This is a genomic window from Staphylococcus epidermidis (assembly GCF_006742205.1).
Lineage (GTDB): Bacteria > Bacillota > Bacilli > Staphylococcales > Staphylococcaceae > Staphylococcus > Staphylococcus epidermidis.
In genome coordinates, this window is sequence record NZ_AP019721.1 from 173,015 (window position 1) to 230,685 (window position 57,671).

At 33.6% G+C, this 57,671-nt stretch carries 48 protein-coding genes and 1 riboswitch (2 of these 49 running past the window's edge); of the genes, 38 read left to right on the plus strand and 10 right to left on the minus strand.

From position 1 onward, the window contains the following. Window positions 1-352 carry the end of a pyruvate formate-lyase-activating protein gene (gene pflA, locus FNL83_RS00885; RefSeq protein WP_001830511.1) on the plus strand. Its footprint begins 404 nt before the window's first position, so only the last 352 of its 756 coding nucleotides appear in the window; its start codon lies off the left edge, out of view; it ends in the stop codon at window positions 350-352. A 138-nt stretch (window positions 353-490) separates the two neighbouring features. Here the strand turns inward: pflA and FNL83_RS00890 are convergent, their stop codons facing one another. Beyond that, complete coding sequence (locus FNL83_RS00890) at window positions 491-1,708, minus strand: ArgE/DapE family deacylase (protein WP_001830510.1); 1,218 nt, start codon at window positions 1,706-1,708, stop codon at window positions 491-493. Between the two features lie 350 nt (window positions 1,709-2,058). Between FNL83_RS00890 and brnQ the strand changes: the two genes are divergently transcribed. The 10 genes from brnQ (at window position 2,059) to FNL83_RS00940 (ending at window position 11,297) form a co-directional block, all read left to right on the plus strand. After that, window positions 2,059-3,420: a branched-chain amino acid transport system II carrier protein gene (gene brnQ, locus FNL83_RS00895; RefSeq protein ID WP_002437758.1), complete on the plus strand. Its 1,362-nt coding sequence runs from the start codon at window positions 2,059-2,061 to the stop codon at window positions 3,418-3,420. A 465-nt stretch (window positions 3,421-3,885) separates the two neighbouring features. Continuing rightward, window positions 3,886-4,425 carry a TetR/AcrR family transcriptional regulator gene (locus tag FNL83_RS00900; RefSeq protein ID WP_142191173.1) on the plus strand — a complete coding sequence of 180 codons (540 nt, stop codon included), beginning with the start codon at window positions 3,886-3,888 and terminating at the stop codon, window positions 4,423-4,425. A gap of 138 nt (window positions 4,426-4,563) precedes the next feature. Beyond that, a complete protein-coding gene (locus FNL83_RS00905) occupies window positions 4,564-5,457 on the plus strand; it encodes a beta-keto acid cleavage family enzyme (protein WP_002494032.1) in 894 nt (297 codons plus the stop codon). Continuing rightward, the gene (locus FNL83_RS00910) at window positions 5,457-6,422 is read left to right on the plus strand and encodes a 3-hydroxyacyl-CoA dehydrogenase NAD-binding domain-containing protein (RefSeq protein WP_001830516.1); all 966 of its coding nucleotides are present in this window, start codon (window positions 5,457-5,459) and stop codon (window positions 6,420-6,422) included. Before FNL83_RS00905 ends, FNL83_RS00910 begins: the two co-directional genes overlap by 1 nt. Then, on the plus strand, window positions 6,419-6,907 hold the full coding sequence (locus FNL83_RS00915; RefSeq protein WP_002437763.1) for a thioesterase family protein: 489 nt from the start codon (window positions 6,419-6,421) through the stop codon (window positions 6,905-6,907). The genes FNL83_RS00910 and FNL83_RS00915 overlap by 4 nt, the downstream gene beginning before the upstream one ends. Before the next feature lie 134 nt (window positions 6,908-7,041). Further along, window positions 7,042-8,229, plus strand: coding sequence for a betaine/proline/choline family ABC transporter ATP-binding protein (locus FNL83_RS00920; RefSeq protein WP_001830513.1), 1,188 nt, complete (start codon window positions 7,042-7,044; stop codon window positions 8,227-8,229). Then, window positions 8,226-8,861 (plus strand): ABC transporter permease, encoded by a 636-nt coding sequence (locus FNL83_RS00925; RefSeq protein WP_002456313.1) that lies wholly within the window; start codon window positions 8,226-8,228, stop codon window positions 8,859-8,861. The genes FNL83_RS00920 and FNL83_RS00925 overlap by 4 nt, the downstream gene beginning before the upstream one ends. Window positions 8,862-8,879: 18 nt before the next feature. Beyond that, the gene (locus FNL83_RS00930; protein ID WP_001830497.1) at window positions 8,880-9,839 is read left to right on the plus strand and encodes an osmoprotectant ABC transporter substrate-binding protein; all 960 of its coding nucleotides are present in this window, start codon (window positions 8,880-8,882) and stop codon (window positions 9,837-9,839) included. A 2-nt stretch (window positions 9,840-9,841) separates the two neighbouring features. Further along, the gene (locus FNL83_RS00935; RefSeq protein WP_001830555.1) at window positions 9,842-10,489 is read left to right on the plus strand and encodes an ABC transporter permease; all 648 of its coding nucleotides are present in this window, start codon (window positions 9,842-9,844) and stop codon (window positions 10,487-10,489) included. A 40-nt stretch (window positions 10,490-10,529) separates the two neighbouring features. Beyond that, complete coding sequence (locus tag FNL83_RS00940) at window positions 10,530-11,297, plus strand: alpha/beta hydrolase (protein WP_001830470.1); 768 nt, start codon at window positions 10,530-10,532, stop codon at window positions 11,295-11,297. 269 nt (window positions 11,298-11,566) lie between these two features. On the opposite strand, the gene FNL83_RS00945 is transcribed toward FNL83_RS00940, so the two are convergent. The 3 genes from FNL83_RS00945 to argF all read right to left on the minus strand — a co-directional run bounded on the left by FNL83_RS00945 (window position 11,567) and on the right by argF (window position 15,253). Further along, a complete protein-coding gene (locus tag FNL83_RS00945; RefSeq protein WP_002456769.1) occupies window positions 11,567-13,132 on the minus strand; it encodes a YfcC family protein in 1,566 nt (521 codons plus the stop codon). Window positions 13,133-13,296: 164 nt separating this feature from the next. Next, window positions 13,297-14,229: a carbamate kinase gene (gene arcC, locus FNL83_RS00950; RefSeq protein ID WP_001830533.1), complete on the minus strand. Its 933-nt coding sequence runs from the start codon at window positions 14,227-14,229 to the stop codon at window positions 13,297-13,299. 22 nt (window positions 14,230-14,251) lie between these two features. Then, on the minus strand, window positions 14,252-15,253 hold the full coding sequence (gene argF, locus FNL83_RS00955; protein ID WP_001830522.1) for an ornithine carbamoyltransferase: 1,002 nt from the start codon (window positions 15,251-15,253) through the stop codon (window positions 14,252-14,254). 484 nt (window positions 15,254-15,737) lie between these two features. On the opposite strand from argF, the gene FNL83_RS00960 reads away from it, so the two are divergent. The 8 genes from FNL83_RS00960 to dhaM all read left to right on the plus strand — a co-directional run bounded on the left by FNL83_RS00960 (window position 15,738) and on the right by dhaM (window position 22,126). Next, window positions 15,738-15,962 (plus strand): hypothetical protein, encoded by a 225-nt coding sequence (locus FNL83_RS00960; RefSeq protein WP_001830485.1) that lies wholly within the window; start codon window positions 15,738-15,740, stop codon window positions 15,960-15,962. A 103-nt stretch (window positions 15,963-16,065) separates the two neighbouring features. Further along, entirely contained in the window at window positions 16,066-16,494 is a 429-nt protein-coding gene (locus FNL83_RS00965) for a FosB family fosfomycin resistance bacillithiol transferase (protein WP_001830531.1), read from the plus strand. A 107-nt stretch (window positions 16,495-16,601) separates the two neighbouring features. Continuing rightward, complete coding sequence (locus FNL83_RS00970) at window positions 16,602-17,477, plus strand: 5'-nucleotidase, lipoprotein e(P4) family (RefSeq protein WP_001830467.1); 876 nt, start codon at window positions 16,602-16,604, stop codon at window positions 17,475-17,477. Between the two features lie 289 nt (window positions 17,478-17,766). Further along, a complete protein-coding gene (bioB, locus tag FNL83_RS00975; RefSeq protein WP_001830464.1) occupies window positions 17,767-18,732 on the plus strand; it encodes a biotin synthase BioB in 966 nt (321 codons plus the stop codon). Window positions 18,733-19,036: 304 nt separating this feature from the next. Then, complete coding sequence (locus FNL83_RS00980) at window positions 19,037-20,140, plus strand: glycerol dehydrogenase (protein ID WP_001830573.1); 1,104 nt, start codon at window positions 19,037-19,039, stop codon at window positions 20,138-20,140. A 15-nt stretch (window positions 20,141-20,155) separates the two neighbouring features. After that, window positions 20,156-21,118 carry a dihydroxyacetone kinase subunit DhaK gene (gene dhaK, locus FNL83_RS00985; protein ID WP_001830519.1) on the plus strand — a complete coding sequence of 321 codons (963 nt, stop codon included), beginning with the start codon at window positions 20,156-20,158 and terminating at the stop codon, window positions 21,116-21,118. A gap of 54 nt (window positions 21,119-21,172) precedes the next feature. After that, on the plus strand, window positions 21,173-21,748 hold the full coding sequence (dhaL, locus tag FNL83_RS00990) for a dihydroxyacetone kinase subunit DhaL (RefSeq protein WP_001830509.1): 576 nt from the start codon (window positions 21,173-21,175) through the stop codon (window positions 21,746-21,748). 3 nt (window positions 21,749-21,751) lie between these two features. Continuing rightward, window positions 21,752-22,126 (plus strand): dihydroxyacetone kinase phosphoryl donor subunit DhaM, encoded by a 375-nt coding sequence (dhaM, locus tag FNL83_RS00995; RefSeq protein ID WP_001830585.1) that lies wholly within the window; start codon window positions 21,752-21,754, stop codon window positions 22,124-22,126. 79 nt (window positions 22,127-22,205) lie between these two features. Here dhaM and FNL83_RS01000 read toward each other — a convergent pair whose 3' ends face one another. Next, complete coding sequence (locus FNL83_RS01000) at window positions 22,206-23,654, minus strand: MFS transporter (RefSeq protein ID WP_002456315.1); 1,449 nt, start codon at window positions 23,652-23,654, stop codon at window positions 22,206-22,208. 331 nt (window positions 23,655-23,985) lie between these two features. Between FNL83_RS01000 and FNL83_RS01005 the strand changes: the two genes are divergently transcribed. The 11 genes from FNL83_RS01005 (at window position 23,986) to rarD (ending at window position 43,633) form a co-directional block, all read left to right on the plus strand. Continuing rightward, window positions 23,986-24,234, plus strand: coding sequence for a hypothetical protein (locus tag FNL83_RS01005; protein WP_002456767.1), 249 nt, complete (start codon window positions 23,986-23,988; stop codon window positions 24,232-24,234). A 560-nt stretch (window positions 24,235-24,794) separates the two neighbouring features. After that, window positions 24,795-26,213, plus strand: a complete 1,419-nt coding sequence (locus tag FNL83_RS01010; protein WP_002456317.1) for an MDR family MFS transporter — start codon at window positions 24,795-24,797, stop codon at window positions 26,211-26,213. 39 nt (window positions 26,214-26,252) lie between these two features. After that, window positions 26,253-26,459, plus strand: coding sequence for a hypothetical protein (locus tag FNL83_RS01015; protein WP_002456765.1), 207 nt, complete (start codon window positions 26,253-26,255; stop codon window positions 26,457-26,459). A gap of 275 nt (window positions 26,460-26,734) precedes the next feature. Then, on the plus strand, window positions 26,735-27,976 hold the full coding sequence (locus tag FNL83_RS01020) for an MFS transporter (RefSeq protein ID WP_001830478.1): 1,242 nt from the start codon (window positions 26,735-26,737) through the stop codon (window positions 27,974-27,976). A 197-nt stretch (window positions 27,977-28,173) separates the two neighbouring features. After that, entirely contained in the window at window positions 28,174-35,337 is a 7,164-nt protein-coding gene (gene ausA / locus FNL83_RS01025) for an aureusimine non-ribosomal peptide synthetase AusA (protein WP_001830461.1), read from the plus strand. A 9-nt stretch (window positions 35,338-35,346) separates the two neighbouring features. Continuing rightward, on the plus strand, window positions 35,347-35,970 hold the full coding sequence (gene ausB / locus FNL83_RS01030) for an aureusimine biosynthesis 4'-phosphopantetheinyl transferase AusB (RefSeq protein ID WP_001830554.1): 624 nt from the start codon (window positions 35,347-35,349) through the stop codon (window positions 35,968-35,970). 370 nt (window positions 35,971-36,340) lie between these two features. Next, a complete protein-coding gene (gene lip / locus FNL83_RS01035; protein ID WP_001832578.1) occupies window positions 36,341-38,527 on the plus strand; it encodes a YSIRK-targeted triacylglycerol lipase in 2,187 nt (728 codons plus the stop codon). Window positions 38,528-38,805: 278 nt separating this feature from the next. Next, the gene (glcP, locus tag FNL83_RS01045) at window positions 38,806-40,146 is read left to right on the plus strand and encodes a glucose transporter GlcP (RefSeq protein WP_001830529.1); all 1,341 of its coding nucleotides are present in this window, start codon (window positions 38,806-38,808) and stop codon (window positions 40,144-40,146) included. Window positions 40,147-40,300: 154 nt separating this feature from the next. Further along, window positions 40,301-42,004 (plus strand): ABC-ATPase domain-containing protein, encoded by a 1,704-nt coding sequence (locus tag FNL83_RS01050; RefSeq protein WP_001830575.1) that lies wholly within the window; start codon window positions 40,301-40,303, stop codon window positions 42,002-42,004. A gap of 94 nt (window positions 42,005-42,098) precedes the next feature. Then, window positions 42,099-42,596, plus strand: a complete 498-nt coding sequence (locus tag FNL83_RS01055) for a MepB family protein (protein ID WP_001830560.1) — start codon at window positions 42,099-42,101, stop codon at window positions 42,594-42,596. 134 nt (window positions 42,597-42,730) lie between these two features. After that, window positions 42,731-43,633, plus strand: coding sequence for an EamA family transporter RarD (gene rarD / locus FNL83_RS01060; protein ID WP_002458084.1), 903 nt, complete (start codon window positions 42,731-42,733; stop codon window positions 43,631-43,633). 107 nt (window positions 43,634-43,740) lie between these two features. Here the strand turns inward: rarD and FNL83_RS01065 are convergent, their stop codons facing one another. Together FNL83_RS01065 and FNL83_RS01070 are read right to left on the minus strand one after the other, a co-directional pair. Continuing rightward, the gene (locus tag FNL83_RS01065; RefSeq protein ID WP_001830581.1) at window positions 43,741-44,652 is read right to left on the minus strand and encodes an ABC transporter substrate-binding protein; all 912 of its coding nucleotides are present in this window, start codon (window positions 44,650-44,652) and stop codon (window positions 43,741-43,743) included. Between the two features lie 56 nt (window positions 44,653-44,708). Continuing rightward, a riboswitch (TPP riboswitch) is annotated at window positions 44,709-44,810 on the minus strand. A 214-nt stretch (window positions 44,811-45,024) separates the two neighbouring features. Continuing rightward, window positions 45,025-46,443: an anion permease gene (locus tag FNL83_RS01070; protein ID WP_001830484.1), complete on the minus strand. Its 1,419-nt coding sequence runs from the start codon at window positions 46,441-46,443 to the stop codon at window positions 45,025-45,027. Between the two features lie 324 nt (window positions 46,444-46,767). On the opposite strand from FNL83_RS01070, the gene lpdA reads away from it, so the two are divergent. The 6 genes from lpdA to isaB all read left to right on the plus strand — a co-directional run bounded on the left by lpdA (window position 46,768) and on the right by isaB (window position 52,713). Beyond that, window positions 46,768-48,120 (plus strand): dihydrolipoyl dehydrogenase, encoded by a 1,353-nt coding sequence (gene lpdA / locus FNL83_RS01075; protein ID WP_001830471.1) that lies wholly within the window; start codon window positions 46,768-46,770, stop codon window positions 48,118-48,120. A gap of 41 nt (window positions 48,121-48,161) precedes the next feature. Beyond that, entirely contained in the window at window positions 48,162-49,115 is a 954-nt protein-coding gene (locus FNL83_RS01080; protein ID WP_001830565.1) for a thiamine pyrophosphate-dependent dehydrogenase E1 component subunit alpha, read from the plus strand. Between the two features lie 70 nt (window positions 49,116-49,185). After that, entirely contained in the window at window positions 49,186-50,226 is a 1,041-nt protein-coding gene (locus tag FNL83_RS01085; protein WP_001830482.1) for an alpha-ketoacid dehydrogenase subunit beta, read from the plus strand. Window positions 50,227-50,239: 13 nt separating this feature from the next. Then, a complete protein-coding gene (locus tag FNL83_RS01090) occupies window positions 50,240-51,517 on the plus strand; it encodes a dihydrolipoamide acetyltransferase family protein (RefSeq protein WP_001830479.1) in 1,278 nt (425 codons plus the stop codon). 269 nt (window positions 51,518-51,786) lie between these two features. Then, complete coding sequence (locus tag FNL83_RS11985; RefSeq protein ID WP_032604695.1) at window positions 51,787-51,924, plus strand: hypothetical protein; 138 nt, start codon at window positions 51,787-51,789, stop codon at window positions 51,922-51,924. Between the two features lie 276 nt (window positions 51,925-52,200). Further along, window positions 52,201-52,713 (plus strand): immunodominant staphylococcal antigen IsaB family protein, encoded by a 513-nt coding sequence (gene isaB, locus FNL83_RS01095; RefSeq protein WP_001829442.1) that lies wholly within the window; start codon window positions 52,201-52,203, stop codon window positions 52,711-52,713. Between the two features lie 164 nt (window positions 52,714-52,877). On the opposite strand, the gene FNL83_RS01100 is transcribed toward isaB, so the two are convergent. Then, the gene (locus FNL83_RS01100; RefSeq protein WP_142191182.1) at window positions 52,878-54,470 is read right to left on the minus strand and encodes a BCCT family transporter; all 1,593 of its coding nucleotides are present in this window, start codon (window positions 54,468-54,470) and stop codon (window positions 52,878-52,880) included. A gap of 180 nt (window positions 54,471-54,650) precedes the next feature. On the opposite strand from FNL83_RS01100, the gene FNL83_RS01105 reads away from it, so the two are divergent. Continuing rightward, window positions 54,651-55,211 (plus strand): tubby C-terminal domain-like protein, encoded by a 561-nt coding sequence (locus tag FNL83_RS01105; protein ID WP_001829430.1) that lies wholly within the window; start codon window positions 54,651-54,653, stop codon window positions 55,209-55,211. Between the two features lie 33 nt (window positions 55,212-55,244). On the opposite strand, the gene pcp is transcribed toward FNL83_RS01105, so the two are convergent. After that, window positions 55,245-55,883 carry a pyroglutamyl-peptidase I gene (pcp, locus tag FNL83_RS01110; RefSeq protein WP_001829422.1) on the minus strand — a complete coding sequence of 213 codons (639 nt, stop codon included), beginning with the start codon at window positions 55,881-55,883 and terminating at the stop codon, window positions 55,245-55,247. Between the two features lie 193 nt (window positions 55,884-56,076). After that, window positions 56,077-57,039 (minus strand): oxygen-dependent tRNA uridine(34) hydroxylase TrhO, encoded by a 963-nt coding sequence (gene trhO / locus FNL83_RS01115; RefSeq protein WP_001829434.1) that lies wholly within the window; start codon window positions 57,037-57,039, stop codon window positions 56,077-56,079. 282 nt (window positions 57,040-57,321) lie between these two features. Here trhO and FNL83_RS01120 point away from each other — a divergent pair, with 282 nt between their 5' ends. Then, window positions 57,322-57,671: the beginning of an SMP-30/gluconolactonase/LRE family protein gene (locus FNL83_RS01120; RefSeq protein ID WP_001829433.1), read on the plus strand. It continues 628 nt past the right edge of the window; the window shows 350 of its 978 coding nt (coding positions 1-350); the start codon lies at window positions 57,322-57,324; its stop codon lies beyond the right edge, outside the window.

Consider the following 57,671-nt stretch of genomic DNA (forward strand, 5'->3'; position numbering starts at 1 on the left):
TAAACATATTGATAATGATAAGCACATCAAATTAACAGGCAAACCTAACACACATATTTTAAAGTTTGCACGTAAATTATCTGATATGAAACAACCTGTTTGGATTAGACATGTTTTAGTACCTGGTATTTCGGATGATAAAGAAGATTTGATAAAACTAGGAGAATTTATTAATTCTTTAGATAACGTTGAAAAGTTTGAAATCTTACCATATCATCAACTCGGTGTGCATAAGTGGAAAAATTTAGGCATTCCTTATCAACTCGAAAATGTTGAACCGCCTGACGATGAAGCGGTTAAAGAAGCTTATCGCTATGTTAATTTTAATGGCAAAATACCTGTAACATTATAGAAAGATAAATATAGTAATAGCCTGAGACATCAATCGTTGTCTCAGGCTTCTTTACGTTTAATCAGTCGATAAACTGAGTTTAAAATATATCTCAATTAACTTTATTTAATAAAAATATGATTCATAAGTTTAAATAGTTTATTTTTCTAGATATGCTTTAAATACATCTTTATAAACATCAATATAACTTAAATACATATCTTTTCTAATAAATTCATCAACTCGATGCGCCATAATAGATTCACCAGGTCCAAAGACAGCAAAATCTACGTTATTTTCATTTGTTCCTAGGAAACTAGATGCATCAGTTGTACCAATCAATGCACTCACAACAATGTCTTCATGTACATAATTCGGTGCAATACGTGTAATATTTTGAATAAGAGGATTATCACGATCACTTGCCACTGGATCATGACTGCTAGGTATATCTACAGTTAAATAATCTTCACCCACATGACGAATGACTTTTTCAAATAAATCCTTCACGAAAGTACTGTCATACTCTGGAACAGTTCTTACATTATATTTAGCTGTCGCTTTATGAGGAACAGAATTAACTTGTTTACCACCATTGAAAACAGAGTTTAACATTACAAATCCAGAGTAGATATGTGATTCTTCTTCACCAATTTTTCTATGGAGATGTTTCTCAATCATTGGAACAGCGTCTAGCTCATGTACTTTATCATGCTCTTTAATATTTTTATATTCTTGTTTCATTTCATTTACAAAATCAACTAAAATATCAACAGCATTTGTACCTAGGTGTGGCATAGAACTATGTGCAGCCTTACCTTTCGCTGTGACTACACAGCTCATAGAACCTTTATGAGCATAGTAAGCGATATTACTAGTTGGTTCGCCAATAATTAAACCACTCACATCATCTAAGTAACCTTCATCAGCAAGTAATTGTGCACCATATTGTTCCGTTTCTTCTCCTGTAGTAGCTAATAAACGTATCGTACCTTGCTTTAATGCGTTTGATTGTTTCAATTCAATCATCGCGATGACCATCGCCATAAGACCACCTTTCATGTCAGTGGTACCTCTGCCGAATAACTTGCCATCCTTATCTGTGAGTTCAAATGGAGGAAAAGTCCAATCATCATGGTCACCAGCATCTACAACATCCATGTGTCCACTGATTGCTAAGACTGGAGCGCCACTACCAATTTCAGCAACTAAATTAGCGCGTGAATCATTAACTTTAACAATCTTAGAATCAATATCATATTGACTTAACAGGTCTTTTAAGTACTCACATACTTCAATTTCATGATCATTCTCAGTTTGAATCTTGACGATATCAGCTAATAATCTTATTTTGTCTTGCTCACTCAATACAGTCATTTCACAGTCCTCCTCATTTTTAGTAATGATTTTCACTTTTTAATAAAAAATAAAAATCCTTGTACACTTAATATTATCAAAAACTTTTATTTATTAAAAATTATATGCCAAAATAAATGGATTTTTAATAAAAAATAAATATTGACTTAACATTTCTTATAAAAAACAACAATGTATAGCAATATTAAAAATTTTTCATTATTTATAGTTTGAATCGTGTTATAAAATAAAAAGCGATGAGATTAAGATGTAATAATACAATATATATATAAATATAACTTCGTGCCACGAAGACGGTTAAAATCATGTATAATAGCTAATAATACATATTATTAGGAGATACATAATTAATGATGAAAAATAAACTAACATTAAAAGAGAATCTATTTATCGGCTCAATGCTGTTTGGTCTATTTTTTGGTGCTGGAAATCTCATTTTTCCAATTCACTTAGGTCAAACTGCGGGGTCAAATGTATGGACCGCCAATTTAGGATTTCTTATCACGGCTATCGGACTACCTTTCTTAGGAATTATAGCGATAGGTGTATCTAAAACAAACGGGGTCTTTGAAATTTCCTCAAGGATAAGTAAAATATATGGTTATTTGTTCACAATTGGCTTATATCTTGTTATAGGTCCGTTTTTTGCGTTGCCAAGACTTGCGACGACGTCATTTGAAATAGCATTTTCACCATTTATTTCATCTGGTACGGCCCAAGCGTTGTTGCCTATTTTTAGTATTTTATTCTTCGGAGTAGCGTGGTTATTTTCGCGTAAACCTTCTAAAATATTAGACTATATTGGAAAATTCCTAAATCCGGTCTTTCTCATCTTGCTTGGAATTGTTGTTGTGCTTGCATTTATCCGTCCTATGGGTGGAATTAGTCATGCGCCAGTAAGTGCTGATTATAGCAATAGCGTGTTACTCAAAGGGTTTATCGATGGATATAATACATTAGACGCTTTGGCATCATTAGCATTTGGTATTATCATTGTTACTACAATTAAAAAGTTGGGGATTACTAATCCGAATACAATCGCTAAAGAAACTTTAAAATCAGGTACGATTAGTATTATAGCTATGGGTGTTATTTATACTTTATTAGCTTTAATGGGTACGATGAGTTTAGGTCGTTTTAAAGTAAGTGAAAATGGTGGTATTGCTCTTGCTCAGATTGCACAACATTATTTAGGGGATTATGGAATTATTATTTTGTCACTAATCATCATTGTGGCATGTCTGAAAACAGCAATAGGATTGATCACAGCCTTTTCGGAAACATTTACAGAGTTATTCCCTAAATCTAACTATCTTTGGTTAGCTACTGGGGTGAGTATATTAGCTTGTATATTTGCTAATGTAGGTTTAACAAAAATTATTATGTATTCAACACCAGTATTGATGTTCATTTATCCTTTAGCGATTACTTTAATTTTATTAGCATTACTTAGTCCACTATTTAAACATTCTAAGATTGTCTATCGATTTACAACATTATTTACAATGGTGGCGGCATTTGTAGATGGTGTGAAAGCAAGTCCAGAGTTCTTTGTTAATACAAAATTTGCACAAACAATCATTGGATTTGGAGAAAATTATCTCCCATTCTTTAACATTGGTATGGGATGGATTGTTCCAGCATTTTTTGGTTTCATTATTGGTATTATTGTATACTTTATGACTGCTAAAAAATCGTCCCACGTACAATAAGGTTGAGGTAATAAATGATATAACTGCGAATTTCTTAATTATTATATTTCAAGATTATTATAGTTTTTAAATACATCATTTTATTAATAAGTATATTAATTGTTAGTGAGATAATATTTAATAGTACTACTCCACAAAAAAGAGAGGGCGAATTCGCTCTCTCTTTTCTTGGATTTTTAAAAGTGAATAAAAAATTATTAAGCACGGAATAGAGCTACTTAATATTTTTTCATAGTTAACCGACGTTGACAGAGGAACATATATTATATGATAAGTTTACTTTTTATATGTTTGTGACATATAGTAATAAGTAAATCGTTATTAATAAATACAATTCATGTTAATAAAGTTGAATTTAAGAAAAGTTGTTTATAAAATAAATACACTCGATAAGTATGGGTGTTGAAAAAGTGTTAAATAATTACAATTATATATTATTTAGAATTCGATAAAGAAGGTGACGAAATGCCTAGAATTTCCAAAAGACAATTAATATTAGAATCGGCCGCAGCTATTATTAATGAAAAAGGTGCTGATTATCTCACGTTGGATGCTGTAGCTCAAAGGGCTGGAATAAGTAAAGGTGGTTTATTTTATCATTTTAAAAGTAAAGATGAACTTATCAAAGAGCTGGTTAACTATGCCAATAATTTGTACAGAGATAACGTGAACCAACATATCGGTAATGAAAAGAACAAAAAAGGGCAATGGCTCAACGCATTTATAGAAGCGACAAGAGAACATCGTACGGATAATGCGCCTATTACTTCTGGAATGTTAGCGGCGCAAGGGACTAATAGAAGTTTATTATCACCATTAAAGACCTCATATCAAGAATGGCAATATCAAATTACCCACGACGGGTTAGATGAGGTAGATGCAACCATTATTCGTTTAGCTGTCGATGGTTTATGGTTGTCGGAAATATTCGGAATTAGTGCTATAGATGAAGAAATGAGAGAGAAAGTTATTGAACGTTTAAAGATGCAAATAGAAAAAAATTAAATAAGCTATATCCATAGAGCAGGGTGATGTATCGTACATCGCTCTGTTCTTTTTTGTGTAAAGTCAGTTGAAACTAAACCGACTAGTTGGTATAGTAATCAATGTCATAAAAAAATAAAACTTTTAGAGGTGTTAATGATGCAAAAAGTTGTTTTAACAGCAGCTATTACTGGCGCTGGAGATACAATACAAAAAAATGAGAACGTACCAGTTACACCACAAGAACTTGCAGATTCAGCAATTAAATGTGCACGAGCAGGAGCAACTGTCGCACATATTCATGTAAGAGATCCTGAAACTGGAGGAGTAAGTCATGATCCAGAACTGTATGCTGAAACAGTTAGATTAATTAGAGAAGCTGATGAAGATATCGTCATTAATGTGACATCTGGTGGCGGTGGAGATTTCATTCCAAGTCTAGAACATCCAGAGACAGGTGGAGAAGGAACTTGGATTCAAACACCAGAAGAACGTTTTAAACCTATTGGTGACTTATTACCAGAAATGTGTACATTAGATTGTGGCAGTGTCAACATGGGAGATGCAATATACTTAAGCCCTGCATCGTGGTTACGTAAACAAGCACAAATGGTTAAAGATGCAGGAGTCAAACCTGAGCTTGAATGTTTTGATACAGGTCATGTGAGTTTTGCCAAACAAATGATAGAAGAAGGATTAATTGATGGAGACCCTATGTTCCAATTTTGTTTAGGTATTCCTTGGGGTGCAGAGAATGATCCTGAAACAATAGAATATCTTAAATCACGTATACCAGAAAATGCACATTGGTCAGCATTTGGCATTGGTAAGATGCAACTGCCAACTGTAAGAGAAGTTGCGCAACGTGGAGGAAATGTTCGTGTTGGATTGGAAGATAATATTTATTTAAGAAAAGGTGTAAAAGCAACGAATGAAGCATTGGTAGAAGAGGCAAAAAGAATTTTAGCAGAACTAGATATTGAGCCACTTACACCTGCTGAAGCAAGAGAAAAATTTAATCTTAGAAATCCTCATGGTAAAGGAGACAAATAATGAAATTCGCAGTTGTTGGAACAGGTGTAATTGGTAGTGGATGGATTACTAGAATGCTTGCGCATGGTCATGAAGTGATTGCTACTGATCCAAGTGAAGGTGCATATGAACGCATGTTGACACAAGTTAAACAAAATTGGCCTTACGCAGAGCAAATGGGCCTTGCTGAAAATGCATCAATTCAAAACCTAACATTTACACCACATTTAGAAGAAGCGGTCAAAGATGCGGATCATATTCAAGAAAATGTACCAGAAGTAGAAGAAATTAAAGATGCTGTATTAAAAGAGATTGATTTTTATGCGAAACCTGAAGCAACAATTGGTTCAAGTACATCAGGAATTATGCCTTCAGAATTACAAGCTAACTTATCACATCCTGAACGATTAGTTGTTGCCCATCCATTTCACCCGGTATATATTTTGCCATTAGTCGAAATTGTGCCAGGTAAGCAAACATCTGAAGAAACAACAGTTAAAGCCGAACAGATTTATGAAAGTATTGGTATGGATGTTTTACATGTGCGTCATGAAATAGAAGGACATATTGCAGATCGTCTTATGGAAGCATTATGGCGTGAATCATTGCACATAGTTAATGATGGTATTGCAACAACAGAGGAAGTTGATAAGGCGTTTACCCATGCAGCAGGTTTACGTTATGCACAATATGGTCCATTTATGACGTTCCACTTGGCAGGTGGTGAAGGTGGTATGCGTCATATGTTAAAACAATTTGGGCCAGCTTTAAAAAAACCTTGGACAAAACTCATCGCGCCTGAACTGACAGATGACCTATATCATAAAGTAGTAAGTGGTAGTGAAGCATCTTCTCAAGGATATACAATGTCTGAACTTGATCAAAAAAGAAACGAATTTCTAATTAAAGTGAAAGAATTAGCAGAACAATATTGGCCAAGTGATAGTAAAGCGATGAAAAAGTCTAACGGAGCGGAATTACAATGATGAATCAACAGTATGTGTTTCACACAAAAGTGCATCGTGATTGGGTAGATCATAACGGGCACCTAAATGATGCAATGTATAACCGAATTTTCAGTGATACAACAGATGATTGGTTAGGTCATTTAGGCTTAACTATTAATGCCATTCAATCTTATCAATATACCGTATTCACCTTAGAAAATCATGTCATGTTTCTTAATGAAATGAAAGAAAATGAAGATGTCATTGTTAAAGTACATCTTCACAATTATGATAGCAAACGATTACATGTACTAATGGAAATGTTTAATGCAGATGATGATTTATGTGCAACATATGAAGTGATGCTGATGGGCATTGATACGACTTCAGGAAGACCTTCAGCCTTTCCGAACGACATTTTGAATAACATTGAACACTATTATAATATTGAGAATGTGGAGATGACATCTCAATATATAGGTCATCGTATTGGCATCAAGAAAAAGCCAAAAAGCAAAGAGTAATACAACTTAGAATTTAGATGAATATGATTTAAGGACTCTTTTGTGCCTTGTTCTTACTTAGTTTACTTTGTATAACATCACAATGAGTCCTTATTTTTTAACAAATTGAATTACCTATAGAAAGGAATGGACATATGTTAAGTATTAAAAACTTATCAAAGGTCTATGCAGGTGGTAAAAAAGCTGTAGATAATATGACCATAGACATTGAATCAGGAGACTTTATTGCATTTATTGGGACAAGTGGTAGCGGTAAAACAACTGCCCTTAGAATGATTAATCGTATGATTGAATCTACAGAGGGAGAAATTACCATTGACGGTAAAAATATCAAAGAGCTTAATCCGGTTGAGCTTCGTCGCAGTATCGGTTATGTCATACAACAAATCGGCTTAATGCCACATATGACAGTGAAAGAGAATATTGTTCTCGTACCAAAGTTATTAAAATGGTCACAAGAGAAAAAGGATGAGAAAGCGAAAGAACTTATACGCTTAGTAGATTTACCAGAAGAATATTTAGATCGATATCCTTCAGAATTATCAGGTGGTCAACAACAACGTATTGGTGTTGTAAGAGCACTTGCAGCTGAACAAGATATTATTTTAATGGATGAACCGTTTGGTGCACTCGATCCAATCACAAGAGATACGTTGCAAGACTTAGTCAAAAAATTACAACAACAATTAGGAAAGACATTCATTTTTGTTACACATGATATGGATGAAGCAATCAAACTTGCAGATAAAATATGTATTATGACAAATGGACAGGTGGTTCAATATGACACGCCAGATAATATTTTACGTAGTCCAGCGAATGATTTCGTTAAAGACTTTATTGGTCAGAATCGCTTAATTCAAGATAGACCTAATATCCGTACAGTTAAAGATGCGATGATTAAACCCGTGACAGTACATGTTGACCGTTCTCTTAATGATGCGGTGAATATTATGAGAGAGAAAAGAGTCGATACGATATTTGTTGTCGGCAATGATGAGCATTTATTGGGTTATTTAGATATTGAAGATATTAACGAAGGATTAAGACATCATAAAGAACTTATAGATACAATGCAACGAGATATTTATAGAGTACGTATTGATAGTAAGTTACAAGATTCTGTTCGTACAATTCTTAAACGTAATGTACGTAATGTACCCGTTGTTGACAGTGATAATAAAACATTATTAGGCCTTGTCACTCGAGCTAACCTTGTAGACATTGTTTATGACAGTATTTGGGGAGAGTTAGAATCGGATAACAATGATAATCATTCTGGGATTGTTGAACCCGAATCCACAGGAGTTGAGACACCATGATAAAGTTTATTTCGGAACATAGTGGTATGTTATTTGCAAAGACATTCGAACATTTGTACATATCGATAGTGGCATTGGTTATTGCAATTATCGTAGCGGTTCCTTTAGGCATTTTATTATCTAAAAAAGAAAAGCTTTCGAAAGTGTCATTGACGATAGCTGGCGTTTTACAAACGATACCTACATTAGCGGTATTAGCTTTAATGATTCCATTATTTGGCGTAGGAAAAACACCTGCAATTATAGCGTTATTTTTATATGTATTATTACCAATTTTAAATAATACGATTATAGGCATTCAAAATATAGATTCCAACCTTAGAGAAGCAGGACGTAGTATGGGAATGACTAACTTTCAATTGATGAAAGATGTTGAATTGCCACTCGCATTACCATTAATACTTAGTGGAATTAGACTGTCTTCGGTCTATGTCATTAGTTGGGCAACATTGGCAAGTTATGTTGGTGCTGGTGGTTTAGGTGATTTTATCTTTAACGGATTAGCGCTATTTGAACCGAGTATGATTATTACTGCAACTATTCTTGTCACTGCTATTGCACTTATTGTAGATTATGTTTTATCACTGATTGAAAAATGGGTTGTACCTAAAGGATTAAAAGTTTCCAGATAATCATTGAAGGAGGATAATATGAAGAATTATAAAAAATATCTGATTGTTTTAGTATTATGTCTAACAGTGTTATCTGGATGTAACTTACCTGGTTTAAAAAATAGTCATTCAGATGACGATGTTAGAATCACAAGTTTAGGAACAAGTGAATCACAAATTATATCGCACATGCTGAGATTACTTATTGAACATGATACAAAAGGTGAAATTAAACCTACCTTAATTAATAATTTAGGTTCAAGTACGATTCAACATAATGCTGTCACAAGTGGCCAAGCTAATATGTCAGGTACGCGTTATACAGGCACTGACTTAACAGGGGCGTTGAAAGAAGATCCGATTAAAGATCCTAAAAAGGCCATGAAAGCGACACAAGAAGGATTTAAAAAGAAATACAATCAAACCTTCTTCAATTCGTATGGTTTCGAAAACACGTATGCATTGATAGTGACAAAAGAAACAGCTAAAAAATATCATTTAGAAACTGTTTCAGACTTGGAAAAACATGCGAAAGATTTAAGAGTAGGTATGGATAGTTCATGGATGGACCGCAAAGGTGACGGTTATCCAGCATTTAAAAAAGAATATGGTTATAGCTTTGGTACTGTGAGACCCATGCAAATTGGCCTGGTTTACGATGCACTTAGTTCTGGCAAATTAGACGTAGCAGTAGGTTATTCTACAGATGGGCGTATTTCAGCATACGATTTAAAAGTGTTGGAAGATGATCGTCGATTCTTCCCACCATACGATGCCAGTCCACTTGCATCAGATCAATTGTTAAAAGAGAAGCCAGAGCTCAAACCGATTGTTAAAAAATTAGAAGGTAAGATATCAACAGAACAAATGCAAGAATTAAATTATCAAGCTGATGGTAAAGGAAAAGAGCCTGCAACAGTTGCAGAGGACTTCTTGAAAAAACATCATTATTTTGAAGACGATGACAATAAAAAAGATAAACAGAAAGGTGGTCAATAAACATGGAAGGGAATTTAATACAACAACTCGTTCACTACTACCAAATGAACTTTGGCTACCTATGGGAATTGTTTGTTAATCATTTGTTAATGTCTGTTTACGGTGTTTTACTAGCATGTTTAGTGGGCATACCTCTTGGTATCATCATTGCAAGATTTGGTAAATTATCAGGTGTGATTATTACTATCGCGAATATTATTCAAACTGTTCCGGTTATTGCTATGTTAGCGATATTAATGCTTAGTATGGGACTCGGTATGAATACAGTCATTTTTACTGTGTTCTTATATGCCTTGCTTCCTATTATTAAAAATACGTATACAGGAATTAATGAAGTTGACCCAAATATTAAAGATGCTGGAAAAGGGATGGGTATGACGCGTAACCAAGTATTAACTATGATTGAGTTACCTCTGTCACTTTCAGTTATTATAGGTGGTATTCGGATTGCCCTTGTTGTAGCTATTGGTGTCGTAGCTGTAGGTTCATTTATTGGTGCGCCAACATTAGGTGATATTGTGATTAGAGGTACAAATGCAACTGATGGAACACTATTCATTCTAGCAGGTGCAATACCTATCGTTATCATTGTCATACTTATAGATGTTTTATTACGTTTATTAGAGAAAAAGCTAGATCCAGCTACGTAAGTGATTTAATTTTTTATACAGGGAGGAGTGAGCCAAGATTATGGCTCATATTACATTAAATTATTTATCTAAAACTTTAGGAATGCATCAAACGATTAATGTCATTCTTCCAGAAGATAAAAGTTACTTTGATACAAATGAAAATGCGAAACCATTAAAAACTATGTTATTGCTACATGGTTTATCAAGTGATACTTCCTCTTATATGAGATATACGAGTATAGAACGCTATGCGAATACCCATCAACTAGCAGTGGTGATGCCTAATGCTGATCATAGTTTCTATTCAAATATGGCTTATGGACATAGTTATTATGACTATATACTAGAAGTTTATGATTATGTTCATCAAATATTTCCATTGTCTAAAAAGAGAGAAGATAATTTTATAGCAGGTCACTCTATGGGAGGTTATGGTGCAATCAAATTTGCATTAACGCAAAGTTATCGTTTCTCAAAAGCCGCCATGCTTTCAGCGCCATATGATGTTTCTATGTTTGGTCAATATCAATGGTATGATTTTACTCCAGAAGCGATTGTAGGTAATACGCAACATGTCGCGGGGACATCTTTTGATCCATACTATTTAGTTGAACAAGCAATAGACAATGGACAAGCGTTACCACAACTATATATTACTTGTGGAACTGAAGATGAACTGTATCAAGGTAATATTGATTTTGTGAACTATTTAGATGAAAAAGGTATTCCATATCAATTTAAAAAAGCGCCAGGTAATCACGATTATGCATTTTGGGATAAAGCAATAGAAGATGTCATTGACCGTTTTACATCATCACATATTTAAAAAGAATGTTAGAATATAGTTAAACTCGTACGGCTTTTGTTAAGATTAATAAAGAAGTGGGAGAGCGTACGTATTGAATGAGTTAGATTATTTCAACAATGAAGCATCCCATGCATGTAAAATTTGAATATAGAACTTTTTTATTTAAGCATCGACTGCTAATATGCTAAGAACGCCTAGGACGACTATTAATGTCCTAGGCGTTCTTTTTTCGTCATTTCTAAAAGATATAACTATGAATAGGTAAATCTTTTTCCACTTTTAAAAGATTATGAGTATATTAAAACTTGTGTAATTAGTAAGCCTCCACCAAATATTAAAACAAACGCGACAACAGGCCATACGAAACGTAACCAGTGTGAGTAACGCATGTTTAACATTTGAAGTGTTGCCATTACAAGTCCAGTAGGCGCTAAGAACAACATTGCATACTGACCGAATTGATATGTTGTAACAATAACAAATCTTGGTATACCTACCGTATCAGCTAATGGCGCAAAGATAGGCATAGATAGTACTGCTAATCCTGATGATGATGGTACGATAAATCCTAAACAGAAAAAGATAAAGAGTAACACGATGATGAATAAAGGCCCACTCATATGTTGCACGATAGATGATGAAAAGTGCAAGATTGTGTCAGAAATCATTCCTTTATTCAATACTAAATTAATTCCTCGAGCTAAACCAATGATTAAAGATACACCTACTAAACTTGAAGCGCCATTAACGAATGCATCTACAGTGCCTTTTTCGCCTAACCCATATTTTCCTGTTCCAGCAATGAACATGATGATAATGGTAAAGATTAAGAATGCAGATGCCATGACTGGGAACCACCATCCTTGTGTCATGACGCCCCAAACCATAATAGGGAATGGTAAGACGAAAAGCGTAAGAATAATCTTTTTACGTAATGTAAACTCAGAAGAACCGTCATCATGTAGCACAGACCATTGTTTTTCAAATGCTGCTTTGTCTTCATAAGAATAAGAGGATTTAGGATCTTTTTTAATTTTTTTACAATACCAGAACAAATAACTAATAACAAATATGGCACCGATGATACAAGCGCCTATTCTCCAATAAAGACCATCAGTAAAAGTTGTTCCTGCTGCATTAGAAGCAATGACGACTGAGAATGGGTTGATTGTTGAGAATGTACTGCCCACAGAGCTTGCTAAGAAAATTGCACCGACAGAGACAATAGAATCATATCCGAGCGCAATAAATATTGGAACGAGTACAGGATAGAACGCTACAGCTTCCTCTTCAATGCCACATAGTGTTCCACCCAGAATCATTAAAATCGCTACGAACATAATCAACATAAATTCATGGCCTTTGGTTTTTTGAGTAAGTGCTAACAATCCTGATTCAAAGGACCCGCTCGCTTGAACAATACCAATCAGTCCACCTAGAACAAGTATAAAGACCATAATATCGACGGCTTCGATGGTTCCTTTAACCATGCTACTAGTAATTTGATCAAGACCAGCTGGATGTTGTTTTAGACGTTCGTAAGTATTAGGAATTGAAACGGGTTTATTAATTGCACCAGATTTAAATTGTTCTATTTTGATTTTAACTCCTAATCGATCAAGCTCCTTTTGTGTTCCAGGAACTTTTTTTACTTGATGATGAGGATTGACAATTTTTAATTCTTGGGATGAAGGTTCATATGAAAGTTTTGAGTATGCACCCGCGGGGATTATCCAAGTTGCTATAACTGCGACAACTGTTAGGATAAAGAGAATCATAAATGCACCTGGCATTCTAAAGTTAAAACGTTTTTTCTTTTTATTATCATTGATCGCTTGTTCCAACGGTTTCATCTCCTTCGACAGTTAACCTAAAATAAAAGCCTATCAATTGAATTTGGTTAGTATTTTACATGATTGATTAAGGAAGTGCACCCTGTATGAAATGGAGAGGAGTGGAATAACAGGATGCACTGTATGAATATGATTAAATTAATTTCTACTTATACGTTAAAACGTTACTTTGTAATGAGTGTGCCAATTTTACCTTCTAGTGCTGCATCTAATTGATTTAATGATGTGATGAGCACGCTACCGTTAGGATTATTTTCAATAAAGGAGATGGCAGATTCGATTTTAGGTAGCATGCTGCCTTTGGCAAATTGTTCTTCTTCAATATATGTTTTAAGCGTATCTATATTTGTTGTTTTAAGTGCTTGTTGTTGGTCAGTATGATAGTTGATATAAACATAATCAATCGCTGTTAAAATAATGAGTTGATCACAGTGAATATCAGCACCTAATAATGCACTTGTTTTGTCTTTATCGATGACGGCATCTATACCTTTAAAGCTATCATGCTGTTCGCGAATGACTGGTATACCACCTCCACCTGCAGCGATGACGAGTGTGTCATTTTCTACTAGAGTTTTAATACTTTCCAGTTCGATAATAGATATTGGTTGTGGTGATGGTACAACGCGACGGTAACCTCGACCAGCATCTTCTACAAATTGATAACCTTTTTCCTGTTGAATACGATTTGCTTCTTCTTTAGTGTAGAACAGACCGATGGGTTTACTTGGACTATTAAAAGCTGGATCGCCTTCATCAACTTCTACTTGGGTAACTAGTGTGACAACTTGCTTATCTATGCCCATTGAATGAAGTTCATTTTGTAAACTTTCTTGAAGTTGATAGCCGATGTAGGCTTGACTCATAGCGCCACATTCAGCAAATGGAAAAGCAGGACCTTGATCGTGTTCAGCTGCATAATTCAGACCAAGGTTAATACTTCCTACTTGTGGTCCATTACCGTGACTAATCACAATTTCGTGACCTTTAGTAATTAATCCTACTAGGGATTTAGCTGTATTTTTTACTAATTCAAGTTGTTCTTGTGGTGATTTTCCTAAAGCGTTTCCACCTAAAGCTACTACAATTTTAGCCATTTCACTCACTTCCTTCTATAATTTAGAATTCTCCTAAAGTTGCTACCATGACCGCTTTAATTGTATGCATTCTATTCTCAGCTTCTTGGAATACTACAGAAGCTTTGCTTTCGAAGACATCATCAGTGACTTCCATTTCACTAATGCCATATTTTTCATAAATTTGTTGACCAATTTTAGTTTCTGCATTGTGGAAAGAAGGTAAACAATGTTCAAAAATAACATTTGGATTGCCTGTTTTTTCTAATAATGCTTGGTTAACTTGATATGGTTTTAAAAGTTTAAGGCGTTCTTGCCATACTTCATCAGGTTCGCCCATTGATACCCAAACATCTGTATAAATAACATCAGAATCTTTCACGCCTTTATCAATATCATCTGTTATTAAAATGTTACCGCCATTTTCCGTCGCAATACGTTCGCAACGATTTAATAATTCTTCTGTCGGATTGAGTTCTTTAGGACAAACAAGATGGAAATTCATACCCATAATGGCAGCACCTTGCATTAATGCGTTAGCAACATTGTTACGTCCATCGCCAACATAAGTAAAGTTGATATCAGCATACTCTTTTTTCAATACTTCTTTAGCAGTTAAAAAGTCAGCAAGCACTTGTGTAGGGTGATCTTCATCGGTTAATCCATTCCATACCGGAACACCTGAATATTGCGCTAATGTTTCTACAGTACGTTGAGAGAAACCTCGGTACTCAATACCATCATACATACCACCAAGTACACGTGCTGTATCTTTAGCAGTTTCTTTTTTACCCATTTGAGAACCTGTAGGTCCAAGATAAGTGACGTGTGCACCTTGATCATGTGCGGCAACTTCGAATGCGCAACGTGTTCTAGTGGAATCTTTTTCAAAAAGAAGCGCGATATTTTTATTTTTTAGCATAGGCTTTTCAGTGCCGATATATTTGGCACGCTTCAAATCTTCGGAGAGTGTTAATAAAAATTCTACCTCTTGTCGTGAAAAGTCTAATAAAGTTAAAAAGCTTCTGTTACGTAAATTTTTCATCAATAACAACTCCTTGTGAATGAATTACAATTTTATTGTAAGCGTTTCCTTGTAGTTTTCAACTTAACTCAAAAATTGTAATTTTTTATTAATAAATCAATGAACTTTTTATTAACATTGAATTTGAATAGTGTGAAATTTGTCAAAAAAGGTTTATGTTTAAGTTAAAACCAACTTTAAAGAATTTAGAAAATTCAATTAAAGTGAATTTAACACATTTTAAATAATGAAGGTAGATTAGAATCAAAATGTAAGAGGTATGTTAGTTGAATAAACCGTATTAACTTCTTTATATTATTAGTGAATTCTCAAAATACTTGTAAAATTATATTGATTAATTACTTGTTCTTTATTATATTTAGAAACATCTCTTACAATAAACCACAACTTACATGAAATTTAAGCTAACAGTGGATTATTCTAATTAAATTGAAGGTCATTCAAAGTAAAAAGGGCATATTAGTATAATAGGAGGAACAGTAAGATGAAAGTGTATAAGTTGAATTATCAACACCATAAAGATATTGTTGATGATAATGTATTAACGATGTTCGTAACAGCTGATAATCAAGATGAAGTTGAAGCGTTTGCGAAAAAATTACATTACAAGATTGAACATTTATCTCCATTAACTAAAAAGGAATTTGAAGATGAGAAAGCGAAAGATTCACACTATAGACTTGAACACGTGGATCACTATTTAAATTAATTATTCAATCATATATCAGAACATCCTGTGATCATTCGTTTGGTTACAGGTTTTTTTACGCATGAGATTAAATGTTAATGTCACTAATACAAGGAGTGTATAAATGGAAATAACAAATGTTAATCATATTTGTTTTTCAGTGAGTGATTTAAATACCTCTATACAATTTTATAAAGATATTTTACATGGTGACTTATTAGTATCAGATAGAACGACAGCATATTTAACTATTGGTCATACTTGGATTGCACTGAATCAAGAAAAAAATATACCAAGGAATGAAATAAGTCATTCCTATACGCACGTTGCTTTCTCCATAGATGAAGAAGATTTTCAACAGTGGATTCAATGGCTTAAAGAGAATCAAGTAAATATTTTAAAAGGGCGACCAAGAGACATTAAAGACAAAAAATCGATATATTTTACAGATCTGGATGGGCATAAAATTGAATTACATACTGGAACATTAAAAGATAGAATGGAATATTATAAATGTGAGAAGACGCATATGCAATTTTACGATGAGTTTTGATATTTTAATTGATATGTAATTTTTTGAAAAAATTTATGATTCATTTTGTAATAAAATTACTATATACTAAAATTTGTAATTTTCAATTATTTTAATGAGGTGAATCAATGAATAAATTATCAAAGTACATTGCAATAGCTACATTAGCATCGACAGTTACAATTTCAGCACCAATTCATACATATGCATGTGAATCTCATACTAAAGATAACCATAATCAAACGACACAACATCAAAATGACCCCAACCTTGGTGAACAAAATGTAATGGCTGTCTCATGGTATCAAAATTCTGCCGAAGCGAAGGCACTTTATCTACAGGGATACAATACTGCAAAATATCAGTTAGATGAACATATTAAAAAGGATAAAGGTAAGAAAAAACTTGCTATAGCTTTAGACTTAGATGAAACAGTTCTTGATAATTCACCATATCAAGGATATGCTTCTATGCACGATACGTCTTTTCCAGAAGGATGGCATGAATGGGTTGCTGCAGCGAAGGCAAAACCTGTTTATGGCGCCAAATCATTCTTAAAATATGCTGACAAAAAAGGTATCGATATTTACTATATTTCGGACCGTGATAAGGAAAAAGATTTTAAAGCTACAAAGGAAAATTTAAAAAATATTGGACTACCGCAAGCGAAAGATAATCATATTTTACTAAAAGGGAAAAACGATAAAAGTAAAGCATCGCGACGTCAACAAGTCGAAAAAAATCATAAGTTAGTGATGTTATTTGGTGACAATTTGTTAGATTTTACAGATCCTAAAAAATCTACTGCTAAAGAACGTGAGAAACTCGTACAGAAGCATGCAAAAGATTTTGGCAAAAAGTATATTATTTTCCCAAATCCAATGTATGGAAGTTGGGAATCGACACTTTATCATAATCAATACGAAATAAGTAAGAATGAAAAGGATGAACTACGAAAGTCATCAATTAAACAATTTAATCCTAAAACGGGTGAAGTAAAATAATTCCTGACATTAAATACTAAATTTCTATTAGTAAAAGAAAGTTTTACACATAATTATTGTATTGTGTGCAGACACTTTAATAATTAATAAAGTTATATTTACATGGAGTACTTTAATTCCGTGTTATACCATTGCGAGGATGAAACAATGTACGCGTTGTTCCATCCTTTTTTTTATAAATATTTTCAATCGTATCTAGATTAATGTAAACTTATAATATCGAAAAGTTTACAATGTGCAATCGAATGATTTGAAAATGCTAATTTTTAAGAAAAAGGAGTTAAAGATTATGACATTAAACCTAGCTCAACGTGTGTTAAATCAAGAGTCATTAACAAAAGATGAAGCAATATCTATTTTCGAAAATGCTGAAATTGATACATTTGATTTATTAAATGAAGCCTACACAGTGAGAAAACATTACTATGGTAAAAAAGTTAAGCTTAATATGATATTAAATGCTAAAAGTGGTATCTGTGCAGAAGATTGTGGGTACTGTGGGCAATCTGTAAAAATGAAAGAAAAGCAACGTTATGCACTTGTTGAACAGGACCAAATTAAAGAAGGCGCTCAAGTGGCAACTGAAAATCAAATCGGTACATACTGTATTGTTATGAGTGGTAGAGGTCCTAGTAACAGAGAAGTCGATCATATTTGCGAAACAGTAGAAGATATTAAAAAGATACACCCACAACTAAAGATTTGTGCGTGCTTAGGATTAACGAAAGAAGAACAGGCTAAAAAATTAAAGGCTGCTGGTGTCGATCGTTATAATCATAATTTAAATACGAGTGAGCGTTATCACGATGAAGTAGTAACTACACATACATATGAGGATAGAGTGAATACGGTTGAAATGATGAAAGATAATAATATTTCTCCTTGTTCAGGTGTGATATGTGGTATGGGAGAGTCGAATGAGGACATTATTGATATGGCATTTGCTTTAAGAGCCATCGATGCTGATAGCATTCCTATTAATTTTTTACATCCTATTAAAGGAACTAAATTTGGTGGATTAGATTTATTGTCACCAATGAAATGTTTAAGAATTATAGCGATGTTTAGGTTAATCAATCCAACAAAAGAAATTCGAATTGCAGGTGGACGGGAGGTAAATCTACGTTCATTACAACCACTCGCATTGAAAGCGGCTAATTCAATTTTTGTAGGAGATTACTTAATTACAGGCGGTCAACCGAATGAGGAAGATTATCGCATGATTGAAGATTTAGGGTTTGAAATCGACAGTTAAATTATAATTAAAAATATTTTCAATAAATGTAAATATAGTTTTAAATAAATTGTCATAATGCACTAACCATGCGCTGTTTTAATGATTTTTCAAAAGAATTAACAACAATTTAATCAAATTCTATTAAATTTTCGATGGATAATCCTTTAAAAATTTTTTTGAAAGCGTATACTAGGAATTGAGAGATGAGAGACAGTATGATCCATGCTTATTAAAAATTAAGATTAGGGGAATGAGATTACATTATTTCATTTTAAATCTTATTTTTTAATATAAATATAAAAGATGTTTTGGAGGAATACTTATGTCTAAATTTATTTATCAATCACCAGGAAGATATGTACAAGGGAAAGGTATTGTTAGCTCTATCGCTGAAGAAACAGAACGTCTTGGTAGTCACGCGTTGATTATTGCAGATGAAGTGGTTTGGAATATCACTGAAGAAAAAATAAAAGAAAGTTTCTCAGCAAATAACAACGTTGATTTTGAATATGAAGTATTTAAAGGAGAATCTTCTGAAGAAGAAATTCAACGTATAGTTAAACAATATAAAGAAAAAAACATTGACGTTGTTATTGGTTTAGGCGGAGGTAAAGCGTTAGATACAGGTAAAGCTGTAGCATTTGAACTTAAAGCAAGCGTCATCGATTTTGCGTCTACAGCATCAATGGATGCACCAACAGCAGCAGTATCTGTTATTTATAACGAAGATGGATCATTTAGTGGTTATGAATTCTACCCTAAAAACCCTGATACAGTTATCGTAGATTCTGAAATTGTTGCACAAGCACCTGTACGTTTATTTGCATCAGGTATGAGTGATGGTTTAGCAACATTAATCGAAGTTGAATCTACACTTCGTAGACAAGGGCAAAACATGTTCCATGGCAAACCTACATTAGCAAGTTTAGCAATCGCTCAAAAATGTGAAGAGGTTATTTTTGAATATGGTTACAGTGCTTATACTTCTGTAGAAAAACATATCGTGACACCACAAGTAGATGCTGTGATTGAAGCCAATACATTACTTTCAGGTTTAGGATTTGAAAACGGCGGATTAGCAGGTGCACACGCAATTCATAATGGATTCACAGCTTTAGAAGGGGATATCCACCACTTAACTCATGGTGAAAAAGTGGCATACGGTATTTTAGTACAATTAGTACTTGAAAATGCGCCAACTGAAAAATTCATGAAATACAAAACATTCTTCGATAATATCAATATGCCAACAACATTAGAAGGTCTTCACATTGAAAACACAAGTTATGAAGAATTAGTTCAAGTAGGTGAACGTGCATTAACACCAAATGATACGTTTGCTAACTTAAGTGATAAAATCACTGCTGATGAAATCGCAGACGCAATTTTAACTGTTAATGATTTATCTAAAAGTCAGTTCAACTAAAAGGAGTCGCTTTGAATGAAAAAGTTAATTCAAGATAAAAACACAATTTTAAAAGATATGCTTGATGGAATTACAGTTTCAAACAACGATGTTGAAGTTGTATCTGACACTATTGTTGTTAGAAAGCATAAAAAACAATCAGGTGTTGCACTCGTTTCTGGGGGCGGCAGTGGACATGAACCTGCACACGCAGGATTTGTAGCAGAAGGCATGCTCGATGCAGCTGTATGTGGAGAAATCTTCACTTCACCTACACCTGATAAAATATTAGATGCCATTAAAGCTGTGGACAATGGTGACGGCGTTCTACTTGTTATTAAAAACTATGCAGGAGACGTTATGAACTTTGAAATGGCTCAAGAAATGGCTCAAATGGAAGATATTAAAGTTGAAAGTGTTATTGTCAGAGATGATATTGCTATTTCTGACCCGGAAAAACGCCGTGGTGTAGCGGGTACAGTATTTGTGCATAAATATGCTGGATACCTAGCTGAAAAAGGTGTTGCACTTGATGAAATCAAATCTAAAGTTGAGGCACTTTTACCAGATATTAAAAGTATTGGTATGGCATTAACGCCTCCAATGGTGCCCACAACTGGTAAAAACGGTTTCGATATTGAAGACAATCAAATGGAAATTGGTATCGGTATTCACGGTGAAAAAGGTTTACATCGTGAAGACGTACAACCTATTAACGTGATTGTTGAACGTTTACTCGATCAATTATACAAAGAAATTGAGAAAAAACCTTTAATCGTAATGGTTAATGGTATGGGTGGTACGCCACTATCAGAATTAAATATAGTTACTAAATATCTAGATGAACAATTCAATCAGAATGATATTGGTGTTAAACAATGGTTCGTAGGTGACTATATGACAGCGTTAGACATGCAAGGCTTCTCTATAACTGTACTCCCCTTCAGTGAAGAATTGAGTGAAGCTTTAGCTGCACCTACAGCAAGTAAATATTTCTAATTTTAAGATTCAATAAGTAATAAATATATATTAAATTTTGAGGTGACTTAGAGAATGAATGTAGCAGATATCAAAGCACGCTTATTAGATTTAGAAAATACTTTTAAAGAAAAAGAAAGTGAACTGACTGATTTAGACAGAGCTATCGGTGATGGAGATCATGGTGTAAATATGGTCAGAGGTTTCGAACACTTAAAAGAAAAAATAGATGATCAAAGTATGCAAGCGCTATTTAAATCAACAGGTATGACATTAATGTCTAACGTAGGTGGTGCTTCTGGACCATTATACGGGTTTGGTTTTATCAAAATGGCGAGTGCAGTGAATGATGAAATTGATCATGATAATCTTAAAGAGGTACTTAAAGCGTTTGCTGATGGCATTCAACAACGTGGTAAAGTCGAATTAAATGAAAAAACGATGTATGATGTTATCGAACGTGCGAGAGAAGCTGTTGAAAAAAATGAAACAGTAGATCTAGATAAACTACAATCATTTGCTAATGAAACCAAAGATATGGTAGCTACTAAAGGCCGTGCATCATATTTTAACGAAGCTTCAAAAGGTTATATTGATCCTGGTGCACAAAGTAGTGTTTATATTCTTAATGCAATTATAGGAGGAGAGTAAGTCATGACATCTATAGTAGTAGTAAGTCATAGTCATAAAATCGCAGAAGGTGTTAAACAATTAATCAATCAAATGACTGACGGTGGTGTTGACCTTATTGCCGTTGGTGGCTTAAGTGACGATGAAATCGGTACATCATTTGATCAAATCGTCTCTGTAATTAATGGACTTGAAAATGATGCGCTTTGTTTCTATGACATCGGTTCAGCAGGTATGAATTTAGACACAGCTTTAGAAATGTACGAAGGTGACCACAAAATTGTTAAAATGGAAGCGCCAATCGTTGAAGGAAGCTTTATTGCAAGTGTAGGAATTAAATCAAATATGAGTATGGATAGTGTTATCTCTGAAGTAAGAGCTAAATATCCTGAAGAATAATACTAAATCTTTATATATAGAGCTAGGCACATTACAATGTATCACTTGTAATGTGCCTAGCTTTTGATTTAACATCTTTTTATGATTCCCGAGGTGGTGTAATACGTCTACCTTTACCTAAAATCATTTGTATAATTGAAGAAACGAACATGACCATATTGAAAATAATCATTAATAAGAATATTTGATGATCAGCATCAATCGCAACATCTTGCAACTTTTTAAGGTAAATCATTTTATCAGTAATGTTTTCAGCATATATAGACTGTGTTCCTTTTTGGATATGATTCTTAATCGTATAAGCTATAATCGGTATCAACATAGCAGCAGAGAAATTTCTTATTGTATGCATGGTTTGAGAACGTTGTGCTGCTTCTTTTAAATCTCCGTCCAATAATGTAGCCATCGAGCCACTAACTAAGGTCATGCTTGCACCGAAGCCGAGCAGAAGACCTTGAATATAAAGTAATGGAATGTTAATCGTATTTCCCAGAATAATCCAATGGATGCTTACATATAGTAAGGCTGACGATCCCAATGTACCTAAAAAACCTGCACCGACAGAGCTATAAAAGAACATTTTTAAGATACCCGTTATAATGACTCCAACAAAGAAAAAGAAATAGAAATGTAATGAAATATCAAAAGGCAACTTTAATATTCTTACGATATAGACATTGATACCAGCAATGCCTGTTAATAAAGTTAAATGTGATGAAATTGCCATTGTTGCACCGACGAAAGGCTTTTTACTGAATAGTGTATGAAAGTGAACAATGGGATGTGTAGCTTGCCGATTTGTAATGATAAAATTTACAATAAAAAATATTGCAATTAAGAGTATCGGCCACACCCATAATGAATGGTAGCCTTTTTGAGTAAGAAGTGACATAGGAATCATTAAAGAAATGGTACTTAATACTAAAGTAATCATCATTGATCGACTAATATGAATATCTGATGTTTGATGATATTCATTTTTTCTTAATATGACGTTGCCTAGAATTAAGCATAATATCGCGGAGATGATATTTACTACAAAAATCCAATGCCAACGATCTAATTCTAATGATAAACTACCAGATAATCCTCCAAGCGCATTTGAACCAAATAAACCTACAATAACCATCAATAAAAATACATTTCTATATTGTTTTGGAAAGTTCAAGAAAAGTTTAGGTAACAAGGTAAAGAATAATACACCTGAACTGAAACTTTGAATCATTTTAGCAATAGACAGAATGATTAAGTTAAAAGATAGAAGTCCTAAGATTGAACCAATGAGAAATATAAACACAAAGCATAAGTAATTACGCTTGAATCCATATTTATGTGTGAGTGTATGCCCCAACGGTATACCTAAAGCAAAAGTGAAATTAGCTAATACAGAGGGGATAATCAGATATTGAGAGCCAATACCAAAGGATGTTTGAAGGATACCTTGATTTAAACTATAGGCTAAATTTGAAAAAAATTGAGAGCCTACACCAAAAATTGTAATAAACACGAGGACAGTGATTTCTAACATCTTGCCTCGTTTTGAAGACCAAAAATCCATCATTTATTCATCTCACATCTTTAAATTTTTGTTGATAAAAAAAGCAACTTAATCATTATAACGCTAATGGTAAGGTGGGTAAATAAACTGATATGATGATATTAAAAATGAAAAAGAAAATCTTAATATATTTTATTTTTAAAAAGATAATGTAATTATTTATACTGTTAAAGATATGAAAATGGCATGGTATTTCATTAAAAATATAATAACTAAACTTTGGAATCAATGACCAATAACCATAAATACGTTATCCTTACATAGAAGGTTATTAATGAATTCGAATGGAGGATAATACGTTATGATGGATTTTTTACATTACATACTGCCAGTCATTATATACGCTGTTTTGCTTGCTATTCATTACTTTTTATCGCGTACGGGAAATAAAATATTAGGCCTTATTGTGCCTGTTGGTGTGATTGCAAGTCTTGTATATATGTATCAAGCCGATATTATACGTATGAAAATGATTGGCGTTATTATTATAGGTATTGTGGCTCTATTATTCTTGGCAGAGGAGTGGCAGAGAGCACAAAAGGATAAATAAAGGAAGTTAGTAATCCCTCAAGATGATTATGGCATAACAGTCGTTGAGAAATTTTCAGGTTTTATATCATATAAATAAAGTTGAACATCATAAATAACAACGTGAGGATTAAGTTTAACGAAAAGCGTTTTGTTATTAAATAGTGTTGTGTAAATGATGACGCTAGTAAGTTTGGACTTGAAAAGGCATGTAGATAAATCAACTAGTGATATATGATAAATATCCGAGACATCATCAAATGTCTCGGTATTTTTATGTATTCACATATGAGGATAGAACTAAAATGTGATTATAACAAGATTTAACTCATTCTATTGAAATGTGTAGTTCATCCTATTCGATACGAATTTTATTTTACTTCTGTTAATTTTTAATCATTTTATACAGTTAAGTACTTATATAAGACTTCTAGGATATATTTCACAATGTAGTAATAATTCTTGTTAATGTTCAAGTAAGACTACCATTCATGTTATACTCACCAACTTGTTTCTGTAATAGTCTTCCACACAATCTTAAGTTTGGTGTCTGCAACTTCATTTTGAAAGGAGTACCATTCTATGTCTAACATTTCGATGACGACTTCTAAACGTAATGCTATCGTTACGGTAATGCTCATTAGTGCTTTTGTGTCTATGCTCAATCAAACTATTTTAAACACTGCACTACCAGCAATCATCAAAGGACTGAACATCACAGAAACAACAGCACAATGGTTAATTACCGGATTTATGCTTGTTAACGGTATAATGATTCCACTCACTGCCTTTTTAATGGATAAATATTCGACACGCCATTTATATATTTTCTCAATGGCTATTTTTCTTATAGGATCTATTGTAGCGGCATTTTCACCTACGTTTACAATTTTAATGATATCTCGTATTATCCAAGCGATTGGTGCCGGCATCCTTTTACCATTGATGCAGTTTACAGTATTTACACTGTTTCCTGCTGAACAACGTGGGTTTGCGATGGGATTGGCAGGGGTGGTTGTACAAAGTGCGCCTGCAATTGGACCAACGTTAACTGGATTATTCGTAGATTTATTTAGTTGGAGAATGCCTTTTTATCTTGTTTCAGCAATTGCTGCGGTAGCTTTTATTTTAGGTTTCTTCTTCGTAGAAAATAATACAAAAACAAAAGACATTGTTCTTGATAAAATTTCTGTAGTTTATTCTACTTTCGGCTTTGGTTTAATATTATTCGCATTTAGTAGCGTGAGTACGTTTGGTATCACCTCTCTACCTGTCATTGTGACATTTGTACTCGGTATAGCCATTATCATAATTTTTACAACGCGTCAGCTTAAATTAAAACATCCATTGTTAAATATGCGTGTGTTTAAAAATAAAGTGTTCACACTTTCAGCTGTTTCTTCAATGCTTGTATATATTACGATGGTAAGTCCTGCGTTACTCATACCTATCTACATTCAAACAGGTTTAGGTCAATCAGCATTACTATCAGGTGTTGTTGTACTTCCAGGCGCGGTCATTAATGGATTAACGATGGTTTATACAGGGAAAATTTTTGATAAGCATGGTATTAAAGTGCTTGTGATACCTGGTTTTATCTTACTCATTAGTATGACATTCTTATATTCATTCCTTACTACAGGAACGCCATATTGGTTTGTTATTCTTGTTTACACTATAAGAATGATTGCGTTAGGATTATTAGTTATGCCTCTTAATACAGTTGGACTGAATGCACTTGAGTCAGATGATGTCTCACATGGTACAGCAATTATGAATTCCTTACGCATCATTGCAGGTGCTATGGGTACAGCGGTTAGTGTGACGATTCTATCAATAGTGGCAAAACAGTATACAGCTTCACACTCGACAATGTCAAAAATGAAACTAACACAAGAAGCAACTGTACATGGTATAGATGTTGCATTTATTTTTACTACAGTATTAATCATTATTGGATTTATTTTAGCGTTATTCATAAAAGAAGAAAAAAATCATTAATTATTCAAAAAAACTGTATAAGAGAGACCGAATTATGGGATGAACCTGGGACACAAATCGATGTTCCAGGTTTTTTATAATGTAAAAACAGTGATGAACTTCTGGGCATTAACAGAGTGTATTTCAATAGACAAAGCAATTTGGCTATCGACTATCAAAGAGTGGCACAATGAAGGCATTATGAATATATGTCTTATACTTCAGCTTTTTAGTAGAAAATCAAATGGACTAATGGTGGTTAAATAAAAAATGAATTCCATCATAATTTCTAAATTCAAGCCTCTCCATCCAGCACTTAAATAAACTGATGAAATATTTTTATTTAAAATGAAATCGATTATCGAGAAATTGAAAGAACTTTTTAATCAATTCATTTAATATGAAACTTGCATTTAAATATAAAAAAGATTATATATAGTATGTGATGCAAAATTGAATTGCGTTTAATTTATATGAGGTTAATCACTTTCTTTAAAGGTTTAAAAAGTATTATATGTTTTAACAGAGAAAGAAGGATGAATGTGAAGCAATTAAGTACAACTTTAAAAGTCCGATTAATATGCGATTTTTTTCAAAATATTATAGTCACGGCATTTTTACCATTTATTGCGTTGTATTTAACAGATATGGTCAATCAACATTTTTCAGGGCTTTTTTTATTTGGGCTTGTAATGATAAATTTTCCAATTTCTTTGATTTCAGGTCATATTATTGAACGTTTACCTAAAAAGACGTTAACACTTAGTTATCAATTTATATTAAGTTTAATGCTCGTAATTATGGCGATTTCAATATCACAACATACTTTTAAGATCATTTTATTTTGTATCGCTTACGCAATATTTAGTATCACAATAGGCATGCAGCAACCTATAATGGACACGATTATTATGGATGCGATTACGCCTGAAGTTGAGCAATATATTTATAAGATAAGTTATTGGCTGACGAATATTGCTGTAGCCTTTGGTGCGCTCATAGGTGGATTGATGTATGGGGCACATAAATCTATGTTGTTTTTCATCGCTTTTGTCATTTACATTATGGTTTTTATAGCACTTATCGTATGGTTGCCTAAAGATTTAAATATTGTTACTCAGTCGCACACACATCATGCTAATGAGAAACAATTCTCCATGGGTCAAATATTAAAAAGTTATAAACCAGCATTTAAAGATACAACATATCTACTTCTAATTATAGGATTTAGTATTTTAACAATGGGTGAGTTATCTGCATCATCGTACATTTCAGTGCGTTTAAAACAAGAGTTTGATCCGATGATATTGTTTTCGTTACATATCAATGGCGTTAAAATGTATTCACTTCTATTAATGACGAATACAATCATTGTTATAATTTTTACCTATTTTATTTCAAAAATTGTTATGAGAATGAATGTTAAAACAGCATTATTGATTGGAATTATTTTTTATGTCATTGGATATTCGAACCTCACTTATCTTAATGATTTTACGTTACTTATCATATTTATGATTATAGCGACGATAGGTGAAATGGTATATTCTCCAATTCTTGAAGAAAATCGTTTTAAAATGGTTCCTTCTCATAAAAGAGGGACATATTCAGCAGTGCATGCTTTAGGATTTAACCTAGCTGAATTACTTGCAAGATTTGGAATTATATTAGGAGTGTTTTTAACTTCAATGGAGATGGGGATCTATATGTTTGTTTTATTATTGCTAGGTGGCATGTCACTTTACATTGCAGTGAGTCGTTTTAATAATACAAATTCACAATAATTTTTTAAATTAGAAATGTACAATTCATACCAAATTGCTCGTAATTTTAATAAAACTATATTTATTAAGATTTTGTTAATTTTTATTTTCCTAATTGTTTTCTATAGTGAGAATATACTAATATAAATCATGGCTAGAAAATATGATGTAAGTTGTTTATGAGTTATTATGGGAATGAATATGAAAGAAGGACTCTAATGAATATTGAAGCACTATATTTTCAAAAATATTTTTATTTTAAACATTTAAATCAATCAAGTTCAGAACACAGTGTGACATACTGGGTAAAGTTAAGTCGCGACATTGAGTTACATAGATTAATGTATGCATTAGTAGATGTCGTTCAAAATCAACCTGTGTTGCGTACACAGTTTGTGACAGATGATTTTAATCAACTCAAGATAAATTTAAGAGATTTTTTTCCATTTATTGAAATTAAAGAAGTTAATGAAATGTCGCAAAGCATAGATTTAGAAGCATTCTTTACACGTAATTTAAATTCCTACCATTTCAATCAATTACCTCTGTTTAATTTTAAGATATATCAATTTCTAGATGACGCCTACTTACTTTTAGATTTCCATGCTACTATTTTTAATGAAAGTCAATTAACTCCATTTTTACAACAATTAAATATCGCCTATACCCACTCTTTAAAAAGTGAATATAGTATCTCGGATTTTTATAATTGGATTAAAGAAATGAATCAAAAGATGGATCAAAATCAAGTTGTGTGTCCATCAAAGCACTTCAACGTATTGAATGCAGACGGTGATAATTACGCTTACATACCTGTTAAGAATACATGTGAAAAGAAAAAAATGTGTTCTTTGCATGCAGAACTACCATCTTTAGACATTGATGTGTGGATTGTAAGTATTTACTTAGCGCATCATTTTATAAGTCAATCTTCTGATGTGACGTTAGGCATCCATTTTTCGATAGATAATAAAAATACTGAGAATATGATGGTTTTAAACACAGACATTGCCCCACTTAATTTAAGTATTAGTCAAAGTGACGTCGTAAAAGATATGGTAGATGAGTGTTCCGCGCTACTTGAAGAGCTTCAAATGTGTGGTGCGTCTTTTGTTGTTCAACCTAAAGCAGTACAAACAGATGTAGAAACGATGATTCATATTGAAAAAGTACAAGAACAATTTGAGCTTAATCATATATGTCATCATATACATCGTCTATACAATGAAGCATCATCATTCGCGGATTTAGAGTTTTATCCTCATGTGCAGGATGGTTTTGATATAGTTTATAATGACAACGTTTATGATGATTTAACTGTACATACGTTAGTCAAATTAATTAATGGGATTTATATGCAAATTACACAAAATCCATCATTATTAATTAAAGATATAAAACTCAGTGATCGCTCAGATTTAGCTAAATATAATGACATCAATAATCAAAACAATGACATTAATTATAGTGAGGTCACTTATAAAACCGTGGTTGAAAGATTCGAACGTCAAGTGCACCAACATCCCGATAGTATTGCGTTGCAATATGAACAACGATCGATGACATATCATCAATTAAATCAATGTGCGAATCTTTTAGCATATAGATTGCGTTTAAATCATCAGATTGAACCTAATGATATGGTGGCATTAATAGCAGAACGCAGCTTAGAAATGATTATTGGAATGTTAGGGATCTTGAAAGCTGGTGCAGGCTACATACCAATTGATCCGGATTATCCTGAAGAAAGAATGAATTATATTATTGAGGACGCAAAACCTAAAGCGGTTGTAACATATCGTACATCATTTCAATCAGGTTTACCTCAAATGGATATAGAATTGATAGTTGATTCAAGAGAACATGATATTGATAACCCGAGAGGCATTAATTGTTCAGAAGATATCGCTTATGTCATCTATACATCAGGAACGACTGGTAAACCTAAAGGGACACTGGTGCCACATAGAGGAATTGATCGCTTAGTACACAATCCAAATTATGTCGAATTGAACGAAAATACAACCGTCTTATTATCAGGAACAGTAGCTTTTGATGCAGCAACCTTTGAAATATATGGTCCATTATTGAATGGTGGACGGTTAGTCATTACATCTAAAGATACGTTGTTAAATCCTCAATTGTTAGATCAAGCTATTACTGAAAATAAAGTCAACACGATGTGGTTAACGTCATCTTTATTTAATCAAATTGCTAGCGAACGTATCGAAGCACTAGAATCTTTAACTTATTTGCTTATTGGTGGGGAAGTGTTAAATGCTAAATGGGTTCACTTATTAAATTCGCGTGAGTGTCATCCTCAAATAATCAATGGTTATGGACCGACAGAGAATACAACATTTACTACAACTTTTGCGATTCCACAAGAGATGCCTTCACGTATACCTATTGGTTTACCTATTAGTGGAACGACAGTTTATGTCATGCAAGGTAATCGTATTTGTGGCGTAGGTGTTCCAGGTGAATTGTGCATTGGTGGTGCAGGTTTAGCAAAAGGTTATTTAAATCAACCTAAACTTACTGCTGAACGTTTTATTCAGTCACCTTTTAACAATGAAATGCTTTATCGAAGCGGTGATTTAGTTCGTCTTCAAGAAGATGGCTATATTGATTATATTAGTCGTATCGATAAGCAAGTTAAAATACGCGGTTTTAGAATAGAATTATCAGAAATTGAAAAAGCATTAGAAGCTATACGTGATATTAATAAAGCTGTAGTCATCGTTCGAGAGCAAGACCAAGATAAACAAATAGTGGCATATTATGAAGCATCGCAATTAAAATCAACAGGTCAATTAAAAGATATTTTAAGTGAAACATTACCTGAATATATGGTACCTGTGCATTTTATGAAGGTGGATCGTATACCTATCACGATGAATGGGAAATTAGATGTGCGTTCATTACCTGAAATTAATCTAAAGAATAATAGAAATTATGTAGAACCACGTAATGATATTGAACGTACCGTTTGCCGTATTTTCGAAGAGATTTTACATGTTGATCAGGTAGGTGTTAAAGATAATTTCTTTGAACTAGGTGGACACTCTCTTAGAGCAACATTAGTTGTAAACCGTATCGAAGAAAGGTTAAAAAAACGTCTTAAAGTAGGTGATTTAATGAAATCGCCTACTGTAGAGCAACTTGGACAACAAATTGAAGAACTGCAAAATGATGTCTATGAAGTGATTCCCAAAGCAAATGAATCGTATCAATATGATTTAAGTGCGTCTCAAAAAAGTATGTATCTTTTATGGAAGGTCAATCCTAAAGACACAGTGTATAACATTCCATTCTTATGGAGATTATCTTCTGAACTTAATGTTATGCAATTGCAACGTGCATTATCTAAGTTGATTGAACGTCATGAAATATTACGAACACAATATGTAATTGATGACAATGAAGTTAAACAACGTATTGCGACACATGTTTCACCTGATTTTGAAGAGGTAACGACATCTCTAACGAATGAGCAAGATATTATTCAATCATTTATGGAACCGTTTGATTTAGAACAACCAAGTCAGATGCGAGTTAAATATATACATGGACCACAACAAGATTATTTATTTATGGATACTCATCATAGTATTAATGATGGTATGAGTAACACGATTTTACTATCTGATTTGAACGCTTTATACCAAGATAAATCATTACCTGAACTTAAGCTTCAGTATAAAGATTATAGTGAGTGGATGGTGCACAGAGACTTATCTAAACAACGTCACTTTTGGTTACAACAATTTGAAAATCAGGTTCCAATATTAAATATGCCTACGGATTATCCTAGACCAAGTATTAAAACAACCAACGGTAATATGTTGACATTTCATTACAATCGTCAAATCAAACAGCAATTGAAATCTTATGTAGAACAACATCAAGTGACAGACTTTATGTTCTTTGCTAGTGCAATCATGGTATTATTGCACAAATATACACGTCAGGACGATATCGCTATTGGTAGTGTAATCAGTGCGCGTACCCATCGCGATACTGAAAATATGTTAGGTATGTTTGCTAATACACTTGTATATCGTGGTCGACCTCATGATCAAAAGACATGGGATCAATTGATGGCTGAGATGAAAGAAATGTGTCTAGGGGCATATGAACATCAAGAATATCCTTTTGAAAGCTTAGTCAATGATCTTGTTGATGAAAGAGATGCTTCACATAATCCGTTATTTGATGTGATGCTCGTACTTCAAAATAATGAAACAAATCATGCGAATTTTGGACATAGTCAATTGACACATATTCCACCTCAGTCAACAACAGCTAAATTTGATTTGTCATTTATTATTGAAGAAGATCAAGATGACTATGTCATCAATATTGAATATAATACAGATTTATATAAACAAGAGACCATTCATCATATTGCTGAACAACTTCAAATGATTATTAAACATGTAATATCTACCGAAAACCTAAAAATTCAAGATATTGATGAAAATGATGACTTATTAATTTGGTTGGACAAGCATGTGAATGATTGTTCTTTAGACTTGCCAAAAAATAAGTCAATACAGCAACTTTTACATGATGTCATGAAAGCGAAAGCAGATGATGTAGCACTTAAAATGAATGGACAATCGATGACGTATCAAGAACTTGATGATTATTCTAATAGTATGGCTCAAACATTGATACAAAATGGAATTCAAAAAGGGGAACGTGTAGCCCTTTTAACTGAACGAAGTTTTGAAATGGTTGCTAGTATGATTGCTGTATTAAAAGTTGGAGGTTCTTATGTACCTATTGACGTCACTTATCCCAATAAACGCATTGAATTTATTATTGAAGACGCTGAAGTCGCAGCAGTGCTCACATATGGAAAAACAATATCCTCACATATACCAGTAATTAAAATTGAAGATATTGATAACACTGAAAATAATAAAAGGTTAAATATAGAATATGCAGGGAATTTGGAAGATGATATGTATCATATTTATACATCTGGAACAACAGGAAAGCCTAAAGCAGTATCAGTGAAACAACGTAATATATTAAATTTAGTATGTGCTTGGACAAAAAGACTCAATTTATCCGATGATGAAGTTTATCTGCAGTACGCTAATTATGTGTTCGATGCTTCAGCAACTGATTTCTACTGTAGTTTATTAAATGGATATCCGCTTGTCATTGCAACATCAGTTGAGCGGACCAATACAGATTTATTAGAAAAGTTAATTTCACAAGAAAATATCACCATCGCATCTATTCCACTACAGGTATATAATGTGATGCATCATTTCTATATTCCTAAAGTGATTACAGGAGGTGCGACAAGTACTCCAGCATTTGTTCAACATATTTCTAAGCATTGTGATATGTACGTTAATGCCTATGGGCCTTCTGAAAATACAGTTATCACATCTTGTTGGATATACGAAAAAGGTGACGCCATACCATCGACTATTCCGATTGGGAAACCGTTAGCTAATGTTGATATTTTTATTATGTCAGGCGGTAAACTATGTGGCGTTGGTATTCCAGGTGAATTATGTATTGCAGGAGAAAGTTTAACTTCAGGATATTTAAACAGACCCGAACTTTCTGCTGAAAAATTTATAAATAATCCTTTTGGGCCAGGACAACTTTATCGAAGTGGTGATTTAGCACGATTGATGCCAGATGGGCAAATTGAATTTCTTGGTAGAATAGACAAGCAAGTTAAAGTACATGGCTATCGCATTGAACTAGGTGAAATTGAAAATATCATTAATTCAGTAGATACTGTTACAGATAGCGTTGTTATTTTAGCTAAACAGGGTGAGCGTGAAGTGCTGCATGCTTATTATGTTGGAAGTCAAGAAGACGAAAATCATATTTCACAACATTTAAATCAATATTTGCCTAAATACATGATTCCTAAGACATTAACAGCTATTAGCGAAATTCCATTAACAGGAAATGATAAGGTGGATGAGTCAAGATTACCTGTACCTAATGTACACAAAAATAAATTTGTTGCACCACGTAATAATATCGAACGAGAAATAGCACAAATCGTTAGCGGAGTGTTGGACGTATCGTCTATGAGTATAGATGATGACTTCTTTGAAATGGGTGGTACATCACTAGATGCTATGGTGGTAGTATCAAAACTAAAATCAAATGGCATACACATTACAATGCAAGATGTATATCAATTTAAAACTGTTCGTTATATAGCTAATCACACAGAAAAACGCCAAGCACTACCAGAAGTAGTATTACCAGATCATCTACCACAATTACAATCTTTGGTTGAAAGACGATACCAACTAAAATCACAACACCTAACGCAATCATCTCTAGGTCATGTATTGCTAACTGGTGCAACAGGGTTCCTAGGCGCATATTTAATTGATGAAATGCAAGATGATGCTGATCAAATTACATGTATTGTCAGAGGTCATGATATCAATCAAGCTAAAACTAACTTGGAAAATAATTTAAATTGTTATTTTGATACGGCTCATGTGGATAAATTAATGAAGCACATTGATATTATTTTAGCGGATTTATCAGAACTTGACCATCTCATTATCGATTCAGCCATTGATACAATTATTCATGCTGGAGCTCGTACAGATCACTTTGGCGATGATGAAACATTTTTCGATGTCAATGTAAGAAGTACACAAGCATTAATTGATTTAGCTAAGGATAAAAAAGCGAAATTAATCTATATATCAACGATAAGTGTGGGTACGGTATTTGAAGTACATCAAGACGATATTACATTTTCTGAAAAAGATTTATATAAAGGCCAGTTATTTACATCACCATACACTAAAAGTAAGTTTTATAGCGAGATTAAAGTGTTAGAAGCGGTTAATGAAGGTTTAGCAGCTCAGATTATAAGATTAGGAAATCTGACAAGTGCTTCTACTGGACCATTAAATATGAAAAATTTAACAACTAATCGTTTTAGTATTGTCATGCATGATTTATTAAAAATGCCGTTTATAGGAGAAAGTATATCGAAAGCTAAAGTTGAATTTTCATTTATCGATGTCACAGCGCGCCATATTATTAAATTGGCAAGATCCAATGCAATACCTATTATTTATCATGTATACGCACCATGTTCGATAACTATGAAACAAGTAATTGACAATGCCAAAGGGTCAGAAATGACTGTAGTAAGTGATAGTGAGTTTGAACAGAAATTACATGAATTAGGTATGCATGAATTGATTGGTCTTAATAGTAATGGAGATAATCAAATTTCAGGTGTGACAGATTCAAATATGACTCAAACAGTAATGAAAGAATTACAAGGTGAGTGGCCACATCTTTCTTACCAATGGTTGCAGCAGTGGTACCATTTATTGTTTGAAAAATTTGATGCCAACTAGAGGTGAATCATGTATTTGTATGTGACTAAGATGACAGAAACTTTAGAGGAAGTAGAATTGCTTTTAAATAGAAGTTCTCGTCAGTTGAAAAAGCCAGAACGAATACACTATAGATTTTTAAAGGATCGACTTATGCACCAATTAGGTGATGCATTGATTCAGTATGCTATTGAACAATGTGCTGGATTAACTCCTAAAGAATGGGAGTATCACATCACAACTATGGGTAAAGTAGAGATACGAAGTTCTTGTCATATATACGTGAGTATTTCGTATAGTTATCCTTATATCGTTTGTATAATAGATAATCAGCCTATTGGTATTGATATCGAAGAAATGAAAGACTTTGATTATAAATATTTGGCGAAAAATTTTACAACAAATGAATTTAACCAAGTGACTACACTTAAAGATTTTTATGAAATTTGGACTAAGAAAGAAAGTTATACAAAACTCATCGGTGAGGGATTGATGAATGGTTTAGACTGCTATGATGTGACGCAAAATTTGAGATTTTTAAAAAAACATGTCCAATTTACCTCAGTAGATTATTTTAAAAGACTCATTCAAATATGTCATATGAGTAAACATAGTTTGAACTTTGAAGTGGTGCCGCTCACACAATTATTATAATGGTGTAAATTTACAAAAGACGCTTAAGCGATATGAAAATCGTTTGAGTGTCTTTTTAAACTTTAAAGGTTGTACGATTGACTAATTGATATCGAGATGGTGCATATGTGTGTATTTAAAAGTTTAAATTTAAGTACATATTTTATTGTTATTTATATAGTTGTAAAAAGAAATTAATAATAGGTTAATATTCATTGTGTAAAATTGGTGTTGTTCTCATAAATTGTTAAATCATTCAACTAAAAGAGAGGAGTTTATTGATGAAAGCTTGGATTCAAAGAATTTTAGAAATTATCCCACGCGAAATTATTAATCTTTTCATTTAAGTCACAGTTATAAATGATATAAAAAAGATAGAGGTGCTTTAAACATGAAAAATAAAAAGAATTCATATAGCATTCGAAAGTTAAGTGTAGGTGCGTCTTCAATCATTGTTGCATCGATGTTATTTATTGGCGGAGGCTCAGTACATGCTGCTGAATCCAATCACCTTGAAAATCAAGAACAATCAGAAGTAAGTGCATCACATTCTATTGAGATGCAACACAAAAATCAAGAAACTCAACAAACTGAGAATAAAGATAATAAAACTAACCATTCAGAAACAATTGATAAGACTCCAACTATACATAACAATGGCTACTCATATCATGAGACACCTAGTACTGACGTTAAATCTAATGAAGACAAACAAATTGATAGTCAATCCAATCAACCTCAGACATCTATGCCAAATAATGATCAACAAAACCCTAAAAAAGTAGCGGAACATACAACGAAAAGTATAAATGCAAAAAAAGAAGAAACTAGAAAGAATGAAAATGCAAAGAGCCTAGTACAACCCCAACAAGATGATAAAACAACATCTGAACAAACAAAAATGAAAGAATCACGTGAACAGGAGATTACAAACGAGCAAAAGCAGTTACAAAGTAAAGATGTAAAAAATGCTCAACAAGAAAATCAAAATATAGACCAAGAAAAATCTCAAGAAAAAATTAAAGTCCAACAATCGAACATCGAAAAGGCTCAAAAATCTTCAAGAATAGATGGAAAATTAGATAATCAATACAATAAAGATGCAACGCAATCGGATGAGGGGACTGCATCTGAGAACGTTTCAGAACAGCATATAACAGCAAAAGATGGAGGTGTTACACGAAATAATCGTGGAGATAAACATTTAAATCAAGAAAAGCCAACAACATCATCAGATAAAGAACTTAAAGTGGATGACATAGACAAAGATCTTTCCACAAAAGAATCTCCTGAAAATGAAAAAGATGATTCTAGAAAAGGGATTAAAGCACTCACTAAAAACTCTCAGGCAACAACAAGAAATACTGCGACAACAGAGGCATCCAAAGAATTGAAGGATCAAACAAATAAAGTAGCATCACAAAAAGAATATAAAAATCATGATCCTATTATTCTTGTACACGGCTTTAATGGTTATGCATCAGGAACTGGTCCCGTTACAGGAAAAGGTAACTATTGGGGTGGTAACCGTCTCAAAATTATTCAAGATTATAGAGCTAAAGGTTATAACGTGATGGAAGCAAGTGTAAGTGCATTTGGCAGTAATTATGATAGAGCTGTAGAATTGTACTATTACATTAAAGGTGGACGTGTAGACTATGGTGCGGCACATGCGGCAAAATATGGACACGAGCGTTACGGAAAAACATACGCCGGCGCTTATAAGGATTGGAAGCCTGGTCAAAAAATTCATCTCATTGGGCATAGTATGGGTGGTCAAACAATTCGTTATCTTGAAGAGTTATTACGACATGGTAGTCCAGAAGAGGTAGAATACCAGAAACAACATGGTGGTGACATTTCTCCGTTATATAAAGGTGGACAAGATAATATGATATCGTCTATTACTACTATTGCCACACCACATAATGGCACCCATGCTGCAGATTTATTAGGTAATGAAGAAATTATTAGACAAGTAGCATATGACTATGCAAGGTCAAAAGGTAATAAATTATCTCATGTTGATGTTGGTTTAAGTCAATGGGGACTTAAACAAAGAGAAGACGAAACATTAGCTCAATATATTCAACGTGTGAAACAAAGTAAATTATGGACAACAAAAGATAATGGATTTTATGATTTAACTACTGAGGGTACAGATATCTTAAATCAAAAAACATCCTTAAACCCCAATATTGTTTACAAAACATATCAGGGTGAATCTACAAGACCAGGTCCAAATGGTACTCAAAAAGCAGATGTCAATATGAACATAGGCTATACATTAACTGCAAATACGATTGGTAAAGTAAAAGACAAAGCGTGGAGAGAAAACGATGGACTAGTGTCTGTCATCTCTGGGCAATATCCATTGAACCAAGCGCATACGTCTGCGACAGATCAAGTTCAAAAAGGAGTATGGCAAGTGACACCAGTTAAACATAATTGGGACCATGGTGACTTCGTTGGTACAGATACATCAGAAGTTCGTATCTCTAAAGAAGAATTAGAAGATTTCTGGGACAACATGTTTGAAGATATGGTACGTAATGAAAAAGTGACAGATAAACAATAATTAAATAAAGAAAAATCAAAGGCACCTTATCCGGTCGATAGAAATTGTGAGCGGATAGGGTGTTTTATATATGTATTACTAGAATCAATGATTATATTTAAATTGCTATGATTAGTGAAGTTATTGATATAGATAATTTAAGCAATATGATGATATTTATTAATACTTGATTTGAATATCAAATCAAGTATTAATAAGTAAATGTTAATAAAATTATGTTGAAACGCTTTCATAAAGGCATTATAATTAGTCTAGCTATAGAAAAAGGAATGATACGAATGAAAGCAAATAAGTATTTAATCTTTATTTTGGGAGCACTTGGTGGCTTATTATATGGTTATGATAATGGTGTGATTTCCGGTGCTTTATTATTTATACATAAAGACATACCTCTCAATAGTACAACTGAGGGTATCGTTGTGTCTTCAATGTTAATTGGCGCAATAGTCGGTGCGGGAAGCAGTGGGCCACTTGCTGATAAATTAGGTCGTCGACGTCTAGTAATGCTCATCGCTATTGTATTTATTATTGGGGCACTGATTCTTGCTGCATCAACCAATTTAGCATTATTAATTATTGGACGTTTAATTATTGGTTTAGCAGTGGGTGGTTCGATGTCTACGGTACCTGTTTATTTAAGTGAAATGGCACCGACAGAATATCGTGGCTCACTAGGTTCACTTAATCAACTAATGATTACAATTGGTATTTTAGCAGCATATTTAGTCAACTATGCATTTGCGGATATTGAGGGTTGGCGTTGGATGCTAGGATTAGCAGTTGTTCCATCGGTTATTTTACTTGTGGGTATTTATTTTATGCCTGAGAGTCCAAGATGGTTACTTGAAAATAGAAACGAAGAAGCCGCTCGTCAAGTGATGAAGATTACTTATGACGATAGCGAAATTGATAAAGAACTTAAAGAGATGAAAGAAATTAACGCTATCTCTGAATCTACATGGACAGTCATTAAATCACCATGGTTAGGTAGAATATTAATTGTAGGTTGTATATTTGCTATTTTCCAGCAATTTATTGGTATCAATGCAGTCATTTTCTATTCATCTTCAATCTTTGCTAAGGCTGGACTGGGTGAAGCGGCGTCTATATTAGGTTCAGTTGGTATAGGAACTATTAATGTTCTTGTAACAATAGTTGCCATTTTTGTAGTAGATAAGATTGATCGTAAAAAACTACTTGTTGGTGGTAATATTGGTATGATTGCCTCATTATTAATTATGGCAATCTTAATTTGGACAATTGGAATTGCTTCATCAGCGTGGATTATTATTGTTTGTTTATCATTATTTATTGTATTCTTTGGGATTTCTTGGGGACCTGTTCTATGGGTTATGCTACCTGAATTATTCCCGATGCGCGCACGTGGCGCTGCTACGGGCATTTCAGCGCTTGTGCTAAATATCGGAACGCTTATCGTGTCATTGTTCTTCCCAATATTAAGTGATGCATTAAGTACAGAATGGGTATTTTTAATCTTTGCATTCATAGGTGTTTTAGCGATGATTTTCGTAATTAAATTCTTACCAGAAACACGCGGACGTAGTTTAGAAGAAATAGAATATGAATTACGTGAACGTACAGGAGCAAGAACTGAATAATTACAATGTGAAGTACTTCAAATTTTCAATGTATAGTTGAAAATTTGGAGTATTTTTTAGTTCAAATATTTTTGTAGGAATGTCAACGTTTAGTACACTTGATAATAGGCACAAGAATAATAGTAATGATATATGAACGTTGGAGGTTGAAAATATGAAAAGTGCCCAAGCACTTGAACAGACTTTAACATCGTTAGACGGTCAAAAGTACGGTGCGTATAAGCAAATAAAAGACCTATACGAATTTAATTTATTTAAACTACGTATTGACCATATCCAAGCTGATCCATTTGCGCCACCATCTAAGATGAGTGTTGTTATAGATCGCCAACAAGCAAAATTTCCTGATTCTTTATTAAATTCTGAACTGAAACAACGGGCTGTGAGTGATTACTTAACGCGCGTGTTTCATAAGCAGATTCAATCAATAGTAGCCCAAGATAAAAAAGTAAGTAAAATTCAAATTGATAGTTGTGGCCAAGAAATCTTAGAGCGTACCGCAGTAGTAATTAAGAATCGTCAAATTGAGGCACGTATTGAAGTTGGATTACCAGCACGAGGACGTACCATATTAGGTAGAATAGCAAGACATACACTTATTAATGTATTACCTCAAATAGTAGAACATGCCTTATGTTATCGCAACATTAATGTTTCACAATTGGAACAACAAGTTGAATTAATGATAGATCAAGAGGAGATTAGACAACAGTTAGTAAAACGTGACCTTGTTGCATTTGTAGCAAATGGTGCTATTTTACCAAGAAAAAGTGGTGTTTCAGATCTCCCTATGAATAACGCTATTGAATTTAAAAGTCCTAAACAATATGAGATTGTAATGAAACTATCGAGTGGCAAAGTTATTAAGGGTATGGGTATTCCCAAAGGCATTACACTAATAGTTGGAGGCGGTTATCATGGTAAATCAACATTACTTGAAGCGTTAGAACGAGGTGTATATAATCATATTGCTGGTGATGGTAGAGAATATGTGATTACAAATCAAGATGCAATGAAAATTCGTGCTGAAGACGGAAGAAGTATTCAAAATGTTAATATCCAGCCATTTATTGATCATTTGCCAGGTGAAAAAGATACTACACATTTTTCAACTGAAAATGCGAGTGGTAGTACGTCTCAAGCTGCAAATGTCATGGAAGCTTTAGAATCACAAGCATCATTGTTACTCATTGATGAAGATACATCTGCAACGAATTTCATGATTCGTGATGGTCGTATGCAACGTTTAATTGCTCCCGAAAAAGAGCCGATTACACCCTTTTCTAATAAGGTAAAAGCATTATATGACGACCATAACGTGTCGACTATTCTAATCGTTGGAGGTTCGGGAGATTATTTTGATGTGGCAGATCAAGTATTGATGATGGATGAATATGTGTTGAAAGATGTTACGCAACATGCTAAAGACATTGCGCAGTCAGACGGTTATCAAAGAAGGCTTTCTTCTCACTATCAGTTCGGTCACATTCCATCAAGAATTCCGTTGAGAGCGAGTTTTAATCAAAAAGGGAAACGTGATCGCTTTAAAGCTAAAGGATTGAATGTAGTAACGTATGGTAAGGAAACTATTCATATTTCTGGCTTAGAACAACTTGTCGATGACAGTCAAACACAAGGTTTAGCGATGATGTTAAGTTATGTAAAAAATGAATTGCTAGATGACAAAAGTACGATTGTAGAATTGACCAATAGTTTGTATCAACGGATTGAGAAACACGGATTAGATGTTATATCAAATCATCAGGGGCATCCTGGTCATTTAGCGCTACCTAGAAAGCAGGAGTTTATTGCGACACTTAATCGATATCGTAGATTAAAAATAAAGCAAAGGGAATAAATATATGCCCATTTTAAATATTTATTATAAAAGTATTTCAGAGTTTGCGTCGATGTATTGAACTTTGAGACTAAAAGTAAAGGGGAGTATGAAGATGAAGTCTTCAGTTCGATTGTTGAATCACATCATAAAGATAATGAACTTACAACAATCATTAATTATAAGAGATGAACAGTGGAATCAATCTTATGAGGCATACAATTTTAATATTAATGGCTACGTATTTAAAAGTAGGTTAGCTAAGAAAACAACAAAGAAAAAAGGATATTTTTTATCGCTTTGGGAAAAAGATAAAACAAAGAAAAATCGAGCATTTGACTATGAGTCATTTCCTGGGAAATTAATTGTACACGTGATGGATGATTCTCAAGTAGGTCAGTTTATTTTTCCAAAACATGTACTTTTTCATAAAGGTATTTTAAGAAATCATGCATCTAAAGGGAAAATGGCTTTTCGAGTGTATCCTACATGGGAGAAAGATTTAAATCGTGTCGCTCACAAGACACAAGAGTGGCAAAAACAATACTTTATAGATATGTCTCAAACAATTGATGTACCAAGTATTAAACGTGCTTATTTTAATGAAGATTGATTATAAAATCAAAAGCTGTACACAAACAGATATGTGTAAATATTGCTGTTTTATTAGTAAATTTGATTACATAACTGTCAATGAGTTGGAATGAGTCTCATTTTTTAATCATTTATATTGAGGGAGGGTTAATGGTGTCTTCGGAGTATAAAAAAGGAATATTTTTAGCTTTAGGTGCTTATATTTTATGGGGGATTTTACCCATATATTGGCGTTTAATTGATGAAATAGGCGCTTTTGAAATTTTGGCATTCCGTATTATTTTTTCAGTGATATTTATGATTTTTGTGCTCATTATAGGAAAAAATCAACGGAACGCTTTTTTTAGAGATGTTAATCAGTTGGTATCGCATCCCGTGCAACTTATTGCCATCATAGTTGCAGGGTATGTTATTACCGTGAATTGGGGGACATTTATTTGGGCAGTATCTAATGGTCACGTGCTACAATCTAGCTTAGGTTACTACATTAACCCACTAGTGAGTATCGTCTTGGCGCTTATATTTTTAAAAGAGAGATTTAATAAATTCGAATGGTTAGCCATCATTTTTGCACTAGTAGGCGTACTTTATATGACAATAAAAATCGGTGAATTTCCATTTATTTCACTTCTGTTAGCATTTTCTTTTGGTATTTATGGTTTACTAAAAAAGATTGTGCATATCGATGCGATAAGTAGCATCACTATTGAATGTATTGTTACTGCACCAGCCGGTTTAATCTATGTTATTTACCTATGGCAGCAACAACACATAACATTTGGATTAAATATATCATCATTTTGGCTACTATTTTCAGGTGCAATTACAGCAATACCATTGATTCTGTTCTCAGCAGGTGCTAAGCGAATTCCATTATCGTTAACTGGCTTCATTCAATATGTAGGGCCGACAATCATGTTTATCTTAGGTATCTTTGTCTTTAAAGAGCCATTTAATACTGATCAATTGATTACCTTTATTTTTATATGGATAGGTATTGTGTTATATAGTATTTCTCAATATGTTCAAATTAAGAAAAACCCAGTTGTAAAATAGTAAAATAAATATACCTTCACTTTATTTGATGTACATTCTCTAAATTAGATATTGATTCTAACTATTGATGTGTACATTAACGTTTAAATAGAGTGAAGGTGTATTTTTTATTTTGTATATCGACTGAATAGTAGTTGATTTGTAAAATATAAAGTTGGGTTAATCGTGTCTTTAATATCATTGACTTCTTTAAGCCACAACTGTAAATCATTGTAGTAGTCGGAACTCATAGACAAATCATTTGTAAAACATTTAGCTGTTGCTTCAATTGTATCTTTGTTTAATTGGTTAGAGATATCAGTTTGAGTATACGTTGAGTAAATTTCAATTGCACTTTCTAAATGATGATTGATGTAATGAATGGCCTTTTGAATGACTTTCAGAAACTTTTTAAGTTTGACCTCACTCGTATTTAATACTTCAGGTGTAGTAATGAAAATGAGTTGACAAAAATCGGGTACATTATAATTTTTAAGTGGAAAATAATCTACATTAAGTCCTTGATTTCTAGCTTCAAGAATTTCAAAATTTTCGAAAATGAGTGTAGCAGCATCAGCTTTATCAGTTAAAAGTGCATCAGTATGATAAAAGCTATGATTAACTGGTGTGATGTCACCCTCTTTATATGTGCCACCATCTGCTTCAATCATCGTTTTAGCCATGGCAATACCACCTGGACCGGGAGCGCCAGGATATTGAAGCCGTTTACCGATTAAATCTTTGGGGCGAGCGATATTTTTATCTTTGTTATACATAATACCTCCGTTAGTGTGAAGATATCTCGCAAACCCGATGACGTTTTGTTCTTTAGCTCTATCTTGAACCAGATGAATAGGTTCAGTAATCGCGATATCCATTGAACCATTTTCAATCTCGTCTAGTGCGTCAAAGTGTTCCTTTGGTTCAATCATCTCAATTTCTAATGATTCTTCTTTAAACCAACCTTTTTCGATACCTAAGATTAACAGCATATGATCAGGATTTAAAAACCATTCTAAACCTACTGTTAATTTGTCCATAAAAAAATTCCTCCATCCATTTAATTATTGCGTAAAAAAGTGAATGAAGAAACAGTTATCAATATTGCTCACTTTCCTACGCCGGTGCTAACCAACAGGTTCAAGGGTTGAAAGTAGACTTTCTCTCAGCAAATTGAATTGCACCCCTAGTGATACTAGTTAATCTATGTACAGAATAACATAGTTGAATTGAATAAAAAGTGAAATGAATATAGTAAATATTAATCTTGGGAGTATGATGCAAAAAAATAAAAAGTGAAATGAATATAGTAAATATTAATCTTGGGAGTATGATGCAAAAAAATAAGCTAACGTTTCAAACGTTAGCTTACAATATATTTGATGAACTGAAGTTTAATTAAAATTCTAACTTTACATCATACCAATGAGTTTCATCCATAGTGAACCTACACCAATCCAAATAATAAAATAGACTATACCAAGTACAATATTCATAGTCCACCAGCGCTTTTGTGTAACATAGCCAGCTGCGTATAATATGGGCGCTGGTCCACTACTATAGTGTGTTGTTGATGCCAGTAAGTTACCAAAGAACCCTAACATTAATGCACTGAATAATGGCGGTGCACCCGAAGCGACTGCAACACCGAGTAACGCGGCGTACATGGCGCTGACATGTGCTGTTGCACTTGCGAATAAATAATGTGAGTAGAAATAAAACAAGATGAGTAAAACTAAAACGATAGGCCAACTAAAGCCATTCAAACCTTGAGCAATGAGTTTGCTTAACCATGGGATAAAGCCTAACTTGTTTAATTGTTCTGCCATTAATACAAGAACTGAGAACCAAACGAGTGTATTCCATGCTCCTGTTTCATTTAAAATATCTGACCACGCTAATACACCTGTTAATAATAACAATGCTAAAGCAATAAATGCAGTGAGCGTGGCATCAACATTAATGAAGCTTCCTAATACCCACAAAGCCAATGCTATGATAAAGATGCCAACCATCAATTTTTCGGCTATAGACATATGTCCCATTTCTTCTAGTTGTTCAGTAGCCCATTTTTTAGCGTTAGGCGTTTCTTTAACAGTTGGTGGGTATAATTTATAAATAATGAAAGGGACAACGATGAGGGAAATCAATCCGGGTATAATAGCAGCAACAAACCAATTCATCCATGTAATTTGAACGTGTGCCGTTTTTTCAGCTAAACTTTGTGCTATAGGGTTACCGGCCATAGCTGTTAAAAACATAGCTGAAGTAATTAAATTACCTTGGAACTCAGTAAAGATTAAAAACGCACCCATTTTTCTCTCAGAACCATCTCTCGGCGATGAACCAAATGACTCTGACAAGGACTTAATGATTGGAAACATAATACCACCAGCACGTGCTGTATTACTTGGCGTAGCAGGAGATAAGATAAGATCAACACCAACAAGTGAATAAGCCAAACCAAGCGTTTTCTTTCCAAATAATTTAACGAATTGCAGAGCAATACGTCGACCTAGCCCTGTTTTTACAAATCCTCTTGAAATGAAAAAGGCCATTGCAATAAGCCAAATACTACTATTACCGAAGCCTTGAACGGCAGTTTTTGTATCAACAATTCCAACCAAAATCATGATTGTAAAACCAATGATTGATACTGCACCTATAGTCATAGGTTGGGTAATACAAGCAATGATGGTTGACACAAAAATAGCAAACATAAACCAAGCTTGATCATTTAAGGCATCTGGTTTAATAGGCGTCAATGCCCAGATAATTAAACCAACGACAATAGGTAGAATAAACTTACGATATTTAACAGTACTTCCCACGACACCATCTTCCTTTACCTAAATCTTTTTTACATTTTAATCATAGTCTTATCACACGCTGATGTACAGGTCTTTTTATAATCGTACAACGTTCAAACATCATTACTTTTTTAAATCAGTTTAAGAGTTAGATAAACAGTAATTTATAAAGTTTATAAAGTATTAATAATTAACAACATACAATTGTTTGAAAACTCAAAATACTTGAAGTAGAATGGAATCGAAGGAATAAGAAAGCGCTTACAAATGTAAAATTTCTTATTCCTCATGCAAATGAAATTGGGATGGCACAACGTACTATTGGTGAAAGGAGGCATTTATTATATGAGTAAATCATATGACTTAATCGTAATAGGAGCTGGACCTGGTGGCTATGTAGCTGCAATACGTGGTGCGCAACTTGGTAAAAATGTTGCAGTCATTGAAAAAAATAATGCTGGAGGCACGTGCTTAAATGTAGGTTGCATCCCCTCTAAAACGTTGTTAGAACACGGCGAGAAAGCACACAGCATACGAGTTGCAAACGATTGGGGAATCACAACGAAAGACTTAAAAATTGATTTTACTCAATTTGTCCAACGAAAAAAGAAAGTTGTACAAACACTTACGGGTGGCGTGAAGCAGTTGTTAAAGAAAAATAAAGTTACTTATATTGAAGGGGAAGCACGAATTTCTAAAAACTTAAAAGTGGACGTTAATAATGAAACGTATCAAGCGAAAGATATAATTTTAGCAACTGGCAGTCAGCCGTTCATTCCACCAATTGATGGGTTAGATCAAGTCAATTATGAAACAACCGATACATTTTTCGATTTAGAGAAGCTACCAAAACAGTTAGCGGTTATCGGTGGGGGTGTGATTGCAACAGAACTCGCATCCTCAATGGCTGATCTTGGAGTTAGAGTTACGATAATAGAAGTTGCAGATGACATTTTATTAACTGAAATCAACGAAACTAGAGAAATGTTAAAAGCACATTTAGATAATCAAGGTATTAAGATACTGACGAAAGCAAAGATAAAACAAGTTAAGGAATCGAAAATAATATTAGATGGGCAAGATGATGTTAGCTTTGATACCCTTCTTGTTGCAACAGGTAGACAACCGAATACGCAAGTTGCAAAAGATTTAAATTTGGAAATGGATGGTAAATTCTTTAAAGTCAATGAACATTATGAAACGAGTCAAAAACATGTCTATGCTATAGGAGATTTAATTAAAGGATATCAACTTGCACATGCAGCAAGTGCACATGGCATTCATGTTGTCGAAACAATAATGAACAAACAGCCGTCACTTGTGCGTCAAGAAGATATTACGCGTTGTATATACACAAGACTGGAAGCAGCATCAGTTGGGTTATCAGAAGCGCAAGCTAAAGAGGCTGGTTATGATGTGAAAGTGACTCAATCAGCATTTCAAGGGAATGCAAAGGCGTTAATCAAAGGAGAAAATGAAGGATTTATTAAACTTGTCGTTGATAAAAAGTATGGAGAGGTTCTTGGTGCTTTTATTGTAGGACCACATGCTACAGATATAATTGGAGAACTTTTAAGTGTCAAAGCATCAGAGGGTACGATTCATGAACTTTCTCAAATTATTCAACCACACCCGGCTTTATTAGAAGCAATAGGTGAGAGTGCAGATGCATTTTTTGATTCTGCAATTCATATGTAGTTTTAAACTTTATGACCTATGAAAGATAGGAGGAATTGACAATGAAAATGGAAAAAGAACAAGCACATTGGATTTATAAAACGATGAACGAAATTCGATTTTTTGAAGAAAAGGTACACAAAATTTTTAGTGATGGTAGAATTCCAGGATTCGTACACTTATATGTAGGTGAAGAAGCTGTTGCAACAGGTGTTATGTCTCAATTAAATGATGATGACTATATTACAAGTACACACCGTGGTCATGGGCATGCGATTGCAAAAGGATGCGATTTAAATGGTATGATGGCAGAAATTATGGGTAAACGTGACGGATTAGGTCACGGTAAAGGTGGCTCAATGCATGTTGCAGAAATTGACAAAGGAATGCTCGGTGCGAATGGTATTGTCAGTGGTGGTTTTGGGTTAGCAATTGGTGCAAGTATTTCTATCATTAATCAAGGTAAAGATAATGTTGCCGTATGTTTCTTTGGTGATGGTGCTGCAAATGAAGGTAATTTCCATGAAGGTCTTAATTTTGCTTCAATTTTAGATTTACCTGTTCTTTTTATATGTGAAAATAACCAATTTGCTGAAGGAACTACACATGACTACGCAAGTGCTTCTGAAACAATTGCAGAGCGTGCTGCGGCTTATAATATGCCGGGTGTACGTGTTGATGGCATGGATGTTGTGGAAGTATATAAAGCAACACAAGAGGCTGTAGAACGCGCTAAAAAAGGTGAAGGACCAACGTTAATTGAATGTGATACGTATCGTAAATATGGACATTTTGAAGGTGATGAGCAAAAAGTAAAATCACCAGATGATCGTAACGCAGATAAAAATGCGACAGTAGAATTTAGAAAAAGAGCAATTGAAGAAAATTGGCTCACTGAAAAAGAAGCAGATGAAATAGAAAAAGCAGCTGAACAAGCTGTAGAAGATGCTGTGAAATTTGCTGAAGAAAGCGAATTACCAGATGAGGATTCATTATACAAGGATGTTTTTGCTTAAATCAGAAGATTGGAATATTTATTAAAAGATATAAGAACAAATGACCTAACCACATAAGGAGGTTTTTACGATGAGTGAAGAACGCAAGTTAACATTTATGGGGGCTATTAATGAAGCTATTGACCAATCTATGGAAAAAGATGAGGATGTCATTTTAATTGGTACTGATGTCTCAGGTGGTGCAAAAGTAGACCACATCAAAGATGACGATACATTCGGTGGTGTATTTGGTGTAACAAAAGGACTTGCAAAAAAATATAGTCGTAAACGTGTAATCGATACACCAATTGCTGAACACATTACATTGAGCACGGCAGTAGGAGCTGCTGCGACAGGGCTACGTCCAATTGCTGAACTCATGTTCAACGACTTTATTGGATTTGGTTTAGATCCAATTTTAAATCAAGGGGCAAAAATGAGATATATGTTTGGTGGAAAAGCCAAAATCCCACTAGTTGTACGTACTGTTCATGGAGCAGGGGCAAGCGCTGCTGCACAGCACTCTCAGTCTTTATATAATATGTTTGCAGCAATTCCAGGAGTTAAAGTTGTTGTTCCATCTAATCCATATGATGCGAAGGGTCTACTGATGTCAGCTATTCAAGAGGACAATCTTGTTGTCTTTTCAGAAGATAAAACATTATTAGGACAAAAAGGTAATGTTCCTGAAGAACCTTATACTATAGAAATTGGTAAAGCCAATGTGACGCGTGAAGGTGACGATTTAACAATTGTGGCTATTGGAAAAATGGTAGCTGTAGCGGAAGAAACTGCTGAAAAACTTGCAGAAGACCAAGTATCAGTTGAGGTCATCGATTTACGCTCAGTGTCACCATGGGATCAAGAAACAGTTTTAGATTCTGTGAAGAAAACGGGTCGCCTAATTGTTATTGACGAATCTAATCCACAGTGTAACATTGCTGGAGACGTTGCTTCAGTGATTGGAGATGTAGGATTTGATTACTTAGATGGTCCAATTAAGAAAGTGACCGCACCAGACACTCCTGTACCATTTGCAGCGAACTTAGAGGCGGCATATATGCCGAATGCTGATAAGGTATTAGACATTGCATCTGAATTAATTGATGATTTAAAAAAGGCTAACGCATAGGAGGTGTATCACAATGAGTGAAAATATTATTATGCCAAAGCTTGGAATGACAATGAAAGAGGGAACTGTTGAAGAGTGGTTTAAATCAGAGGGTGACACCGTAAAACAAGGAGAGAGTATTGTTACAATAAGCTCTGAAAAATTAACCAACGATGTTGAAGCGCCGGCGAGTGGGACATTGTTAGAAATTAAAGTGCAAGCCGGAGAAGATGCAGAGGTTAAAGCGGTATTAGGTATAATTGGAGAAGAAGGGGAAGCTATTGATAAAGATGAAGATGATTTAGCATCAGAAAAAGTAAAAGAAGACAACGAGCATGAGAAGGAAACGCAAGAAGTTAAAGATACATCACAACAGTCTTCCGATAATAAAGATAATTCGCCTAAAAGCGCAGCACGAGAAAGAATCTTTATCTCACCCCTCGCACGTAATATGGCTGAGGATAAAGGATTAGACATTAACAAGATAAAAGGCACAGGCGGTAATCATCGTATTACAAAACTAGATATTCAACGTGTTGAAGCAAATGGGTACGACTATGCTAGTGATACGACATCTAATGAAGATACAAGTCATGTTCCAACACAGACTGTGGATACAAGTGCGATTGGTGAAGGATTGAATCCTATGCGTCAACGTATTGCTCAAAACATGAGACAAAGTCTTAATAGTACTGCTCAATTAACATTACATCGTAAGGTTGATGCGGATCGCTTGCTAGATTTCAAAGACAGATTAGCTACGGAACTTAAACAAGCAGATCAAGATGTTAAATTAACTGTTACTACATTATTAGCTAAAGCAGTAGTGCTTGCACTTAAAGAATATGGGGCAATGAATGCTCGCTATGAACAAGGCGAGTTAACTGAGTATGAAGATGTTCATTTAGGAATCGCAACGTCTCTAGATGAAGGCCTTATGGTGCCAGTGATTAATCATGCAGATACAAAAAGTATCGGCACTTTAGCCCATGAAATTAAATCATCGGCTGAGGCTGTTCGGGAAGGAAACACAGGAGCAGTACAATTAGAGGGAGCAACATTTACAATTACTAATATGGGTGCTAGTGGTATAGAATACTTTACACCAATTTTAAATTTAGGTGAAACAGGTATTCTAGGCGTTGGTGCTTTAACTAAAGAAGTCGTGCTAGAAGCGGATAACATTAAACAAGTTTCAAAAATTCCTTTAAGCTTGACATTTGATCATCAAATTTTAGATGGTGCAGGTGCGGCCGATTTTCTTAAAGTACTAGCTAAATATATCGAAAACCCTTATTTATTAATGTTATAGGTAGTGACAATGAATGAGGCTGGGACATAATTCCCTAGCAAAATAGCCAGTAAATGAGTTTTCATAAATTCATTTACTGGCTTCTTTATTTACAATACTTCGTATTGTTGGCTCGCTTTCTTAGGGGACAGCTTCAGCCTGTAGTCTTCAGCTTGTCCTGTTCCCTCAAGAGTCTCGCCAAAATACTTAAAAAAATAAGCCCTTTCGTATAATTTAATAAATACCAATAAACTAAATTAACGAGGTGCCTTATGTATAAAGAATATAACTTGACTCAACATACTCTACCAATGGAAACTTCAGTTCTTATCCCCACAAATGATATTTCACGACATGTAAATGATATTGTAGAAACAATTCCCGATACTGAATTCGATGAATTCAGACATCATCGTGGCTTAATATAAGAAAAGTAACAGCTCAACGAGCTGAAAATAATCAAAAAAATTATAAAAAAGACAATTTCTATATTATTTCAATAGAAATTGTCTTTTTTTACTTATCTTGAACCTTTTTGTCCCAGCTTCGCTCTCATTCAATTTCAAAATAAAGATTGATAGAGCACCGATAAAAACCATTAAGAGATTTTTTTACCTATTAATAGATAGTTGTAATAATTAATGAAATATTATATGTTGGGTGTAGCAACACATTATCATTTTATATTAGGAGTGTGATACATTATGAAAAGGTTTGCGAAAGCATTTGTCGTAAGTGGTATTACTTTAGGTGCAATTTTAGGTTTAAACGTAACAGAGCATAATGGTGTATCTAATGAAGCAAAGGCACAAACAGCACACAGTTACTGGTATAAATATAATGGTTATACTGCATCGGGTGGCGACTTTGTACTTAGCAATTCATTTTATCAAGGTTTAAAAGCTGGAAACGTTACATTTAATGGTATTAAGGTAAATCAAAAATATGAATCTAAGACTGCTACTAAAAAAATATACGATCAGACATTTCAACAAATTAATGGAAATAAAGCAAACAACGTACAATTTAAAATTGCTTCCAGAACTGTTACTTTAGATCAAGTTAAACAAAAGTATGGAAAAAATTATAATTATCAGCCATCATTATCTAAAAACAAAACAAGTAAGACAGATGGCTTGTACGGTTATCAAGTCGGAAAAGGAAACATCGTTTTCCACGTTAAAGATGGGTATGTCACAAGTGCTACATTGTCATAAATGATTATATATAGCAAATTAAAAAACGAGAATATTATTTTAAAACATAGATAAACGGGAGTGGGACAACGAATTCAATATGAATTCTGTCCCGCTCCCGTTGCGTCATAGTTCAAAAGAATAATAAAGAAAATGAATAATAGCATTACTTAATTAAAGATGTGTTACTTGTTATCTTGTTCGTCCTGTTTTTCACGCTCTTCTAATGAAATAGAGTAATCTTTTTCATCATCAATTGATGTCATTTTAAAATGATGGATGGGTTCTCTTTTTAAAGCCCTCATGAGTGAGAATATCATTAATAATAAAATGATAGAGAATGGTAGACCTGTAATAACTGATGCAGTTTGTAAACTTTTAAGACCACCTGCAATTGTCATAGCAACTGAAAACGCCCCAATAAGTAGACCCCATAGGACTTTATGTTTTAAAGTTGGATTGATAGAACCACCTGTAGCCATACCTGCAACAATATGCGTAGTTGAATCAGCACTTGTTACAATAAAGATGAAAATAAGTACAATAGCTAAGGAACTAGTGACTTCCGACAATGGAAAATGTGATAATAATTCAAACAAGGCAACAGTATAATCTTTATCTACAATATGAACAAGCTTGTCGTTATGATTTAAAGCAAGTTTAATAGCTGTACCTCCAAAACCTGCAATCCATGTAAACGAAATTAGAGGAGGAATAATGAGTACACCTACGACAAATTCTCTAATTGTACGTCCTCGAGATACTCTTGCTACAAAGCCCCCAATAAAAGGAGACCAAGAAATAACCCAAGCCCAATAGAAAACAGTCCACTGTTGAATCCAACTATCATCTCCTGAGTATGGATTTACGCGTAAACTATATTCTATAAAATGCTGCAAATAATCAGAAATTGCTAGTGTGTATGATTCTAAAATAAATTTTAAATCTCCAAAAATCAAAATAAATATAAGTAAAATAGCACCTAATAAAATATTTAAATTACTTAACCATTTTACACCGTGATTTAAGCCAGTTAATGAAGATCCTAAAAATATGGCTACCATCAAAATAGTAATTAAGATTTTAGTGAAATTATTATTAGGAACATCAAAGAGATGGTTTAATCCACCACCGATTTGCATAATTCCCAAACCAATCGACGTAGCAATTCCCATGACGGTTGCGATAATAGCTAATATATCAATAATATTCCTGAAAGGACGTTTATAAGCTTCACCAAAAACGGGTTCCATAGCTGTTGAAATAAGCCCGTTACGTTGTTTTCTAAATTGAAAGTATGCAACGATTAATCCTGAAATTGCAAATATTGACCATTGTGAAATACCCCAATGGAAGAATGTATATCCCATCGCAACACGTGCTGATTCTTCAGAGTGATCTGCAATTTTTCCAGGGAAGGGTGAATGGAGATAATGCGTTAAAGGTTCTGCAACACCCCAAAAGACTATACCGACGCCAAGACCTGCTGAAAATAACATGCCAATCCAAGATAGCATGGAAAATTCTGGTTCTTCTTCATCCGAACCAAGTTTAAATCGACCATATCTAGAAAAAGCTAAGAATATTAAAAATACATCTAAAATAAAGACAATGATAAGGAATAGCCAACCAAACCAATTTGTAATCCAATCATAAACGCTCTGCGCATACATCCCAAATGCTTTAGGAAAGATACCCGCAATAAGAGTAATAACAACAATAATTAAAACAGAGATAGTATAAACAAGAGTATTGTTTATTTTTCGTTTGTTTTTCATTTTAATATTTTTATTCATCCCTTTTTAACTTGCAAAGTATTTGTTTAAAGTATACAGATAATTAGAAATATTTTCAAAAATACTTTTTGGATTAAAAATGATTTTATAATAAAGAGATTTTGATTTAGAGAAGTCTGTTGTATATGATAAAAGTATGATATTAACGAGATGGGTGACAAAATGTATAAATATTTAAAAAGAAATCGATTCTCAACGCAGACTTCAATTATAAAAAATGACGCTCAGCAACCTGTTGGTATGATATCGAAAGTGTATAAAAATTTTATTCAAAAATGTATTGGTTATTTGACCTTAGGTTTAAAATTAAATCAATATGAGATATGTGATGTGAATAATAATAGTGTAGCTTATATTAAGGTATCGCGATATATGGAGAAAAAACATTTTAAAGTTGAATATCATGATTCAAAAGGTAGGCAGTGTGAAGCGTTATTTGATAAGCAAAGTAATGGTTATGAGGAGACGTATGGAATATTAAAAATTGACGGTATAATATTAAATATTCATGCTAATGAGAAACATCATACTACTATCAAAGATATAAAGCGAGATACACAAATTGCGAGTTGGAAACAAATTGGTGATTATGCTTATGCAGAAGGGAATGATGGGCTATTTAAAGAACATCAATTACTCTATATTCTTATCATGCACGCTTTTGCTAATACATATGTGAGCAAACGTCAAACGAACTTGATGTTCCCAGGGCCACCTGTTTAAAGTACATACAAGAATGATTAGTGAACTAAGAGACTATTGGATTTCTCCTAATGCGATCTTGTTATCTTCAACGAAGTCGATAGCTTTGATTGCTTCAGTTAATCCTTTTACGATATCTTCAACGGACATTGAAGATTGTTGAGAATGATTGATTGTTTGTTCAGGAATCAAAGGCACGTGTATAAATCCCAATAATAAGTCAGGGTAAAAATGGTCTGCCATATATCCGAGTTGATATAAGATATGATTACATACAAATGTTCCAGCGGAATTAGATAGTCTGCTAGGAAGACCAGCCTTTTGAATTGCCATTGTCATTCTTTTGATAGGTAAATTAGAAAAATAAGCAGGTGCGCCATCGTGACGTATAACTTGATCAATAGGTTGGTGTCCTTGATTATCTTTAATGCGTGCGTCATCTATATTTATACCTACACGCTCAGGAGTGATTTCACTACGACCACCTGCTTGTCCGATAGCTAGAGCAACATCATAATTTTTAGATTTTAACACTTTAGCAATCATATCCGCAGAGTCATGAAATACTGTAGGAAGTATCAATCGATCAATTTTATGACAGCCAATTTTAGTTTCCAAATGGCTAACAGCCTCTAGTGCAGAATTAATTTTTTCATCTCCAAATGGTTCAAATGCTGTGACTAATATTTCCATGCAAACACTCCTTAAGTAGACTTATTATATTATTAATTTTAAAACTATCAGTGATATAAATGATATCAACATATGCCATTTTGCGTATTCTTTATGTCAAAAAACAGGGTTAAAAGTTATTATAGATATTTAAATCATATAAAATACGCCTTTATATGTGAAATGTTAAACTCACAATAAAGGCGTGTTTGAATTATGCATGTGTGTGTTCAGGCACATCTTTGAAATTATTTAAACGACGTTGCCATTCTTCATTGCTAATATGATGACGGGCAACGTAGCGATTGCGCTCATGTTTTGCACAATCATACGAACATGCACCTAAATATTTTTCTTCATTTTCTTCAGAAACAAGAATTTGTTTATTACATTCAGGGTTTGCACAATTAATGTAACGTTCACAAGGTGTTCCATCAAAATGCTCTTTGCCGATGACTGTTTTATCAATTTGATTCACATCGACACTAATACGTTCGTCAAATACATACATCTTACCATCCCAATATTGCCCTTTAGTTTCAGGGTCTTTACCGTATGTAGCAATACCACCATGCAACTGACCTACGTTTTCAAATCCTTCTTTTACTAACCAACCAGAAAATTTTTCGCAACGAATGCCACCTGTACAATATGTGACAATATTTTTTCCGTCGAGTTGTTCTTTATTATTACGCACCCATTCAGGTAAGTCACGGAATCGTGTTATATCAGGACGAATAGCTCCACGGAAATGTCCTAAATCGTATTCGTAATCATTTCGAGCATCTAATATAACAGTATTTTCATCTTCTAATGCGGCTTTAAATTCTTTAGGAGAATAGTATTTACCGGTAATTTCACGTGGATTAATATCTTCTTCTAAGTCGAGTGCAACAATTTCACGTCTTGGACGCACGTGCATCTTTTTAAACGCATGACTTTCAGCTTCATCAATTTTAAAAGTTAAATCAGCAAAACGATTATCTGCATGCATATGCTCTATATATTTATCAGTATCTTCTTTAGTTCCAGATAATGTTCCATTAATGCCTTCCGTTGAAACTAGTATTCTTCCTTTTAAATGATGTTCCTTACAAAATTTCAAATGTTCGGCTGCAAAAGTTTCAGGGTCATCTATAGTTACATATTTATAATAAAGTAGTACTCTATAATCCATAAATCTGTGCTCCTCTTTAGTCAATTTTAGTTAATTTAAAAGTATTTGAAGTTATATAAAAAATTTGATAGTGATTGAAGTTTAAAAATTAGACATTTTAATATTGTATCAAAATGAGAATTACTTTCAATAAGATAGCCTATAAATCCTTCATTTGACCGATATAAGATGTGGTGGTTTTCATATATGAATAAAAGTGTAGTCGTGTAGCTATAATGACATTTAATATAAAATTTTATAAAATGAGAATAAAGTCACTGAATAAAGAGAGGGATCCAATCGATGGCAAATCAAAAATTACCAACATTAAAATATACTGGTAAATCAGAAAGTGCAGTGCCAATTGTGTCAGAAAGTGAATTGCAAACGGTAACAGCAGAGCCGTGGGTGAAAATTTCAGATAAAGGGTTACAACTAGAAGGACTTAATTTTAATCGCGAAGGTCAGTTATTCTTATTAGACGTGTTTGAAGGGAATATTTTTAAAGTTAATCCCGCAACAAAAGAGGTTACAACAAAATTTCAGTCTGTTAAAGATAATCCGGCAGCGATTAAAGTACATAAAGATGGTCGTTTATTTATCTGTTATCTAGGTGATTTTAAGACAACTGGAGGCATATTTGCGACAACAGA

Excerpts from the sequence above, each read along its gene's own strand:
- FNL83_RS00890 (WP_001830510.1), bottom strand. The coding sequence starts at position 1,708 with ATGACTGTATTGAGTGAGCAAGACAAAATAAGATTATTAGCTGATATC.
- brnQ (WP_002437758.1), top strand. The coding sequence starts at position 2,059 with ATGATGAAAAATAAACTAACATTAAAAGAGAATCTATTTATCGGCTCA.
- FNL83_RS00900 (WP_142191173.1), top strand. The coding sequence starts at position 3,886 with ATGCCTAGAATTTCCAAAAGACAATTAATATTAGAATCGGCCGCAGCT.
- FNL83_RS00905 (WP_002494032.1), top strand. The coding sequence starts at position 4,564 with ATGCAAAAAGTTGTTTTAACAGCAGCTATTACTGGCGCTGGAGATACA.
- FNL83_RS00910 (WP_001830516.1), top strand. The coding sequence starts at position 5,457 with ATGAAATTCGCAGTTGTTGGAACAGGTGTAATTGGTAGTGGATGGATT.
- FNL83_RS00915 (WP_002437763.1), top strand. The coding sequence starts at position 6,419 with ATGATGAATCAACAGTATGTGTTTCACACAAAAGTGCATCGTGATTGG.
- FNL83_RS00920 (WP_001830513.1), top strand. The coding sequence starts at position 7,042 with ATGTTAAGTATTAAAAACTTATCAAAGGTCTATGCAGGTGGTAAAAAA.
- FNL83_RS00925 (WP_002456313.1), top strand. The coding sequence starts at position 8,226 with ATGATAAAGTTTATTTCGGAACATAGTGGTATGTTATTTGCAAAGACA.
- FNL83_RS00930 (WP_001830497.1), top strand. The coding sequence starts at position 8,880 with ATGAAGAATTATAAAAAATATCTGATTGTTTTAGTATTATGTCTAACA.
- FNL83_RS00935 (WP_001830555.1), top strand. The coding sequence starts at position 9,842 with ATGGAAGGGAATTTAATACAACAACTCGTTCACTACTACCAAATGAAC.
- FNL83_RS00940 (WP_001830470.1), top strand. The coding sequence starts at position 10,530 with ATGGCTCATATTACATTAAATTATTTATCTAAAACTTTAGGAATGCAT.
- FNL83_RS00945 (WP_002456769.1), bottom strand. The coding sequence starts at position 13,132 with ATGAAACCGTTGGAACAAGCGATCAATGATAATAAAAAGAAAAAACGT.
- arcC (WP_001830533.1), bottom strand. The coding sequence starts at position 14,229 with ATGGCTAAAATTGTAGTAGCTTTAGGTGGAAACGCTTTAGGAAAATCA.
- argF (WP_001830522.1), bottom strand. The coding sequence starts at position 15,253 with ATGAAAAATTTACGTAACAGAAGCTTTTTAACTTTATTAGACTTTTCA.
- FNL83_RS00960 (WP_001830485.1), top strand. The coding sequence starts at position 15,738 with ATGAAAGTGTATAAGTTGAATTATCAACACCATAAAGATATTGTTGAT.
- FNL83_RS00965 (WP_001830531.1), top strand. The coding sequence starts at position 16,066 with ATGGAAATAACAAATGTTAATCATATTTGTTTTTCAGTGAGTGATTTA.
- FNL83_RS00970 (WP_001830467.1), top strand. The coding sequence starts at position 16,602 with ATGAATAAATTATCAAAGTACATTGCAATAGCTACATTAGCATCGACA.
- bioB (WP_001830464.1), top strand. The coding sequence starts at position 17,767 with ATGACATTAAACCTAGCTCAACGTGTGTTAAATCAAGAGTCATTAACA.
- FNL83_RS00980 (WP_001830573.1), top strand. The coding sequence starts at position 19,037 with ATGTCTAAATTTATTTATCAATCACCAGGAAGATATGTACAAGGGAAA.
- dhaK (WP_001830519.1), top strand. The coding sequence starts at position 20,156 with ATGAAAAAGTTAATTCAAGATAAAAACACAATTTTAAAAGATATGCTT.
- dhaL (WP_001830509.1), top strand. The coding sequence starts at position 21,173 with ATGAATGTAGCAGATATCAAAGCACGCTTATTAGATTTAGAAAATACT.
- dhaM (WP_001830585.1), top strand. The coding sequence starts at position 21,752 with ATGACATCTATAGTAGTAGTAAGTCATAGTCATAAAATCGCAGAAGGT.
- FNL83_RS01000 (WP_002456315.1), bottom strand. The coding sequence starts at position 23,654 with ATGTTAGAAATCACTGTCCTCGTGTTTATTACAATTTTTGGTGTAGGC.
- FNL83_RS01005 (WP_002456767.1), top strand. The coding sequence starts at position 23,986 with ATGATGGATTTTTTACATTACATACTGCCAGTCATTATATACGCTGTT.
- FNL83_RS01010 (WP_002456317.1), top strand. The coding sequence starts at position 24,795 with ATGTCTAACATTTCGATGACGACTTCTAAACGTAATGCTATCGTTACG.
- FNL83_RS01015 (WP_002456765.1), top strand. The coding sequence starts at position 26,253 with ATGAACCTGGGACACAAATCGATGTTCCAGGTTTTTTATAATGTAAAA.
- ausA (WP_001830461.1), top strand. The coding sequence starts at position 28,174 with ATGAATATTGAAGCACTATATTTTCAAAAATATTTTTATTTTAAACAT.
- ausB (WP_001830554.1), top strand. The coding sequence starts at position 35,347 with ATGTATTTGTATGTGACTAAGATGACAGAAACTTTAGAGGAAGTAGAA.
- lip (WP_001832578.1), top strand. The coding sequence starts at position 36,341 with ATGAAAAATAAAAAGAATTCATATAGCATTCGAAAGTTAAGTGTAGGT.
- glcP (WP_001830529.1), top strand. The coding sequence starts at position 38,806 with ATGAAAGCAAATAAGTATTTAATCTTTATTTTGGGAGCACTTGGTGGC.
- FNL83_RS01050 (WP_001830575.1), top strand. The coding sequence starts at position 40,301 with ATGAAAAGTGCCCAAGCACTTGAACAGACTTTAACATCGTTAGACGGT.
- FNL83_RS01055 (WP_001830560.1), top strand. The coding sequence starts at position 42,099 with ATGAAGTCTTCAGTTCGATTGTTGAATCACATCATAAAGATAATGAAC.
- FNL83_RS01065 (WP_001830581.1), bottom strand. The coding sequence starts at position 44,652 with ATGGACAAATTAACAGTAGGTTTAGAATGGTTTTTAAATCCTGATCAT.
- lpdA (WP_001830471.1), top strand. The coding sequence starts at position 46,768 with ATGAGTAAATCATATGACTTAATCGTAATAGGAGCTGGACCTGGTGGC.
- FNL83_RS01080 (WP_001830565.1), top strand. The coding sequence starts at position 48,162 with ATGAAAATGGAAAAAGAACAAGCACATTGGATTTATAAAACGATGAAC.
- FNL83_RS01085 (WP_001830482.1), top strand. The coding sequence starts at position 49,186 with ATGAGTGAAGAACGCAAGTTAACATTTATGGGGGCTATTAATGAAGCT.
- FNL83_RS01090 (WP_001830479.1), top strand. The coding sequence starts at position 50,240 with ATGAGTGAAAATATTATTATGCCAAAGCTTGGAATGACAATGAAAGAG.
- isaB (WP_001829442.1), top strand. The coding sequence starts at position 52,201 with ATGAAAAGGTTTGCGAAAGCATTTGTCGTAAGTGGTATTACTTTAGGT.
- FNL83_RS01100 (WP_142191182.1), bottom strand. The coding sequence starts at position 54,470 with ATGAAAAACAAACGAAAAATAAACAATACTCTTGTTTATACTATCTCT.
- FNL83_RS01105 (WP_001829430.1), top strand. The coding sequence starts at position 54,651 with ATGTATAAATATTTAAAAAGAAATCGATTCTCAACGCAGACTTCAATT.
- pcp (WP_001829422.1), bottom strand. The coding sequence starts at position 55,883 with ATGGAAATATTAGTCACAGCATTTGAACCATTTGGAGATGAAAAAATT.
- trhO (WP_001829434.1), bottom strand. The coding sequence starts at position 57,039 with ATGGATTATAGAGTACTACTTTATTATAAATATGTAACTATAGATGAC.